Below are 57,671 nucleotides of genomic sequence, written 5' to 3' on the forward strand. Positions count from 1 at the left end.
GCCAGCGACATCGCCGCATTGCTGCCGCATCGCTGGCACCCGCCTGCGACCATTGGCTAGCTCAATCCGTCAAGACGGGTTCTCCAGCCGCTTACACCGCAGATGCTGAGAGTAACAGTCGAATTGTGGCCGGGCGGCCGCGAGAGCGGTAGCCGGGTGTTGGCAACAGCAAAGATTGGCCGAGTTAAGAATGGCGCGCTCGCAGACTACAAGGTCGAACTGCACGAAGACGTGCAGGAAGAAATAGGCGCAGCGACCCTGCACGACTACCCACGCTACGCCTCGACCCTATGGGACCTCGTAGCTCGCGCAGTTGCGGTCGCGCTGACAGGGGAGGAGGAACTGCCCCCACGCCCACAACAACTCGATGTTCCCGTTCACACCTCCGATAACACCCCGTATGTGCGGCTTCGGGAGATACCGGAGCCGGCGCAAAGCCTTTTCAAAAAGCGTATCGCCTTTTCGACACGCCCGTTAATTGACGAGGACCCGGAGCCCATGGATTGCGCTTACGCATGGGATTGGCGCGATTTTCTGGATGGCGGCAGATAGTGCTATGGAACCTGGCCATGACGCTCTTGGTTTGCTAGGGACCGTCAAGTGCGCACACTGTTGGCTCGGTTCGAATGAGCTTCGCCGATATCGACTCAACAGAATAAACTTCCCCCCGCGCCAATGGAGGCCCTCATGAAACGGCCCACTCGTTTCGGTGAATGGCTATTTCGTTTCGCTTCGTCACAGAAGAATGTCGATTGCTTCATCAAGTGGGTCGGTCGCGTAGCCCTGGTGCTCGGGACAATAATGGCTATCCTACTTTTGGCCGTCATTTTTCTGAAATGACAAGGGATGGTCTCTGGCCAGTCCGAGCAAGAGTCGACTTCATCCAGAGCGGTCGCGTCCACGCGATGCATCTGAAAAATGGTCCGTAAAGCCCCAGCGGGATTCAGTGGAACTGCCATCCGCATTGTCGACATCGAACGACTGAATCCATCTGCGGGAGCTCGCCCCGAGTTGCCTGAGCGCTCGACAGCGAACTATCACGGGATAACCGACGCCCTAAACCATTCGCAAAGTGTCAAGCTTGGCGTTCAGGCACCTACCGCGGTCTAAACGCCAAGACACGAGCGGACCGCTACGCAAGGACATCGGTCCCAGCGAGCCTTGATGTATTGGAAGGTCGCGTGAATGTCATTATCTCCGGTAACAAAGAAATCGCAGTATGCAGCTGCTCCGATAATGTGCTGCAAGTCCAATGCGTCTTGCATTTCGGGACGGAAACCCGCCTCTATGCGATAGCGCTGGCATAAATCCTCAATCTTGATTGCAGGGCAGTCACGTCTTACTTCGCGTGGATGGGCGGCCAACATCCGAGGCAGTTCATCGTATCTTTGTTGGGTTAGGCCAACGTGCGGGTCTGTTCGAGGAGGAATTCGGGTGCGATAAAACTCGGCATCAATAAGTGGCTGATTCTCGTCGACGAGACCTTCCGCTAAGGCGCGACGACCCACGCGGATTGCATCGGGTGTCTCCGCGGCCGCCCGTTCAACCTCTCGGAGCGCAACCCGGTCTCGATGCCAGGTCCATATGCAATCGGCCAGCGTCTCCCCAAGAACTATGTTCTCGGCGCCATAGGTCGACCACAGTTGCGCCATGGTTTGATTCATTGGGTTGAACGGCGATGGCATCGGGCGCCGGAGGTGCCGAGCGATGTGGCGCTTCAGTTCCTGTTTCTGCAGATAGACAGGGTTGCTCAACCATTCAAGCGGCAATTCGTTAAGCAGGGCAATCGAATTGGCTACATGCTCCTCGTTCGTCGACCTGGCTATCTCGTAGAGACTTGCTGCCGACAGGACGAATGTGACGTGACCGTCTTCGAGAAGGCGGCGCACCCCTTCATATTCAAGCCCTGAAGGCGTGGCCACACGCTCGACGGTCAATCGCGTGACAATGTTGTGGTCAAGATAGACTCGTGGCATTTGAAGCGCCAATTAAGACATCCGGTCCAGCGGGTCAGTCGTCGGTGGATGCGAAAATCATCCCAAACGCGTCCGGGTTCTTTCTCGCTCGGAGCAATTCAGCATGGGGATACATCTTGCGAACGAGTTGCGTGAGCGACGAGCGGTCCTCGTCGGAAATGTTCAAACCAAAGAGCACGGCGTCCAGTTCGAACGAACCAAATCGTAGGTCTTCGTGAGGAGCGTCTTTTCGCCTCCCGTTTCCGGAATAAATCCGCCATTCCCGCTCGTACGACCAGCCCACAGACTTAGTGTAGACGAGTCGTTCAAAGAGTGACTTCACGTTAAACGAGGTTCGGCCAGAAAGCATGTCGGATAAGAATTCTTCATCGACGAGGCGAGGCGTATCGGCGACATAACTCACCGGTTTGGCGGTCCTATAGCCGACATCCCGTTCAGCGATAGTGCACAGACGTTGTTCGCCATCTGTGTATCCGGATTCGCCGGTCCACGCTGCGCCAATCTGGTCGGGCTCAAAGATAGTGACTTGGACATCCGCTTTTTTCAGCTCCCGGAGTACAGCGGCTTTGGCAGCCAAAGCCGCCGCTTTCGGGCCGCCCCCAATCACGGCAATTCGCAGGGTCTTTGAAGTTCTCTTTGCTTTAACAGGCGTAGTTGCGGCGGTTGTCATCGTTCTGTTCGACCATTTGAATCGACCTCGAACTATGCCTTGTGCTCTCAAAGCACGTCAACAGGCGCGCCTTCTCTCCGGCGTAACTATCGCGGGCGAACTTGGCGCCCGGTTTGCGATTGAACAGGTGATTTTCGTGGCCGCGTTGCGACTGTCTACCGACAACGAAATTGTGATTGGCAAGAAATATCTCGAGCGGCAGACGAGAGTATGCGCCCGCCGGCAGTCGATGCGAGGCAAGCGCGCATCTCTGACATTCTCGATGGTCTGGAGAGCGCACACGAGATTTGGTTGGACGGGCAATGTCTCGTTGGAGGCGCTCAGCCGCTGTCGGGGCCACACAAGGGGTACCCTGACGGGGCCACATGTCATTCCCTAATTCGCCAACTTCGTCACCGAACACCGGATGTCAATCGCTCGCGAAACGCGGCTACAGGGGCGCGTTTTACACGATGAGTCATCGTTCTTCAAAAATGCCCTAGGCAAGACCGTCTATCTAGCGCGGCTTTTCCGGCTCGTTCCGTACGGGCCGACGACAAGTGTCTGCCGGGCCTTGACATTTGCTGTCCCTCTTATATACCTGGCACAGTCGACTGCAAACTCGTGCGAAACGGGAGGTGCCATGCCATTTGTCTTCGTCCATGGCGTAAGCAACCGGGCCGGTGCACCGGAGTACGGGGAGAATGAACTTGCCCGAAACGAGTTTTTCCGCAACCTAGTCTTCCCTCGAATAGGTCTTGATGAACGAACAGCAATCTTCAACCCCTACTGGGGAGACGATGGGGTCACGTTCCGTTGGGGAAATGCCTCGCTGCCCGAACGGGACAATTTGATTGAAACGTTCGGTCCTTCGACTTCTCAGTCCGAGACGCGAGCCGCAGCCGAAATCTTCGGACGCAGCAGCGTCGGCACGTCGGGCATTGCTGACGTTGCAAAGCGGTCGTTGAGCGAAGCCATCGAGGCTGTCTGGGCCGCTGCATTGTCCACAGTCGATTCCAACGAACAAGCCGCAGCGCTGGCAAAAAGCTATGAGAAAGCAAGGTTGTATGCGCGCGCCAACCCCCAGCCTGCCTGGATAAACAGAGCAAGCGATGACAATTTCGTCGACCTGCTGTTGTTCAACGCGACACAAGAAAGCAGCGACGCTCGTTCGTCATCGGCGACTGAACCACAGTGGGAGTCATTTGGTTCAACGGGGATGCTGGACCGTCTAAGGGATGGTGCGCGTGGACTTACATCGTTGGCAGGTTCGAAGGTTGCCACCGTTATGACCTCGCTGGCACGGAGGAAGGTACACATGGGCGCGTCGCTTTTTATAGGCGATGTCTTTCAGTACCTTGCGCGTCGCGGGGACAAGGACTCACCTGGTCCCATAGTGCAGAAAGTCCTCCGTGATTTCCGTGCAGCGCAAAGCCTAGTTAATACCGGTGACCCAAAACTCGTAATCGTCGGTCACAGCCTCGGTGGGGTTATCAGTTACGACATCCTCACCCATTTCGACCCGACGATTCAGGTCGACGAATTTGTGACCGTCGGGTCTCAAGTCGCATTGTTCGAAGAAATGACGCTGTACAAGGAAAGCCGGACAGGCGTGCCGGCAAATCCGCCAGTCGACCGGCTAGAGAGTCCGAATAACATCCGTTGTTGGCTGAACATTTTTGACCTAACCGACATTTTCGGTTTTCGCGTTGAAGGGGTCTTCTATGGCGCGCGCGATTTCGCGTTCGAGACCGAGAGGGGTTTGATGGAGGCGCACGGCGGCTATTTTCATAGGCCAGACTTCTATGTTCGGCTTGGTGAAAGACTAGCTCAGCCATAACGCAAGCTTTCGAGTCCACTACGCGGTCGCTGGCGTGCAGGACGACGGTGGCGCATCACGAATTTCGCTTGCAGGGCTTGCTGGAGTGCTCGAATGACCACGGTTTTCCATTCGGGAAATCAAGGCGACGCGGCCTCACCCGGGACTCACGTGTTCATTGTTGGGGTGGGTGAATACCCGTGCCTGCTCGGAGGCTTCGGTCGACTGCTGGATAGGCCAATGGGACTCGGACAGCTGAGTTCACCGCCCCTATCGGCAGTTGCGCTGGCCAACTGGTTTGTCGGACGTCAACCTGTCGGGTCGCAGCTGGATGAACGGATTGGTTTCCACAACCCTCGCGCGGCACTGGCGTCGGTCGAGATGCTGGTGTCGCCAGGATTTGACTATCAGCGCCCGGACGGAACAATTATGTCGGTGGACCTAGCCACTCGCGGCAACATTGGCGAACGTTACGGCGCGTGGCTGGAACGGGCGAAAAGTCATCCCGGCAATATCGCCGTGTTCTATTTCTGCGGCCACGGCGTGACAGGTTCCAGCGACTATATCCTCGCGTCTGATTTTGGCGTCGACAGGATGAATCCTTGGTACGCTGCCATTGACATCGCCGGGACTGCACGCGCGGCGCGGCGCGAAGTCAGCGGGTCACTGTATTTTTTCATCGACGCGTGTCGCCAGACTTCACGTGAGTCTTTGATGCCAGGAGCGAGTCCGTCGGCACTGCAGTATGTCGATTTTGACAGGCGGGTGCTGTGCTTTACACGCATGTTGCTGTGGGCGACGGGTGAAGGCGCTCCAGCGTTCAGTGCGAAGGGGCAGGTGTCGCGCTTCACGGCAGCGCTCATCGAGGCGCTTTCAGGGTTTTATGGTGAAGAACTGACCGGCGCAGGTGACTGGGCGGTGACTGGCGAGGCGCTCGCGAAATCGGTCCGCACCCTACTCGACGCAGGTAACGCGTCGCTCGCCGACTCGATGCACCAGCACGTGGAACAGCAGCTCATCGGCTCCCAAGTACTGCATTTCGAAACGCGGGAACCGAAGGCAGTTGGACGGGGGGTGTCGACATGGAGTGCGAATCGACTGGTCAGGGAGATGGCACAAATTGACGGCGAGGCGCTGGGAGCAGGCGCGCAGGAAGCGCTGGCCGAGCAGCTGGAGCAGCGCAATCTCGAGGTCGATGAGTTAAGGCGGGAAATCGAGGGGTGGAGCAAGCGCTACAGGGAGCTGGAGCAGCGACTTGCGGATGAGCCTGGCAGTGCGCTGACTCAGCAGGCGAGGAATTATCTTGCAGGAGGCAAGCTGGAGGAGGCGGGCGCGCTCCTTGATGAGCTGATTGAAGCGGCCGAGACGCGCCTTGCTGCAGAACGGGAACGGCTTGCCTCCCATTATCTGAGCCGTGCCGAAGTGTACAGGCTGCAATTTAAACTGCCTGAGGCGCTGCCGCTATTCCGCAAGGCATATGAGCTTTCTCCCGGCGACCCGCAATATGAACTTCCCTATGCGTTGGCGCTCGCCCTACAAAGGGACTATCAATCTGCCGAGCGTGTCTATGCTTCTGCACTTTCCACCTTGAGAAAGCAGGCCGAGACCAAGCCTGCGGCGTACCGGTCCGATGTGGCGTTGACGCTGAACAGCCTCGCGAATCTCTATGCCGATACGCAGCGACTGACCCAAGCCGAGACGGCTTACCGGGAAGCGCTCGCCATTTGCCGGGAGCTGGCCGAAGTCAATTCTGCGGCGTACCGGTCCGATGTGGCGTTGACGCTGAACAACCTCGGGGTGCTCTACCGCGACACCCAGCGTCTGGCCCAAGCCGAGACGGCTTACCGGGAAGCGCTCGACATTTACCTAGAGCTGGCCGAGGCTAATCCTGCGGCGTACCGGCCCGATGTGGCGAACACGCTGAACAATCTCGGGGCGCTCTACGACACTACGCAGCGACTGACCGAAGCAGAGACCGGGTACGACGAAGCACTCGGCATCCGCCGGACGCTGGCCGAGGTCAATCCATCCGGTTACCGGGCCGATGTGGCGACCACGCTGACCAACCTCGGGAATCTCTACAGCGCTACCGGGCGTCTGACAAAAGCCGAGACCGCGTACCAGGAAGCGCTTGGCATCCGCCGGACGCTGGTCGAGGCCAACCCTGCCGCCTACTGGCCCGATGTGGCGAGCACGCTGAACAACCTCGGGGCGCTCTACCGCACCTCGCAGCGACTGACTGAAGCCGAGACCGCGTACCAGGAAGCGCTCGGCATCCGCCGGACGCTTGTCGAGGCCAATCCTGCCGTTTACTGGCCCGATGTGGCGACCACGCTGACAAACCTCGGGAATCTCTACAGCGCTACCGGGCGTCTGACCGAAGCCGAGACCGCGTACCAGGAAGCGCTCGGCATCCGCCGGACGCTGGCCGAGGCCAACCCTGCCGCCTACTGGCCCGATGTGGCGAGCACGCTGAACAACCTCGGGTCGTTCTACCGCACCTCGCAGCGACTGACTGAAGCCGAGACCGCGTACCAGGAAGCGCTCGGCATCCGCCGGACGCTGGCCGAGGCCAACCCGGCCGCCTGCAGGTCCGATTTGGCGATGACGCTGAACAACCTCGGGGTGCTCTACCGTGCCATCGGGCGTCTGGCCGAAGCCGAGACCGCGTGCGATGAAGCGCTCTTCATCCGCCGGGAGCTGGCCGAGGCCAGCCCGGCCGCCCACCGGCGCGATGTGGCGATGACGCTGAACAATCTCGGTTTGCTCTACAGCGACACCGGGCGTCTCACTGAAGCCGAGACCGTCTATCAGGAGACGCTCGGCATCTACCGGACGCTGGCCGAAGCCAATCCTGCCGCCTACCGGCCGCATGTGGCGACCACGCTCAACGACCTCGGTTCGCTCTACCGAGGCACCAAACGTTGGACCGAAGCCGAGAACGCCTACCAGGAAGCGCTCGGCATCCTCCGGGAGCTGGCCGAAGCCAATCCCTCCGCCTATCGGCCCGATGTCGCGATAACAGTGAACAACCTCGGGGCGCTCTACAGCGACACGGACCGTCTCACCGAAGCCGAGACCGCGTATGACGAAGCGCTCGGCATCCACCGGGAGCTGGCCGATGCCATTCCTGCCGCCTACCGGCCCGTTGTGGCGGCCACGCTGAACAATCTCGGAGAGCTCTACGACGACACCAATCGTCCGGCTGAAGCCGAGACCGCTTATCAAGAGACGCTACGCATCTATCGAAAGTTGGCCGAATCCAATCCAACAACGTATGGGCCCAGCGTTGCGTTCACGTTCAACAAACTCGGTAGGCTGTATGCGGGCATGGAACAGGCGAGCGAAGCTGAGACCGCTTTCCAGGAAGGACTCGCCATTTACAGAATGCTGGTTGAAAGACATCCCTCCTCCCATCAACACGATGTGGCAACGATGCTTGACAATCTCGGGAATCTTTACGCCGGAAACCAGCGTCTATTCGAAGCAGAGGCTGCTTACCGGGAAGCGCTCGATATCTACCGGGTACTGGCCGAAGCCAATCCGGATACCTATTTGTCCGATGTCGCAGGCACGCTCAATCTCCTCGGGATTTTATACGCTCAAACCGAGAGCCTAAGTGAGTCGGAGACGGCCTTTCAGGAAGCGCTCGATATCTACCAGATGCTGGCCCGGGCCAATCCGGATGCCTACTTGTCCGCTGTCGCAGGCACGCTCAGCAACGTCGGAAAATTCTGCGGCATTTTCGGCCGTGTGAGCGAGGCCGAGACCGCTTACCAGGAGGCACTCCACATCTACCGGGAGCTGGCAGAGGCCAATCCGACTGTTTATGAGTCTGATGTCAAGTTGACGCTCGACAATCTCGCGACGCTCTCCACGGACAGCCACGGTCCGACCTAGGAATCTGCGGGAGTGCGTGATATGACCACGGTCTTTATATCGGATATGCAGGATGCCTCGGGCTCGGCCGGTAACAACCTCGGAATTATCTACAGCGCCACGCAGCGACTGACCGAAGCCGAGGCCGCTTATCAGGAAGCGCTCGACATTTTCCGGAAGCTGGCCGAGGCCAATCCTGCGGTGTACCGACCCTACGTCGCGTCGACACTCAACAACCTCGGGGCGCTCTATCGCGCCACCCAGCGACTGACCGAAGCCAAGGCCGCTTACCAGGAAGCGCTCGACATTTTCCGGAAACTGGCCGAGGCCAATCCTGCGGCTTACCGGCCCGATGTGGCGATGACGCTTAACAACCTCGGAATTCTCTACCGCGACACGCAGCGACTGACCGAAGCCGAGGCCGCTTACCGGGAAGCGCTCGACATCCGCCGGACGCTGGCCGAGGCCAATCCTGCGGCGCGGCCCTACGTCGCGACGACACTCAACAACCTCGGGGCGCTCTACCGCGCCACTCAGCGATTGACCGATGCCGAAGCCGCTTGCCAGGAAGCGCTCGACATCCGCCGGGCGCTGGCCGAGGCCAATCCTGCGGCGTACCGGCCCGATATGGCAATGACGCTGAACAACCTCGGAGCGCTTTACAGCGATACCGAGCGTGTGACCGACGCCGAAACCACCTACGAGGAAGCGCTCGCTATCAGCCGGACGCTGGCGGAGGCCAATCCCGCAGCGTACCGGCCCGAGGTGGCAATGACACTTAACAACCTCGGGATTCTCTACAGCGACACGCATCGACTGTCCGAAGCCGAGACCGCTTACCAGGAAGCGCTCGACATTTACCGGAAGTTGGCCGAGGCCAATCCTGCGGCGTATCGGCCCGAGGTGGCAATGACACTTAACAACCTCGGGATTCTCTATCGCGGCGCCCAGCGACTGACTGAAGCCGAGACGGCTTACCGGGATGCGCTCGACATCCGCCGGAAGCTGGCCGAGGCCAATCCTGCAGCGTACCGGCCCGATGTGGCGATGACGCTCAACAACCTCGGGAATCTCTACAGCGCTACCGGGCGACTGACCGAAGCCGAGGCCGCTCACCAGGAAGCGCTCGACATCCGCCGGAAGCTGGCCGAGGCCAACCCTGCGGCGTACCGGCCCGATGTGGCGCTGACGCTCAACAACCTCGGGGCGCTCTACAGCGGCACGCAGCGACTGACCGAAGCCGATGCCGCTTACCAGGAAGCGCTCGACATCCGCCGGAAGCTATTCGTCTACGAGTCTGATGTCACGCTGATGCTCAATAACCTTGCCGCGCTCTTCAACGACAGCGAGCGCCCAACATGACCAGACCTTGTGGAATCACTGATGAGAGTCTTGTACGGCTGCAGCGGCTGTTGGGACCGAAGGTTGCGCTCAGCGGTTCCCGGAGGAAACAGAGCTGCGGCGACGACAAGTCCCTGACGCGTAGGGGGAGCAATGTGAGTGCCGCCGCGAAGCGCGACACCTGCTCCTCGACATCAAACGCCGGTGCTACCGGCGGAGCGGCAGGAACCTTGGAACCGGACGAAGTGATTGGAGCGGGGCGCAAGGCAATAATGTTGATTAATGCAAAAAAGGGACGAATTGGTCGATAATTCGGCATATTGCGAAAAGTGCGACACGAATTGATGGTATAGAGCTGCGCAAACCCCTCCAGATTCGGCAGAGCGGCCCCAAAAGCGACACAAATTGATGGTGCCGCGCGACATGAATTGGATAACTCCACACCTGTTCCCGCGTCCCCTCGAATTGCAACTAACTGCGGTTTCGCTGGCATCGCCGTCATCGGCTGCACCCACTGCGCCAGGTGATCGGCCAACAGGTACGCGTACCCCTGCACCATTTCCATCGTTTCCCACCCTCCCAGTTCCTTTAGCACATGGATGGGCGTTCCGCGTTGCTGCAAAGACGCAGCAAACGGAAATAAACAATCCACAAACGACAACCCCGGCCAGTGTCGGGGTTGTCGTTCAGAAACTCACGCCTTCACACCCTGACCAGCAGCTTCCCGAGGTTCTTCCCTTCGAACAGGCTATTGAGCGCGTTCGGCAACGCGTCGAAACCATCGACGTACGTCTCCTGGTAAACGATTTCACCGTTCTTCACCCACGGCGCGACGGTCTGCAGCATCTCGTCCATCCGGTGCGTGAAGTCGCGGGCGAGAATCCCCTGAATCGTCGCGCGCTGAAACAGCATGTGTTGCAGGAAGCGCGGCGCGAGGTCCGGCGTGTCGAGACCGCCGTCGTATTGGGCGATCGCGCCGCAGATCACGATTCGCGCGCGGCGCTTGATGAGCGGAATCACCGCATCGGTGACCATGCCGCCCACGTTATCGAAATAAACATCGACGCCGCCGGTGGCTGCCTGCAGAGCCGACTGCAAGCCTTCAAGTGTGGGATGCGCCCGGTAGTCGACCGCACCGTCGAGCTTCAACGTGTCGGTCAGAAACGCGCACTTGTCCGGGCCGCCGGCGATCCCGATGACGCGGCAGCCGGCGCGCTTGCCGAACTGCGCGACCAGCGAGCCGACCGCGCCCGCCGCACCGGACACGACCAGCGTGTCGCCAGGACGCGGCTTGCCCGCTTCCATCAAGCCGAACCACGCGGTGCGTCCCGGCATGCCGAGCACACCGAGCGCAGTCGAAACCGGCGCCGCGTCGGGGTTCAGTTTGGTCAGCTCGCTGTGATGGCATTTGGCGTAGAGCTGCCAGCCGCTATAGGCCGACACCCAGTCGCCCTGCTTGAAAAGCGGGCTCGCCGACGCCACCACTTCACCCACCACGCCCGCCCGCTGGACGATCCCGAGCGGATGCGGCACGTCGTAAGTATTGCGTTCATGCTGCTGGATTCGAATGTACGGATCGACGCTGACGATACGCGCCCGGATCAACACTTCATTCGATGACAAATTGTCGTCGAGCTCGCTTTCGCGCAACTCGTAATGCTCGTCGCCAACGCGTCCTTCCGGGCGCTTGACGTAAAACCACTGGCGATTCTGGTAGTTCATGTGAGGACTCACTGCTGTCGTAGACGGTGAGTGATCTTACCAGCGGGGCGATCACGCACTTGGCCGCCTGACGTCGCAGCGCTGGACGTGCGCGGTGAAACCGGGAGCGGCGCAGGCGCCGGATCCCAAGCTTGTTGAAAGCCGCCCGTCCCGTTAGAATCCTCCGGTCATTGGGGAGTAGCCTTCCTTCATCCATTGAAGGAGAGCGCGTCAACATACTTGGCCTACGGGTCATGGCGCGTTCGACCGGGTTGGTTTGGCGAGACCATTGGCGCACTGCTTCGTTCTGGTCGGACGGGTCGCGGTGCGTCATTGGTTCGTTACTTGCGTCCGACCGCGGAGTTGCCCTGTGAAACATCGTTGTGCCCTGCCAGTCTCCCCACTTGCCCGTCCGCTGTGCCGCTTCCCCTTTGCATTTGCAGGGAGCCACGCATGACCGGTCTCCTGTTCGAACTCGCCATCATGCTGGTCGTCATTCTGGTGGCGGCCGAGCTCTTCACCAACGCACTCGAACATCTCGGCGAGCGTCTCAAAATCTCCGAGGGCGTGACGGGTTCGCTGTTCGCAGCGGTCGGCACCGCCTTGCCCGAAACGCTTGTCCCGCTGCTTGCGATTGCGGGCGGCACGACCGATAGCGCGGTCAATCAGGAAATCGGCGTCGGCGCGATTCTTGGCGCGCCGCTCATGCTTTCCACCCTCTCCACCTTCCTGATGACGCTGGCGATTCTCGGTGCGCGCGGTGCCGGCGGTTGGGTCACGCCCGAACGCACGGGTTTCACTCGGGATCTGAACTACTTCCTGTGCGCCTTTGTGTTGGCGGCCGCGGCGATGTACGTGCCGCACGAACAGATGATCGTGCGGGGGCTGTTCAGCGCGGCGCTGGTCGGTGTGTACATCACCTATGTGGTGATGACGTTCCGTGCGTCGAACAAACTGGTCGACGCCGGTCACGGCACCGAAGCACCGGGCAAGATGCTGCTGTCGCGTCTTGGTTTGCCCACCAATCTCGTGACCATCGCGGTGCAACTGGTGCTCGCAGTTGCGTTGCTGGTGTGGGGCGCAGAAGGCTTCATCCACGGCGTGCGGGGCGTGTCGCAGGTGCTCGGCGTCTCGCCGTTGCTGCTGTCGCTGCTGATCATTCCGATCGCCACCGAGTTGCCGGAGAAGGTCAACAGCATCCTGTGGATTCGCCGCGGCAAGGACACACTGGCGTTCGGCAACATCACCGGCGCGATGGTGTTTCAGGGCACGCTGCTGCCCGCGATCGGAATTCTGCTGACGCCGTGGGCGCCGCGTATCGAAGTGGTGACCGGCATCGTGATCACGCTCGCCGCCGCCGCGTGGCTGCGGATCAACGTGCGCGAGCGAGGCGTGCCGGTGTGGGCGCTGTTGGTGTGCGGCGTGTTGTACGCCAGCTATCTGGTCATCACGCTAACCCGCTAAGCGAGTGATGAAAGGCCGGGAAGGCCGCTGCCAGGCGCGGCCTTCCCAACAAGCCGCCCTTAGTTGGACGGTGCCGCAGCCGTTGCCGCGCTATCCGGCTTGAACACCGTTGTCCAGTCATCCTTCATATCGACGACGAGCCAGCCTTTCGTGCCGGCTTCGTCCAGCCCCTTGTCGAGCTTGCCGCTTTTCGCAGCGCGGTCGTACGCATACTCCCGTTCACCGTCGGTGTGATGCAGCAGCGCCGCGAGGCGCGGACCGTCGCCGGCCGAAGTCCATTCGAGCATCGGCACATCGCCGTCCGCGTTGCCGAACGCGATCACAGGACGCCGGCCGATCGCACGGTCGATGGCGAGCGGTTTGGCCGCGCCGTCGACGAGCGTGTCGACCTGCGCAAGCCGGGTCAATGCGACGGCGCTGTTCGTTTGGCTGTACTTGTATTTGACGGTGCTGCCGATCACCTGCTCGGGCGGAATGCCGTACACGCGCTGCGCGATGTCACGGACGAACTCGACATCGCTGCCCGTCACCAGATAGGTCCTGAAGCCGTTGGCGCGCAGGTAGGCGAGCAACTCGAGCATCGGCTGATAGGCGAGGTCGGCGTACGGACGATTGAAGCGCGGGTCGCTCGCGGAGTCGAACCATTCGTGCACGAGCGCGGCGAATTGATCGCTGGTCATGCCTGCATGTGCCGCCGCCAGCACCTTCATCGAGCCGGCGTCGCCGCTCGCCGCGACACTCTTCAAATTGCCTTTCAGAATCGAGCGGAACGGTTCCTGCCGTTTCCATTCTGGATGCCGCCCGGCCACTGTCTTCACGCGTTGCAGCGCGAACACCAGTTGGACCGAGGCGGGTTGCTCCGGCCACAACGTGCCGTCGTTGTCGAACACGGCGATCCGGTCCGCACGCGGGATGAAGTCTTTCGACTCCGGCGTGGTGACCAGCGTGACGAAATCGACAATCGAGCGTTTGGTCGCGGAGTCGTTCCACGACGCAAGGCTTGCGGCGGTCGATGCGCTGGCTGGCGACTCGCTCGCGTCATGGTGCGGTGTAACGGTGCAAGCGGAAAGAACCACAACGGTCAAAGCAATGCAGTACCGGTGCATCGTGCGAATCATGAAAGCCTCATTAAAAGCGGTGGATCGAACTTTGAGCGAGCGCAAGTCTAATGGGACACGGCGATTGTTGCAGCCCATTTTGTTGCTTTTTTGAGCGGGGACGTCAATGCCGGTAATTGCAAATGGTGTATGCCGCTATGCGGCTTTTATGCAGTAAGCAAACAAATGCTCAAAACTATGGCAATTGTGTGGAATAAGAATGGCGGCCAAAATCTAACTCCGTCCGAAATTGCGTAGCTTTCTATCGTGTTACAAATTTATCTCTGTAATCTCGTGAAACGTTTGCTACCATTCCGCCACAACACTCCCAGATTGTGAATTTCTTACCTCCGCATGCGTCGTTTGGTGCGGCGTCTCTTGAGTCTGAAAGGAGCGTCCATGCAAGCCCTGTATCCGGCCGTACTGTCTTTCCAGCTTGCTCGAGAGACTTAGCGCGAATTAATCGCGTATCTCATTCGCTTTGCATATTTCCCCGTTGCGCGTAGCCGCCGGGGCGGGCGAACTTACACCCGCGATTAGCTCGAATTAGTTCGCGCTAGTTCGACACAATTCGAAAATACGAATGCCATTGCTTTTGCTTTATATGCATTGGGCAAAAGAATGCGTTCGCCTATAAGAAATGCCCATAGACGAGGTGCGGGAATGGGTTGTAAAGGCGTGGTTAGTTCGGCTGCGTTATACGCTGCCTCGGCGATGTTGTCGCCGGCGTTCGCTCAGGCCTCGGCCGACGAGGCCAATAAAAGTAATAACCCGCTTAATCTGGCAGCCTCATTCAACATCCAGAATTACTACACGCCGAGCGTGTTCGGCGCCAGTGCGCATACCAACGATCTGCTCTTGCGCCCCACCGTGCCGATCGGCCCGAACAGCCTGATTGGCGTGCCGGAAATCTTCCGCGCCACAGTGCCGGTCAGTACGCGGCCCGATCCGAGCGGCGGCTACAACACCGGTCTGGGCGACCTGAATCTATTCGACATCTTCCTGCTCTCGCAAGGCGACGTGCAGGTCGGCGTCGGCCCGCTCGTGACGATGCCGACTGCCACGGACCCCAGCCTCGGCACCGGCAAGTGGCAGGCCGGTCTTGCCGCTGTCGCCGTCAGCGCGACGAAGGCGCGGCTCCTCGGCGCACTGGTGCAGTGGCAACACTCGTTCGCCGGGCAAAGCAGCCGGCCCACCACGCAATCGCTCACCGCGCAGCCATTTGGCATCTTCAACCTGCCGGGTGGCTGGTACATCCGTTCGACCGGCACCTGGACCTTCGATCTGCAGCATGGCAGCTATTACATCCCGGTCGGGCTCGGCGCCGGCAAGGCGTGGAAAGGCGGCTCGACCATCTACAACGCGTTTATCGAGCCGCAATACTCGGTAGCGCATTCCGGCGCCGGCGTGCCGAAGTTCACCATCTTCGCCGGGCTGAACATGACGTTCGGCAAGTAAGCACAAAAAACCAAGCATAGAAACAGAGGGCTTAACCATGACCTTGTTCAACCGCCTGCCTATTTGCGCAGTCATCGCGGCCGTGTCACTGACCACATTGCCGCATACGCAAGCCGTCGCTCAAGCGAGCGCCCCAACAGCGGCGACAGCGGCTGTCACCGCCTCGCCTGAAGAAGCACGAGCGATCGCCAAAGACGCGTTCCTCTACGCGTATCCGATGTTGTTCAACTACAAGACGCTTTACGAGCAGGCGATCGATTCCGGCTCGAAGTCTTATGTGGGCGGCTTCGGCAAGTTCCGCAACTACTCGCATCCGTACGGTCCTGAGAACAAGGACATCGTCACGCCGAACAACGACACGCCGTACTCGTGGGCGTGGCTCGATCTGCGTCGCGAGCCGTGGGTGCTGACGGTGCCCGCGGTGCCGAAAGAGCGCTACTACGTCTTCCAGTGGATCGACCTGTACACCTACAACTTCGCGTATGTCGGTTCGCGCGCCACGGGCAACGGCGCGGGCCACTATCTGTTCGCCGGCCCGAACTGGCACGGCGATACGCCCAAGGGCATCGACAAGGTGTTCCGCTCCGAGACGGACCTGATCCTGACGCTCGGCCGCACTGCGCTCAATGGTGCGAGCGACGTCAAGAACGTCGAGGCGATCCAGAAACAATACAAGCTCACGCCGCTGTCGGCCTTCGAACACACGGCTGCACCGCCGCCCGTCGCGAAGCTTGATTTTCCGAAGTGGGATGAAGCGAAGGCGACTTCGGTCGACTTCATCGCGTATCTGAACTTCATGCTGCAGTTCACGCAGCCGCCGGCGCCGTCCGAGCAGGAATTGATGGCGCGTTTCGCGAAGATCGGCATTGCGCCAGGCGCGCCGTTTGATCAGGCTGCCTTGCCGCCGGAAACGCGCGCCGCGCTTGAAGCAGGTGTCGCGGACGGGAAAGCCGCATTGGCAGACGCTGAAAAACACACCACCGGTTCGTTCAGCCTGTTCGGCAGCCGTGCGGATCTGAAAGACGACTACACCACCCGCGCCGTCGCGGCGGCGATGGGGATTTACGGCAACACGAAGGAAGAAGCGGTGTACGTCGGCACGCGCGTGAACAGCGAACACGCTCAACTGCTCGGCTCGCAGCCGTACGTGTTGCACTTCGACAAGAAGGACCTGCCGCCCGCGAAATTTTTCTGGTCGATGACGCTGTACGACCTGCCTGCGCGCCATCTGGTCGCGAATCCGATCAACCGTTACTCGATCGGCGATCGCACCAAGGGGCTGAAGTACGGCGCTGACGGCTCGCTGGATATCTACGTGCAGAACACGTCGCCGGGTGCGGACAAGACGTCGAACTGGCTGCCGGCGCCCACCGGTGCGTACACGCTCGTCATGCGCATCTACGGCCCGGACGAGAAGGTGCTCAACGGCGACTGGAAATTCCCCGAGCCCCAAAAGCGCTAAGCCGCGCATGGACGAACCTGAGGACAATATGAATAAGAAAACCGCGACATGGGTCACGGCCGCCGTACTGGCGTCGGTCGCCGCGCCCATTCTGGCGAAGACCCAGCAAGACCAATCGGTCCATGCAACGGCCACCGCGGCGTCCGTACCGGGCCCAGTGGCCGGCTACGCGATCTCTGAAGAATACGCACGGCTGGTAGCGCGCCAGACCTACTTCTGGGCGTGGCCGATGGTTAACGTCTACGGCCGCCTGCTGGCGATGAAGCAGGTGCCGCAGCCGGGCCTGAACGGCGGCATTGTGCCGGTCGCACCACCGAATCATCTGTCGATGCTGCGCGACTACATTCAGCCGCAGGAGCGATTTGTCGCTTGTCCGAATCAGGACGTGGTCTATGGCTCCTCGATCCTCGATCTGAATAAGACGCCGGTGGTCGTGCAAGTGCCCGATTTCGGCAAACGCTTCTGGGTCTATCAGGCTGTCGATCTGCGCACCGACGGTTTCGCGAGTCTCGGCAAGATGTACGGCACACGTCCGGGCTTCTATCTCCTGACAGGTCCTGACTGGCACGGCCCGGTGCCGAAGGGCATCCGCCAGGTGTTCCGCTCGTCGACTGGGGTCGGCAGTTTCATTCCGCGCGTTTTCATGGACGACACGCCTGAAGATCGCGTGGCCGTGCAGCCGGTGCTTGCGAAGATTGGCCTGTATCCGCTCGCCGAGTACGACGGCAAGGTCAAAGAGACCGACTGGTCGAAGTTGCCGAGCTTCGGTGAGGCCGGTGGTGCTGCGGGCGGCAACGCCGAAGAGATCAAGTGGGTCGATCCAAACCGCTTCTGGGACATGCTGCCCACCGTGCTCGACGAGACGCCGCCGCAACGCGGCGAAGAGGCGATCTACGCGCAGGCGCGCGGGTTGATCGCGGCAGCGCAGAAAGATCCGGCGATCAAGGCCGCGATTGTCGACGAGGGGACCAAGGCCGAAGCGGATCTGGTCACGCCGTTGTTCAACTTCAACACCTTTGGCAAGCGGCTGCCTGCGAACTGGAACACCGTTAGCAACGGCGCCGCCTTCGGCACGGACTACTTCACGCGCACGGCGGTGGCGAAGTCGAACATCTTCGTCAACAAGCCTAACGAGACCAAGTATTTCTACGGCGATGCCGACGCTTCAGGTCAGCGTCTCGATGGCAACGCACGCTACACGGTGACGTTTGCCAAGGATCAGTTGCCGCCGGTCAAGGGCTTCTGGTCGCTGACGCTGTACAACTCGCATCACTTCTTCTCGCCGAATGCGCAGAACCGCTACTCGCTCGGCACCAAGAACAAGGACCTGAAGTTCAATGCAGACGGCTCGTTGACGCTCTACGTGCAGAACACGAGTCCCGGTGACGACAAGGTCTCCAACTGGCTGCCGGCGCCGGCCAATGAAGCGTTCTCGTTGTACGTGCGCGCCTATTGGCCGCAGCAGCCGGCGCTCGACGGCAGCTGGACGCCGCCGCCGGTCAAGCGTGAGCCGTAAGAAAACACGCCGATGCGCACGCGTGCGGCTCGCCGCCGCGGTTTGTCAAAACCTTGTTCCGCAAGGTGGAAGTGCGGAAAGTTAATTTCGTGAGGATGACTATGAGTCGCACAAACCGTTTGTCCGCAAGCCGGTCACTCGCCAGGTTGTGCACGGGTGCGCTTCTCACCACTGCCGGCGTGGGTCTTTCGCAGCAAGCGTGGGCGACTGAAGGTGGCATCGGCAGACCGATAACCGGCATGCAGGTTACGCCGTACGCAGGTGTCGTACCGCCCACGGACGACTGGATCGTGTCGGCCACCACGATCTATTACGAAGGCTCGCTCGGCGCGAGCAAGACGATTCCGATCGCCGGTCAGATCACGGCGGGCGTCGACGTCACGGCGGTGTACACCATCCTCAACGCGGTCAAGACGTGGGGCATTACGCTGGGCGGCTGGAACTTCGCATCCTCGTTCGGGGTGCCAATCCAGTACACCAATATCTCGTCGTTTCACGGCCGTTTGCCGAATGATCACGGTACGCAGTTTGCCGATCTCTTCTTCACGCCGGTGGTGGCGGGCTATCACCTGACCAAGACCGATCACATTGCGTTCAGCGTGCAGATTTACGCGCCGACTGGCGCTTACAGCACGAGTCGGCTCGCCAATGCCGGACAGAACACCTGGACCTTCACGCCGACGGTCTCCTACACGAAGTTGTTCCCGAAAGAAGAGATCGAGCTGTCGTTGAACTACGGTGTTGGCTTCTACACGCCGAACAGCGACACGCACTATCACAACGCACCGGTTAGCGTGCTCGACCTGCTCGCGCTCAAGCGCTTCGGCAGCGGCTGGGGTGTGGGTGTCGTGGGCGGCTATATCCAGCAGCTCGGTCATGACAGCGGCGGAGTAGCCGATGTCATCGGCGGAAGTCAAGGGCACTCGGTGGGTATCGGGCCGATGGTCACGTGGTCGGGCAAAGTCCAGAAAACGCCGGTGTCGGCGTCGCTGCGTTGGGTCAATGAATTCAACGTCAGCAACCGGCCCAAGGGGAATGCGGTCGAACTGTCGATCAGCGCGACCTTCCAGTAACGGGGCATGCGACCAACCTGCTGCTGAAGCCAAAATTCACCGGAACGTGTGAACGCCGTGCCGCCGCCCCGGCGTTTCCGCGTACCGATGTCCACGTTCAAGGAATCAAGCGCAATGAAAACTACGATGAAGCGATCCTTGTTGCTGCTCGCCGGCGTCTGCACGTCGCTGACGGTCACGCTCGCCACGCCTGCTCAAGCGCTCGCCGCCGCCGTGCAGCCTGCATTGCAACCCGTTCCAACCGTCTGGCCGCGCGATTTCGATAGCGCGGAACAGCGCATCGAGCTGTATCAACCGCAGGTGGAAGTGTGGCAAGGCAATCGGATTGAAGGACGCGCGGCTTTCGCGGTCGGTGCAAAGAGCGCCACGCCGAACTACGGCGTCGCGCATTTCACGGCACGCGCAGAAATCGACAAAACCAGCTCGACAGTGCAACTGCTCGATATCGTTTTCGATCAGGTCGACATGCCGGCCACACCGTCCGCCGCCGCCGGCGTCAAAGCAGCCTTGCAGGCGCGCATACCTAAAGACGGACTGATCACGTCGCTCGAACAACTGCAGGCAAGTTACGCCAGTACCCACGAAGGCAGCGAACCGGGCCTCGCGGTGCAAAACAACGTACCGAACATCATCTTTGCCGAACGTCCCACGCTGCTCGTGCTGGTCGATGGCGACGCGAACTGGCGTGCGCTCGGCGACACACACTATCAACGCCTGATCAACACGCGAGCGATGCTGCTTAAGGACGCGAGCGGCGCGCTGCATCTGAATGTCGCGGGCTATTGGTACGAGGCGAATTCGCTCGACGGTCCGTGGCATCTGAACGCGACGCCGCCCCAGGAGCTGGTTGCCGCGGCGAAAAGCGCGCAGACCAATCTGAAGTCTGATCCAATGCTCCCCGCCGATGGCAAGAAGCCAGCGCAGGCACCGGACGTGGTGGTCGCCGCGCAGCCGGCCGAGCTAGTAGTGATGAACGGCAAGCCGGCGCTGCAACCGGTGAAGGGCGTGAATCTGCTCTCCGTCGCCAACGCCGACCACGCGCTCTTCGTCGAGCCACGCGACAATCATTACTACCTGCTGCTGTCGGGCCGCTGGTTTACCGCAGCGGGCCTGACTGGACCTTGGGCCTTCGTCGACGGCAAGAACCTCCCCGCCGATTTCGCAAAGATCGCTGCCGACGATCCGCACGCGAATGCGCTTGTCTCCGTGCCCGGCACACCGCAGGCTAAAGAAGCGGTGATTGCTGCAACGATCCCGCAGACAGCAACCGTATCGCGCAAGACCACCACGCTGAAGGTGGTCTATGACGGCGCGCCAAAGTTTGTCGGTATCGCGGGTACGTCTTTGTCGTATGCGGTGAACACCGCGACGCCGGTGATCCAGACCGCGCCTTCGCAATTCTTCGCGGTCGCCAACGGCATCTGGTTCACGGCGAGCGCGGCGAGTGGTCCGTGGCATGTCGCCGATACTGTGCCGGCCGCGATCTATACGATTCCGGCAGCTTCGCCCGTGCATTACGTGACGTACGTCCACGTCTATTCGGCGACGCCGGATACGGTGGTGGTCGGCTATACGCCGGGCTACATGGGCGTGGTCGTCAATGCGGACGGCACCGTCGTGTACGGCACCGGCTATGTGTACGCGCCGTATGTTGGCGACGTCTACTACGGTTACCCGGCCACCTATGGCTACGGCGCGGGCTTCGCGCTCGGCACGACGGTGGGCTTTGCCTTCGGCTTTGCGATCGGCGCCACGTGGGGCGCGCCGTCCCCGTACTGGGGTCCGTATTGGGGCGGCGGTCCGTGGAGCTGGCAATACGCGAACGTTAACCAGGCCAATATCTACGGTCGCTGGGGGCAGGGCACCGTGACGCACGCGAGCGGCTGGAACGGTTGGACTGGCAATAGCTGGGCGGGAACGGCAGCATCCGGATTCAATCCTTATACCGGTGGTCACTTCCAGGCGAGCCGCGGCGCTGTCGAGAATGCATACAACGGCAATTTCGCAGCCGGCCGGCAAGGCTCGTTCAGCAATCCGTCGACGGGACGCAGCGGCGCGGCGCGCGGTGGAGTGGTCGGCAATGAAGGCACGGGCGACTATGCGGCGGGTAGGCAGCGCGCCGGCTACAACGCGCAGACCGGGCGTTATGGCGCAGCAGAAGCGGGCGTGACCGGCAACGCGTATTCAGGCGACCACCAGGCGGGCACGAAAGGCATCGTGGGCAACAAGGACACGGGCAAGGCCGTCGCGTGGAATAACGGCAATGTGTATGCGGGCAGCGACGGCAACGTCTACCGGCATGATCAGGGCGGTGGCTGGGAGCAGCACAGCGCGGATGGCTGGCAGCCGGTTCAGCCGAACGCCAGCCAGACGCAGCGGCTCGACTCGCTTAAGCAGGGGCACGATCTTGGGAATGCGCGAGCGAGTGGGCAGTTTCAGCCGCAGCGACACTTCGGTGGCGGGGGTGGGCGGTTCAGGCGGTGAGGTGTATCGCGCGATGACAACACGGTGCTGCCAGCAGGCGACAGCGCCGCGCCGCGGCGCTGGCGTTTCACGCGGACCGTCTGACGCACGCAGGCAAGCTTCGCGTCAGGTCAAATAGACCTGACGGTCGACTTGCGTCCGATATGCGCTAACGAAATTCCGGCGCGCCCACGTTTCGCAGGCGAAGTCGTCGAAACGGCACGACAGGGACAATTTCCAGCTTCGCGAGTTGCTGGTTCGGGTGCGATGCACCAGATATGGCGACATGAACAGAATGTGGCCGGCTTTGATTTCCACGTCCAGGCAGCCGTCGAGTTCCTGCTGATCGAGCACGTAGCCTGAGTCGGTTTGAGTGCCGGGCCACAAGCCCTTCAAATGACTGCCCGGCACGATTCGCAAGCCAGGGCCGTCCGTGCCGAGGTCGGAGATCGAGGTCCATGCGATCACGCCCTTCGACGATGTTCCCATGCTCGGCCAATCCTGATGATATGGCAGACCGTAGTTGTTGCCGGTTGCGTTGCTGGCGGTGTAGTGCGAGACGATTGGCCCTGTCTGCACCGGCTCGGCAAAGTTTAGGTACTCGTGCAACGCATCGACGAGTTCGGCGGAACAGAAGAATCGTTTCAGATCGATATCTTCGGTCAGCAGCTTGATGATGTTCCGGTTGCGGACCGGATCGTCATTAAAGCGCGTCAGAAAGCGTGTTTCGAACCGGGTCCGGATCTTACTGCTCTGCGCTTGTGCTTCTGACGTGGAAACGATCAAAAAACCTGATTCCGCAAAATTGCCGGCAACGATCTGCATGCCTTCCACCTTTATTCGTTATCAATTACGGCCTCGGCGTACCCGAAGCCCGTCGCTCCGAAGCCGTTGCCGTTATAAAAAAGCACGAGTCGATCATCGATCTGTGTGACTTCGGGATAGGCGACCATGAATGCGTCCCAACCCATCGTGCTGACGTCAATGCCGGCGCGGTCATCGAGTCGCTGCCAGGCCAGACCGTCGACGGATTCGGCGTAGCCGATGCGATAACTGTTGGCCGCCGTCTCGCGGTATCCCTGCTGACGACGATACGAATACCACATGCGGTAGCGCGTGCCGTCGTGATAGACCGACGCCCGGACGATGCCGCCTTCGCCTTCGTTCGCGTAGTCGATCGCCACGCGTCCCTGGCGCTCCCAATGGATGCCGTCGCGAGATTCCGCGTATTTCAGGTGATAGCGCGGCTCCGGTATGCCGTCGACGTGGTCCCAGCCGGTACACGACAGATACCAGTTGCGCCAGATACCGTTTTCCACCCGCACACAGGTCGTCGCACAGAAATAGGGCTCCTCCGCGGTGCGGTCCATGACCGGACCTTCGAACAGTCTGCGGTAGTGCTCACCGCCGTCCTCGCTGATCGCAAGTCCAACGGAGTTGTGGTACGGGACAGTGTTGCGAACGTTCCAGCCGATGTAATACAGATACCGGACGCCTTCATGATCGACAACGCAGGACGGCATCATCCCGCAGTCGTCGAAGGTGCCGGTTTTGCCGAGTTCCAGTAACGGCTTGGGATGGACTTTGACGATTTCGGCTGGCGAGTCGGCGCACACATCGATCCTCGCGATCCAACTGCGGTTCTTCGCATCGCGACTGCTGAACAGGACCGTCAGCAGCTCGTCCTTCAGGCCGGCCACGGTCGGAATCTGCGCATGCGAATTTGCCCACGGCAGACGTTCGTCGACCGCATAGATGAGCCCGCGCTTTTGCCAGCGAATCGCTGTCATCCAAACTCCTAGAACTTCAGGTCCGTGCTGGCCATCGCGAGTTTTTGCGCGGGATTGCCTTTGTACACAGACCAAGGCTCCGTACTTTTTGCAATAGCCGACGCCATCGCGACGAAGGTACCTTCGCCAAGGGTGATGCCATCTCGCAGCGTCGCGTTGACGCCCAGGAAGCTGTAAGCGCCGATCTTGCAATGGCCCGACATAACGACGTGCGACGTCATTGTGACGTGATCGTCGATCTGACCATGATGGCCGATATGATTGCCGCTCCACAGCACGACGTTGTTGCCGATACGCGTGAATGGCTGAAGCGTGTTGTCTTCCAGGATGAAGCAGTTCTCGCCGATTTCGTTGTCGAAGACCGTGGCTTTCGAACTGACGTAACTCGTCATTCGGTAGCCTTTTTCCTTGATGCCGAGAAAAATGCGCTCCCGGTCGCGGTTCATATGCTTGGGCGCCATCGGTGCGAAAAATTCGAAGTCTGCGGGCGGATGCGTGGCTTCCACTTCTTCGTAGGCGATCACCGGAAGACCTTTATAGGTGCGGCCCTCCGGCAGGTATGCCTGATTTACGCAGAACCCCGCGACGTGATGTGCGGAGTCGTGCTCCAGATAGTAATGCGCCAGTTCCGCGTAGTCGTTCAGACCGAAAATGAGCACGTTAGCCATTACTGGGGCTCCCTGTAGATATACGTGGTGTACTCGTACAAGCCGTAGTCGTTGCGCACGACATAGTGCCGGGACAGTTCTCTCACAACAAAATCGGTCAGATCGGCGATCGGTAGATGGAACAGGTCATCGCGTTCCCAATCTACCTGCTTCGACATGACGTTAAAGGCAATGCCGCGTCTCGCCTTGCTGAAAATCACCTTCAACATGCGCTTGAGAAAGGCAAACATGTCGTCGAACGAAAGCTGGCGTTTTTCGGTGAACACACCGTTCATGACGATGTAGTCGAACTGGCCGAGTTGTTCCTGCGCTGTCAGCACATCGAGGCATAGATACTCGTTTTTCGGATATTTGCTGCGCGACAGATCGCAAAAAGCTTGCGATGCATCGAGGCCCGAATACGTGAGCCCGGCGATCTGCCGCTCCTGCATGTATTGATAGAGGTGTGACGCGCCACAGCCGAAATCCAGCAGCGTGCCGGGTACGCCCGCCGGCTTCACCAGGTCGAGCATGACGCGGTAACGCGTGGCCGCGTCAGCCTCACTCGGCCAGTCCACGCCACGATGCGAGTCGCCGAATTTCTCGAGGCAGCTCTCGTAGTGGCGGATGAGCGCGTGATAGTTCTCACTCATGACAGCGTTCCACCTTTCAGCATGTCTGTGACGGTTGCGGCGTCGTTGCACATCAGAACGTCGATGATCGAGAGGCCCGCGAGGAATTCCTTGCCGGCTTGCACATATCGCGGCAATGCTGGCCTCAGGAAGCGCAACTGTATGCCGTGCTGCTCGAAATCGTTGCGGTTATACAGTTCAAGACCGCCAATCGCATTGATGTAGGTAGTCGCCCGCTCGCGCCGACAAATGTCGATGATGCGTGTTTGCGCTTTGAGTTCTTTATTCTCGTAACGCCGCGAAGTGTCGACGAGTTGCGTCGCGAGCCCAAGGTGATCGCGCACAGCCATCAAACTGTGGCGCAGATAATCTCCAAGATTGCTGGCGGAATGCTGCACAATCTGTTCGACGAGAGGAAAGACTCGCTCGAATTGAGGCGACCGCGCGTACGCTTGATGAATGGTTTTGACGATCTTGCCGCGCCATGTAGCGTCGTCGGCGAGTTCGATATCGCAAATCAGGCGGTTTTGACTTGCCTGTTTAAGCGGCACCGTGAACAGGTGCGCTGAGCCGTTGAGGTTGATCTGGTTGCGATTGATCCAGCCGCGGTTGATGAAATTCACGTCGTCGTAGATGACGAACGTGTCGACCTCGGCCATCAACTGAAAGTACCCGAGATATGGGAAAAAATACGGCTGCATGATGGCCAGCCGGCGATCAGCTTGCATGTTGCGACAGTCCCGCGGCGTTAAGCACGATATCGATGATCTGGTCCTGCGTACGCACGTCGAGCCCCGGGAAAATCGGCAGGCACAGCACTTCGCGCGAGATTTCCGTCGCGATCGGCAGATTTGACGGTGCTGCGGACGGCAGTCCCCGATACGTCGGAAACTCGTTGATCAGCGGATAGAAATAGCGTCGCGCGGCGATTTTATTGGCGCGCAATGCGTCGTAGAGCGCGTCGCGGCTCACCGGGAATTCGCTGCCTACGCGAACCGGAAAGTACGAGTAGTTGCGCGTGCAATTTTTCGGCACGTCCAGCAGGCGCAACCCTCTGACGTTCTGGAATGCAAGACGGTAGCGTTCGTCGATTTTCGCGCGCTCGGCCAGAATGTGGTCAATGTGCTCGAGTTGCAGCAGGCCGAATGCGGCCTGAATTTCGTTCATCTTGCCGTTGATGCCTGGTCCGACCACCGTCACTTCGTCCACAAAGCCGAAGTTCTTCAGATGGTCGATGCGGCGTTTGGTCTTGGCGTCCTGGCAAATGATCGCGCCGCCCTCGAACGTGTTGAAAACCTTGGTGCCATGAAAGCTCAACACTGACATGTCGCCGAATTCGAGTACCGAGCGGCCGTCTCGGCGCACGCCGAATGTGTGCGCCGCGTCGTACAACACCCGCAGGCCGTAGTTGTCGGCGATCCGGCCAATTTCTTCGACTGCGCAGGGATTGCCGTAGACGTGCACAGGCAGGATTGCCGTGGTCTGCGGAGTGATCGCGGCTTCGATCTTCGCCGGATCGAGATTCATGCTGTTCGGGTCGATATCGGCGAATACGGGACGAATGCCGTTCCAGTGCAACGCGTGCGTGGTGGCCACGAAGCTAAACGGCGTGGTGATGACTTCACCGCTTATTTTCATCGCCTGCAGCGCGGTGATCAGCGCCAGCGTGCCGTTCGAAAACAGTGAAAGGTGTTCTACACCGAGGTAGTCGCACAGCGATTGTTCGAGGCGAGCGTGGAACGGCCCGTTATTCGTGACCCATTTGCTGGCCCAGATCTGTTCCAGGTAGGGACGAAATTCATCCAGCGGTGGAAGGAAGGGCTGCGTGACTGGGATCAGCTGATCCATTGGACCTTTCATTGGGGCGCTCCAGACTTAACTTGCCGGCCGATTGCCGTGGGCTGTTGCCGCGCTTGCGAAGCAGGCCAGCTTGAGGAGAGTGTGTCACCGATGTATGGCGCTCGATCTGTCAATCAGGTGGTCGAATGCGGGCCAATTCCAGTGAATGCTCCTGACGGGGCAGCGACGGAGCGGTCGGCTTCCGGTCTCCGTCGCGTGTGTTTCTACTCGGAGCTTTGCTGCCACGACCAGGCGTCGATAGACGCGGGCGGCTCGCCGGCGCACCATCGCTCCCACATGGTGCGCAGCGCGCGAGAGAGGCCTTGTGCGATGATCTCCGGACGAAACACGGGAGATTGCGCGCAACGCCCCCTCAGGCTCGAACGCAACTCGGCGAGAGCATCAAAGTTTGCGGCCCAGTACTGTCCCTTCTGCAAAAACTGTTCTTTGCTGCCGGCGACAAACTCTTTGAGTCCGCTGTGCGCAAGTAATTGCGCGCCTCCGCGGCTAGGGATCGTGTCTCCCTCGATGCTAAGTGTCGGTACGCCCATCCACAATGCGTGCAGCGTAGTGGTCGCGCCCGTATAGGGAAACGTGTCGAGGCAGATATCGACTCGGTGGTGTTGCTGCATGTAGGCAGCCGTATTGGCGCGCGCCAGGAACTCGAGCCGCGCACGGGCGATACCTTCCGCAGCGAACCAGTCGACGATCATTTCCTGGACGTTGCCCGTCGGCAAGCCGCCGACCACCATGCGTGCGTTGGGAACTGAATGCAGTAACTGAGCCCACAGAGCGATCACTTCGGGATGCAGTTTGTTGATCCGGTTGAAGCTACCAAAGGTGATATAGCCGTTATGGAGCGCGGGCAGATAGTTGACCGGCGGACAGGCTGCGGGCGGCTGAAACGGCGCAACGGCCGGTAAATAGGCAATTTTTTCGACGAACTGCGCTTCCTGCTTTTCACTCGCCACAAGGAAAGGATCGGCGAGATAGTAGTCGACCGCGTTGAGTCCTGTCGTGCCCGGGTAGCCAATCCAGCTGGCTTGAACCGGCGCTGGCTTGCGAGCGAACGTCAACAGTCTATTGCGACCCGTGTGACCGGAAAGGTCGATCAGTACGTCGATACGGTCCTGACGGATCTTTTCGGCGAGCTGTTCGTCAGGCATACCTGTGATCTGTTGCCAGGTTTTTACGAAACCGCGCAGCGCCTGCGTATAGCTGTCTTCCCGGATGTGATTGCTGTAGACGTGCAGAGACAGGCCGTTGTCGAGGGAAAGGTGCTCCAGTACGGGCTGTAGGTAAGTCGCTACCGCGTGCTGAAACAAGTCCCCTGAAACCAGTCCGATTTTCAGTTGACGGTTGGGTGTGCGATTGTTCGAATGGCGTGGCCAAAGCGCGCGCACAGGGGCCTCGTGACGCTCGGCGAATTCAATGTGCTCGGCAAGCAGCGCCTGTGTATCGATCTTGGGGTTGTGCGTCAGTGCGAACAGAAAGTTATCGTGCGCGATGGCGTCTTTCGGGTCCGCTTCCAGGGCATGGCGAAAACTCTGTTCGGCATCTGCCATGAAACCCTGCTCTAGCAGCAACACGCCGAGCGTGCTGTGCGTGGTGCCCTGATTCGGAGCCAATTCTACGGCCCGGCGCGCGCTGGCCAAGCCGTCTTGAGCTTGGCCTTGTGCGACTAGCGCCATCCCGAGGATCCGGTGCGCCTCGCTATGATTGGGATTGGTGGCGATGATGCCCCTGCACTCCTGCTCCGCCTCGGCGTGCTGTCCCCTTAGGCGCAACGTATCGGCCAGCACGATGCGGCTTTCGAGGTCGTCCGATATGAGATCGGAGGCCTTGCGAAGGGGGGCGATCGCTTCGTCGTATTGGCCGAGGCGATGCAGAGCGATACCGAGGCTGCGCCAGGAGAAGCCGTCTGCCGGGAAGCGTTGTGTGAGCGTGCGCGCGAGTTTGATCGCCTCGGCAACCCGGCCCTTGTTGTAGAGAGTCGTGAAGCGGCTCGAGTCCTGCTGGCTCACTCGGCGTCCTGCGGCAATGCCTGACTTGCTGCGATCGGCAGTGCGGCTTGTCTCAACGAAGTCCGGATTGATGGACGTCTCGTGTCGCTCTCGCGGTGTCTGCTTCTCGGCGGATGATGCAGGGAACGTTTGGATGACTACATCAGGATTGGTCATCCGCGCGACCAGGCCGTCGACAGCCGGCCCTTTCAGTCCTTGCTTCTGACCTATTTCGAGCGCGAGCCATGCCGCCGCCGTTTCGCCGGCGTCCACCAACGCGCTGACATAGGCAATCCAGTACTGACCGTTTTGCGGCGCCGCTCCGAGTGCCAGTTCGAAGTGGGGGAGCGCATCCGCCGGCCGCGCGGTTTGCACGCATAGCACGCCGAGGTTGTAGCTGACGTCGGCGTGACCGGGCTTAGCCTCCAGAATGGCGAGATACAGCGCTTCCGCGTCACTGAATTCACCTTTGTGGTGATGCTCCAGCGCAGTCTGCAATACCAGAGCGATGTCCTGCTCAAGCTGTTGTTCGGGCGTCAAGGGTTCAGCGGTCGGCTGCTCGTACAGGAGAGTCATGGTGTCAGCGCAGAATGGTCTATGAAGGAAATTGTGCGACCAGGCGAGGCATTCCGATACGAGGAGATGACGGTGAAAAAGCCGCCTGTTTGCCGTATGGAGCGGGCTGTGGGAATCCGGAAGACAAGAAAAAAGCCCGCACGAGGCGGGCTGAGGGAACGAGCGCGCCCTCACTTCAGCGCGTAGTTCTTATTGTTGGGTCAAGCGGGTTTGTGCGGCCGCTTCGGGCCGGACAATGGCCGTCACACAGGCCCTGAATAGCCTACAAGCGAGCCATCCGCTGATATTCGCCGGCGGCCCTGGTTCGCCCGATCGCGGCTTCGAACTCAGTGTGCAGTTCGTTCTGGGTGGTTTCCGCATCGGCGAGCAGCGTCGCGTCGATGCCCTGAATCCGGCGGATCATTTCCAGCGCGGCTGGTTCCTGATCCGCCGACAGCGACATCAGCAGCGGGGAACGCGCTTCGGTCAAACGGGCCGCTTCCGGCCAATCGGCGAGTGAGGCCGCCTGTTCGATTTCTCGGGTGATCGACAGCAGGCGTTCGACCAACTCCGTCTGGTTCATTTCGATCGGGTCCATGGCTTAGCTCTTGTTGGTCGCCAGCGCGCCGGCGCTGTTGGTGCCGCCGAACAGGGCGGTCAGGTACTGCGAATTGTTGTTCATCGTCGCCATCAGCGTGTTCAGCGCGGTGAATTGCGCCTGATACTGGCTCGTCAATTGTGCAGTGTAATCGGCCAGCGCCGTTTGCTGTGTGGTGATGCTCTTCAGATCGGCGTTCAGCGCGGTGTTGCGCGTATCGATGATGCCGCCGGTCTGCGTAAAGGTGGTAATGCTGCTGTTCAACTGCTCGGCGATGCCGTTGGTCGAGTTGAAGAGCGAGGCGACCGTGGCCGGGTTAGCCGTCAGTGCGGTGCTCAGTGCAGAGTTGTCGACCACCATCGTGCCGTCTGCCGGGTCGTCCTTCAACGTGATACCGATCGAAGCCAGCGTGGTGCCGGTGCTGCCCGAGCCCACCGAGCCGCCCACGATTGAAGCCAGCGTGTTTTTGATGGTTTGCAGCGTCGAGTCGCCCAGCAGCGGACCTTGCGACGACGATCCGGAGCTGAACGACGTGAGCGTGGACATCGTCGTAACGACGGTGTTGTAAAGGCTGACGAAGTTGTTGATCGCGGTGCTTTGCGACGCAGTGTCCGTCGCAATGGTCAGCGTCTGCGTGGTGCCCGCGGATGCTGCCGTCAGGTTCATCGTGACGCCGGAAATCGCGCTCGTCACAGAATTGGTTGAGCTGCTGGCAGCGATCCCGCCTACCGTGAATTCCGCGTCCTGGGCAAACGAACTCTGCGTCCAGGCACTGCTCGAGTTCGCCGACGTGATGGACGATTGGCCGCCCGTGGTGCTCGCGGTCGAGGTCACGCCGAGGCTCGACAAGCCGGTGTCGGACGTGACATTGCTAGTCGAGACGTTGATGACGTTGGCGGCACCCGTGTTCGCCGCGCGCAGTACCAGGTGGGCACCATCCGTACCGGTCACGATGGTCGCCGTGACGCCGGGGTTGCTGCTGCTGGAGTTGATTGCGGACGCGATGCCGGAGAGAGTGTTGTTGGTGCTGTCGACGCTGATGTCCATCGACTTGCCGCCGAGCGAAACCGTCAGCGTACCGGTGCCCAATTGCGTGGTGGCGCCGAACGCCGCCGAGGACAAAGCCTGCGAGCTGGCGATCTGCGTTACCGCAACCGAGTAGGTGCCGGCCACCGCGCCCACACCGGCTGTCGCCGACAGACCTGTGCCGCTGGTGGTTGCCGCGAAAGTCGACAGTGTGGTGCCGTTGGCGAGGTTCGCAATGCCCGACTGCAGCGCGCCCAGCGCGGAACTCAGGGCACCGTATGCGGACAACGTGGTGCTATCCGTGGTTTGTTGCGCCGCCAGAGCCGCCGTTTGTCCGGCAGTCTTCGCGTTCACGAGTGCCGTAACGAGCGTCGACACGTCCATCGACGAGTTGCCGGTCGAGCCACTGATGATCGATTGAGCGGCCGACTGCAGCGCTGAGTTGGCGGCGGCGGTCGACGCAGCAGTAGACGTGGTTGAGATCGAGGACATGCAGAGGCTCCGGGCGTCTGGAAATCTGTATTGGGTGGTGCGCGATGCTACTACATCACTTCTTGAGCGGAATGCACAGCGGGAGGCATGCCTCCCGTTGCTTGAAACCCGGTGAGGCGCCGCACTTGCGCGCGGCGCCTCACCTTACTGCGTCAGCTCTTACTGCAGGAGCTTCAGAACTTGCTGCGGGTTCGAGTTAGCTTGCGCCAACACCGAGATACCAGCTTGTTGCAGCACTTGCGCCTTGCTCAGGTTCGCCGTTTCTTGTGCGAAGTTGGCGTCCGTGATTTGCGATTGTGCCGACGACAGGTCGGTCGACTCAGCTTGCTGCGACGTTGCGATTGCCGTGAAGCGGTTTTGTGCGGCACCCAGCGAAGCCTGCAGGTTGTTGACGGTCTGCAGTGCGTTGTCGATGGAGACCATTGCTTCGTTCGCGCCGGTGACCGTGCTGATGTCGAGGCCCGAAACCGTCGGCGGGTTGTTGATCGCGTTGATCTGTGCGACGGCAGCCACGGCAGCCGTGGAAGCTGCTCCAGTCGTCGGAAGTGCCGCAGTGTTCAGCGCCAACGAAGTGACGGCGGTACCAGTACCGGTCCCCGTACCTGCGCTGAAGATCGCGCCGGCCACGCCAGATGTGATAGCCGTGTTGTTCTGGTCCGTGAACGTGTAACCACCCTTGCCATCCGACAGCACGTTGATCGATGTGATCGTGGCGCCCGAGCTGGTGTATGCGCCCGATGCGTCGAGGCTCACGGCGATCGTGCCGACCGTTTGACCTGTTTGCACCAAGCCGCCACCGATCTGCGCTGCCGACATCGACTGGCTCAGATCCAGAGTGATCGTTTGGCCGACGTTCGCGCCGACTTGGAACGTCACGCTGCCTGCCGAGCCGTCCAGAATGTTCGTGCCGTTGTACGTCGTTTGCGACGCGATACGGTTCACTTCCGAGATCTGTGCTGCCACTTCCTTCTGCAGAGCTGCCTGGTCGCTCGACGACAGCGAACCGGTCGATGCTTGCACCGCCAGTTGGCGGATACGTTGCAGGCTCGACGTCAGCGAGGACAGTGCGCTCGATGCGGTTTGGATCATCGACACGCCGTCATTCGCATTCGACACGCCCTGGTTCAGGCCGTTGATCTGCGTTTGCATACGCGTCGAGATCGCCAGACCTGCTGCGTCGTCAGCCGCGCTGTTGATGCGCTTGCCCGACGACAGACGGGTGATGGCTTGCGAAAGGGCGCTTTGCGAGCCATTAAGGTTTTGCTGTGCAACCAGCGAGTTGATGTTGCTATTGATTCCGAGCATGAAAATCTCCTAAATAAGCCTTGAGCCCAATACGCCACGTTGGCATCGGCGGAAGCACTCGTTCATTGCTGGCCGCCTCAGTGAAGGTTGACGGCGCGTCTAAAAAAAACTTGAGGAACTTTGTGCAATAGCGACCCAATTGTTTTTCGAGCCGGTTGGGCCGCTACCCGTCTGCAAGACGCTTGCAGCCTTGTTCGGGAGATCCACTGCAGGTATTGAAAAGACGGCGTATTCTCCTTTCCTCTTGTGACAAACCCTGGAAAAATCATGCAAAAACTCCGGATTGGACGTTCCGAATTAGAGGTCGCGCCGCTTATGTTCGGTGGCAATGTATTTGGCTGGACAGCCGATGAATCGACCTCCTTTTCGATCCTGGATGCATTTGTCGATGCGGGGCTCAACTTTATCGATACCGCCGATGTCTATTCCGCGTGGGCGCCGGGAAACCAGGGTGGCGAATCGGAAACCATCATCGGCAAGTGGTTCAGGCGGAGCGGCAAGCGCGACAGGATCGTGCTCGCCACCAAGGTTTCGAAGCACCCGCAGCGCAAGGGTTTGTCGGCGGCGAACATTCAGGCGGCAGTCGAGGATTCGCTGCGCCGCTTGCAGACGGATTACATCGATGTCTATTTTTCTCACGACGACGACACCGAAACGCCTTTGGCCGAAACCCTCGGCGCGTATCAGAAGCTGATCGAGGCGGGCAAGGTGCGGGTGATCGGCGCGTCGAACTACAGCGGCGCGCGCGTCGAGGAAGCACTCGCCGTGTCCCGCCAACATGGGCTGCCCGAGTACCAGTTGCTGCAGCCGGAGTACAACCTGTACGACCGCGCGGAGTATGAGCGCGACATCGAGCCGGTGGCGCTCGCCAATCAGCTCAGCGTGGTGGTGTACTGGAGCCTTGCAAGCGGCTTTCTGTCCGGCAAGTACCGTTCGCAGGCCGATCTGGCCAACAAGGCGCGCGGCAGCCGGGTCGAGAAGTATCTGAACGAGCGTGGTTTGCGGATTCTGGACGCGCTCGACCGGGTCGCCGGGCGGCACGGCAGCACGCCAGCCACGGTCGCGCTGGCATGGCTGATCGCCCGCCCGAGTGTAACGGCCCCAATTGCCAGCGCGACCTCGGTTGACCAGCTCAAAAGTCTGGCCGCCGCCGTCCATCTGATGCTGACCGGCACCGATATCCGCGAGCTGGACGAGGCAAGCGCCTGACCCGCGCAGAGACCTGGCGCGATCGCTAAACCCCTGGTAGGATGGAGAGTTTCCTGATATCATCGGGAGTGAATTGAGATCTTTGCCTGTTTCGTCAATGTTTTTCATTGATGAAAGGTTGGCGAAACGGCAGCAGACGCGGCATATGTGTTACGTCTGTCCGCGTTCCGCGGTGAACTCCCCACCTCTCTTTTCCGGCCTCCGTGGCCGTTATGCCTCTCGTTTCATTCGTGGTTTGGCCGGGATTTATCCCGCGTTTGCCTGTTACTGGCCATGAATCGGAACGACCGGAGGGCCGGCGCGTGAGCGGTATCCGCCACGCAATTTACCCCTATCAAGTGATTGAGTTAGGAATTACATGACGACGATTCTTCTGAAAGAAAACGAGCCGTTCGAAGTGGCGATTCGCCGCTTTCGTCGCGCAATCGAAAAGAATGGCCTGATCGCTGAACTGCGTGAGCGTCAATCGTACGAAAAGCCGACTACGGCACGTAAGCGCAAGAAGGCTGCTGCTGTGAAGCGCCTGCACAAGCGCCTGCGCAGCCAGATGCTGCCGAAAAAGCTGCACTAAGCACGCTTTTTCGCGCTGCATTTCGCGCACTGTACGCCGAACGGCGGTGTGAGCTTCGAAAGAAGCCACATCGCCGTTTTGCTTTTGGGAGTCGATTTACGTTGGGTTTTTGCCGCCGCACCGAGGCTCGTTACGCGGCGCTCTTCAGGCGCTCGGCGGACAGGCCGAATTGCCGGGCAATCGAGCTCAGACGCTCATGCCATTCCCACGTGCCGAACACGTCGTGCACGTTCTGCAGGCAACTCAGCAGAGCGATTGTGGCGGGGTCGTAGACATTGAGGCGAGCGCGCAGGAGCGCCTTTTTGAGCGCAGAGATGCCGGCATCCATATACGCAGGCACCTCGGTGGCCGCGCGGCCGATGTAGCGCACTGGAACGCCTTCCATCGCAGTCATGTAGTCGCGCGGCTTGATGAAGCTGCCGACCGGGCAACCGCCGCAGTAGCCGCGGTATGCGCCGCCGCCACGCGGTAGCAAGGCGGCGCGTTTCTGGCCGAGCAGATGGTCCACGGCCTGGTCGAAAATCTCCTGATGGGTCAGGAAATTAAGGGTTTTCATGGTTGGTCTCCCATGCGTTACGCAGCGGTTATTCGTTGTTCGAGCGCATGAACGGCAGTATCGGATACGCGCCAATTAATGAAGCCCGGACTAGCAATGCGAAAAGCCTTCAATTCCCGGGTTTGGCTCGTTTGCCCTTTCTGCCGCTTATGCCGGTCTGGCGACACCGTCCGCCACCGTGGCGGCCAGCGCTCACCATCTCTATAACGACTGCCCGCGTGAAAAGCGTAGACAGGGCTTTACCGGATGGCCGGCGTTCGCCTGGAACGTGAGCGGCGCCTCAGACGCTTTACGCCAGGCGCTACCAACCGCTGCCGCTGCGCTGCTTCAGCCGGCCTTGCGATTGCGTCCCTTCTTGCCAAGCGCCGCGCATCGCGCGCGGCACATACAGCTTGCCTCGTGATCATTCACCATGCCGACCGCCTGCATGAACGCATAGCAGATCGTCGAGCCGACGAACTTGCAGCCGTAGCGCTTCAGCCCCTTGCTGAGCGCGTCCGAAATTTCGGTCGATGCGGGCGCCTGTTTATACGATGCCCAATCGTTCTGGATCGGCGTCTGATCGACGAACGACCATACGAAGTTGGCGAGCGAGCCGTGCTCGGCCTGAATCTGCTGCACTGCGCGCGCGTTGGTAATGGCCGATTCGATCTTGCCGCGATGGCGCACGATACTTTCGTCCAGCACCAGCGCATCGACCTGTTTGGGCGTAAAGCGCGCAACCTTGTCGATGTCGAAGTCGGCGAAGGCGCGGCGATAGCCGGTTCGCTTATTAAGAATCGTCGACCATGACAATCCCGCCTGGGCGCCTTCCAGTACGAGTAGTTCGAACAAATGCTGATCGTCGCGCGAGGGCACGCCCCACTCGGTGTCGTGGTAGTGTGCGAGCGCTTCGCTCGATACCCAGTTGCATCGCTGTGTCACTTTTGCGCTCCCGCGTTGTCATGTCGTCCGTCAGCATAGCGGAAGCCGGGCGCGCCGCAAGCTGGCCATTCGGCCGATTGCGGGATTGAAACTGACCTGCCACGCTATGCGTTATTCACCACCTGAACTCACTCGATTCGATGAATAAAGACCTCTTTCTGATCGGCATTGACGGCGGCGGCACGGGTACGCGAGTCGTACTCGGCGACGCGCAGGGCCGCGAACTGGCGCAGGCGGCGAGCGGCCCCTCGGGGCTGGGCCTCGGTGTGGAACGCGCGTGGCAGGCCATTGAGGCCGGCTGCGCCGCCGCATTCGCACGGGCCGACATGTCATTGGACTGGGCGCGCTGCGTACTCGGTTGCGGGTTGGCAGGGGTCAATAACCGCGACTGGCTGGCTGCGTTTCGCGCGCAGGCGCCGACGGTAGCCGGGCTTGCGGTGGAAAGCGATGTGTACACCACCTTGCTTGGTGCGCACGGCGGCGCGCAGGGCGTGGTCGTCGCGCTTGGCACCGGCAGTCAGGCGGCTGTGCTTGACGGCAACGGCGAGTGCCGAACTGCCGGCGGCTTCGGTTACCCATCGGGTGACGAGGCGAGCGGCGCGTGGCTTGGGCTGCGAGCCATCGTGTACGCCCAGCAGGCGGCCGACGGCCGTGTACCCAACGACGATCTGGCGCAGGCGCTGCTCGCCCACACCGGCGCACATGACAGCGACAGCCTCGTGGTCTGGCTGTGCGAAGCCAATCAAACCGCTTACGCAAGGCTCGCGCCGATCGTCTTTGCACATCGCACGCATCCGTTTGCCGCGCGTTTGCTCGGCGAAGCCGGCCTGGAAGTGGGCAAGATGATTGCCGCGCTCGACCCTTCGGAGACCCTGCCGGTCGCGCTGTGCGGCGGTCTCGGCGCACCCTTGCGCGAGTACGTGCCGCAGAGCTATCAAGCCCGTTTGCGCGAGCCGTTGGCGGACTCGGCACACGGCGGTTTGCAGTTGGCGCGGCGCGAAGCGGCTCGCATCGGCGGTTGAGAATCGTCGGGCGCGCCGGGTGCGATCTCTCGGATGCGGCGCACAACGGTAAAATGCGATCTTTGACGCTGCCCGGCTGCCCACACTATGTACAAAGTCATTGCCACGGATCTCGACGGTACGCTGCTCAACGCCGATCACCAGGTGGACCCGTTTACGATCGCCACCGTGCGTAAGCTGGAAAGCGACGGGCTGCATTTCGTGATCGCCACGGGGCGCCACTATAGCGACGTTGCGGGCATTCGCGACCTGCTGGGCATCGAGCCGTACCTGATCACGTCGAACGGTGCGCGCATTCACGCGCCGGACAACACCGTGATCCACGCCGACGACCTGCCGCCGGCCATCGTGCAGCGGTTGGTGCTGCCGGAAATCGTCGGCGAGCACGGACGTGTGATCGTCAACCTGTTCGCCGACCAGGCGTGGTTGATCGACCGCGATGCGCCGGACCTGCTGAAATTCCATCAGGATTCCGGCTTCACCTACGAGGTCACCGACCTGCTGAAACACGACGGCGTCGACATTGCCAAGGTCCTCTACATCGGTGACCCTGCTGACCTCGCGCAAATCTCGGCCAACCTGGCGCGCGAATTTGGCGACGCGCTGTACGTTACCTATTCGCTGCCGGATTGCCTTGAGGTGATGACGTCGAACGTATCGAAGGGCCGTGCTTTGCAGATCGTGCTCGAGTGCCTCGGCGTCGGTGCCTCGCACTGCGTGGCGTTCGGCGACAACATGAACGATATCGACCTGCTGGAGACAGCCGGCCATCCGTTCATGATGAACAACGCCAATCCCGATCTCATCACGCGTCTGCCAAACGTGCCGCGCATCGGCAACAACTTCGAAGCGGGCGTGGCGCACCATCTGCGCAAACTGTTCTCGCTCGACGACGAACTGATGTCCTGAAAACGGACCGGCCCGCATCCTCTTTCGTGGATGCGGGCCGGTTGTTCGCCTCCCCAGGCGAAGGCCTTACGAGCCAGCGCTACGATTAGCCGTGCCACCCGCCACGGCGATCGCCGTGGTCATCGTGACCCCAGTGGCGGTCGTTGTGATTCCAGCCGCGGTTATCCCGGTGGTCGTCGCGATAGTAGCCGCCGCGGTCGTAGCGGTGGTCCCAGCCGCCGTTGCCGTAGTACACCGGCTGCGGCGCTGCGTAGACGGGTGCAGGCTGGGCATAAACCGGTGCGCCGAGCGACAGGCCGATATTCAGATCCGTATGGGCTTGCGCGACACCGCATGCGCCCGCCGCGAGTCCAGCAGCAACCAGCAAGTGAGTGACGATGCGTTTCATGTTGTTCTCCTGTGAGGCGACGTATGTTTGTCGCACAGGACCAATCTACGCATTCCGGTCGCTGATTAGTGAGACGAGATGTTACGGACTGCAAGCATCATCGCAGGGTTTGAAAGGCAATAGAAGGAACATTCGAACGCAACACGCGGTATGCGTTTTCCGGCCGAAGCCCCGTCAAATAAGGCCCCCCGGCTTCCTGGGACGAGCCGGCATCCAGTTCCCATAGTCTATTGCAGCATTCGGACGGCTGCGCCCGTAATCGCGGCTTACATCTGTATTACTCAATTAATCAGCCGAGCCAGAGGAAGCACCCGCCGCAGCCGCGGAAGGCGCTCCCGGCAGCGCCGCGCATGGGCAATCCGCAGCGCGGCCGTTCAGTCCTTGCCGGTCAAGCTTGAACGTGGCGTGGGCCGTGCCGTTTTGCCAGTTGAGGCGAACGATATAAATACTGTCGAAGTCGTCGCTTTGCCAGTTGGGGACATCGGCGGCATTGCCGCCATGCGTGCTCATCATCTGGCGCAGCAACTTCACGATCAACTTGTGCTCCCATGCAACGACAATCAGCTTGTTGCGATTGGCCGGATTGACGAGCGCTGTGCCGAGTTGATCGATCTGGGCGAAGCCGTATGGCGTTTGCACCGGCATCTGGAACTGGATGGCGGTTGGCTCGATGGTCGCAAGCGGCCGGACATAGTAATAGGGATGACCGCTGTCGTCCTTTTGCTGGCCGGGATCGGGTGCGTAGATCGCATCCGGTTTGCCGAACTTGGCGGCGATCACGGCCGGCAGGGCCAGCGCGCGGTTGAGCCCCTGGCAATTGAGCTGGCCGTAACCCTTGGCGGGTTTCTCGCCGTGGCGCACGAATACGAGCGTTTCGGTATTGCTGTCCGCCGCATGGGCCGCGGGTAACGCCAGTACGCCTGCACACAAACCGCCGATGGAGAGTGCGACGCCATGCAGGAATCCGCGGAAACGGGTCATCGGTAGCACCTGTGCGAGCTTGGGAAGTCGCACGATTCTAGCAGCGGGTTATCGGCAGGCCATGGGCTGCCAGCATTGTGCGCAAAAACGAAACGGGCGCCGTAGCGCCCGCTTTGATTGCCCAGGGTATGCGCACCCTGGCACACCCAGCGCACTCGCCGATCAGTCGAGCGCCAGTTCCTGCGAATTGCCGCGGCGGCTTTCGGCGACGAGCGGGTACAGCACACCTGCGATCACCGCGCCGATGATCGGTGCGACCCAGAACATCCACAGCTGATCCACCGCTGCGCCGCCGACGAACAGCGCCGGACCGGTGGAGCGCGCCGGGTTGACCGACGTGTTGGTAACCGGAATAGAGATCAGGTGAATCAGCGTCAGGCACAGGCCGATGGCGATCGGCGCGAAACCGGCCGGCGCGCGTTTGTCGGTCGCGCCTAGGATGACGAACAGGAAGAAGCCGGTCATCACCACTTCGCAAATGAATGCCGCTACGAGCGAGTAATGGCCCGGCGAGCGCTCACCGTAGCCGTTGCTGGCGAACCCGCTGGCAACGAGGTCGAAGCCCGGCTTGCCCGAGGCGATCAACGACAGCACCAGCGCACCCAGTACCGCGCCGATCACTTGCGCGACGATGTACGGCACCAGGTCGCGGGCCGGGAAGCGGCCGGCGACGGTCAGGCCGACGCTCACCGCCGGATTCAGGTGGCAGCCGGAGATGTGGCCGATCGCATACGCCATTGTCAGGACAGTGAGGCCGAAGGCGAGCGAGACGCCCACGAAACCGATGCCCAGGCCGTGGACCGGGCCGGCGAAGTTGGCGGCGAGGACGGCGCTGCCGCAGCCCCCGAGCACGAGCCAGAAGGTGCCGAACAGCTCGGCAGCAAGGCGCTTTGACAACTGCATGATTGGTAATCCTAAAATGTTTGACGCTTGGAGTGGCATGAACGCTAAGCGCTAGTGCATGCCATTGAGCGCGCAATTCTAGGGAAAGACAGCCGGATTAGGTGTCAAGAATTGTCAAAGTGGAGTCGCCTTTACCTATTATTACCCGATAAAGATCTCGTTTTACAATTCATCGACGCTTAATAATTATCAGATGATTTCTTCCTAAATCGGTATTATTGTCCATTGCGAATTTTTATAATTGCAGCTAGTCTGCGAGCGAATGAGTTCTAAAAAGGGGAGAACCGATATGTCTCAATATGCAGACCTCAAGGCACAGATTGCCAAATTGCAGGCACAGGCAGACGAAGCCCGTCGTACTGAAGTCGACAATGTTGTCGCCGACATCCGCCAAAAGATCGCTGAATACGGTCTGACCGCGCAAGACCTCGGCTTTGCGGTGGCCGCCAAGCGTGGACGCCCGCCGAAGAAGGCGCCGCTGCCGGCCAAGTACCAGGATCCGAAATCGGGCAATACCTGGAGCGGACGCGGCAAACCGCCAAAGTGGATTGTCGGCAAGAATCGCGAGCGCTTTCTGATTGGCGCGGCCTGAATGCCCTGTAGTCCGGGCGAAAGCCAACTGAAGGTTGAACGGCGCCGGGTTGTTTATTCGCGTCGCGCTAATCCAGGATGGAAGCGCATCCATGGCTGAATTAAAAAAGCCGCCCTTGAGAGGCGGCTTTTCCGTAGTAGAAGCGGGTTAACTCTAGCTAAGCGCTCGCGCAAACGATTCACCAGGCAAATTTACTCGTGATTGGCGTGCGAATCGGAAAACGGCGAGAAAACGGCGTAAGCGGCAGAAGCACAACTTAAGCGGCTGGGCGGATAAAAACCTCAGCCACTTAAGTCCATCGCTCAACCCACCGCAACCCGGCGCAACATTGGGCGGCGCGTCGCTTCGATCAGTGCCGAATAGCCGTCAACGTAATTCTGGGCCATTGTTTTCGAACTGAAGCGGCGCTCGAACTGCGCGCGAATCTCGGTGCGCGACAGTTCGTCCAGACGCTGCAGCGCGGCTACCGCGCCTTGAACGTCCTCGACAATGTAGCCGGTCACGCCGTGGTCGATCACTTCCGCCACCGAACCGCGGTTGAAGGCGATCACCGGCGTGCCGCACGCCATCGATTCGATCATCACGAGACCGAACGGCTCCGACCAGTCGATCGGGAACAGCAGCGCCTTGGCGCCCGACAGGAACTCGGGCTTTTGCGCCTCGTTGATCTCGCCGACGAACTCCACGTGCGCCATGGAGAGCAGCGGTTCGATTTCCTTCTTGAAGTATTCCTGGTCGACCTTGTCCACCTTAGCGGCGATCTTCAGCGGCAAACCGCTTTGTGCAGCGATCTTGATAGCTGTATCGACGCGCTTCTCCGGACAGATTCGGCCGAGGAACGCCAGGTATTCCGGCTTCTTGTGCGCCTGCGGAGTGAGCAGTTGCTCCGGCAGACCGTGATAAATCGTATTCAGCCAGTTGGCCTGGGGCAGCGGCACGCGCTGCGAATCCGAGATCGACACCACCGGCACGTTCGAGAACGCGTCGAACACCGGTTGCAGCTCCGGCAAGTCCAGACGGCCGTGAAGCGTCGTCACGAACGGCGTGTCCATGGTCGTGAAGAGCGGGAACGGCATGTAGTCGAGGTGAAAGTGCAGCACGTCGAACTCATGCGCGACCTTGCGCACCTTTTCCATCATCAGGACGTGCGGAGCCAGCGCATCGCGAATCGTCGGGTCGAGGCGCAGCGCCCGCGGCCAGCACGCGTCGAGGTTCGCCGAGGTGACCGAGTCGCCGCTTGCAAACAGCGTGACGTCGTGGCCGAGATCGACCAGTGCTTCGGTCAGATACGACACGACACGTTCGGTGCCGCCGTAAAGTTTCGGCGGGACAGCTTCATACAGCGGCGCAATTTGTGCGATTCGCATGCGTTTCTCCTGTTCAAAACGGCTTCGCACAACGGCGCTCGGGTCGAGCGAGGAGCGAATGCCTGACGGACGGTTGGGCGCGGTAAGCCGCCGCCCGGGGGTGTTCCGAACCTGCATCGGGTAATCCCTTAGCTTCATTATCGGGATCGGCCGCGCTAATTCGAGTTATTTTTCAAACGCTTAATGTTGTTACAGCGCGAAACATGATGCGTTACAGGTCGGCAGGAGGGTGTCCCGATAGTCGGCAAGCACGACAGGATGGGCATCCGAACGCTAAAGGAACATCAGCAAGGGGCGGTCCCGGGGGCTGAAACGCGCCCTACATCACGCGCGTTGCACAGAAGTGAAAACGTCTTATAATTCTTTCTCACCACTACAAGGTGCGGATCGTGAGTCACTCAAGACTCACCGTTTGGTTCACATTTCTGCTGAAGAAATAGCCAAAACGCATCGTCGGCCTCAAGCTGAGCGCCACTTCCGCTGCTTCAGCCTTCTTTCTGACCCCTCCGTGTAGGAATAATTCCTACACGAATGACGGATTAATCCGTCAAACAGGCAGGGTGTCTGTCCGATTTTCGTCCGCTCCCCCTTTCGACACAATGCTCCCAAGACCAGAAACGAGCCGATTCGTGCGGTTTAAGTGCGCGCGTTCGAGCAAACGTTTCCGTAACGGCCTGACCAGCCAGATACACCCGGGGGAATCATGAGCGCGACAAGCGAAATGCTCAATGAGATCAGAGAAGTCAATCTTTCTTATCTCCTGCTCGCCCAGCGTCTGCTGCGCGAAGACAAGCCTATGGGCATGTTTCGCATGGGGATTTCGGACCAGCTGGCCGACGTCCTCGCCAACCTGTCTTTGGCGCAGACCGTGAAGCTGGCGGCGTCCAATCAGGTGTTGTGCCGTTTCCGTTTCGATGACCATGCCGTACTGTCCGCCCTTGCGGACAAAGGCAAATCGAGCGCCGTGGCCCAGGCGCATTCCGCGATCCTGATGGCAAGCCAGCCAGTCGAGCAACTCAGCTGATGGCAGCTTTTGGTTCAAGTAAAGCGATCAGGATTGGGGAATTGCAAGCGGATGGCCTATAAGAGCGTTGTGCAGGAAGTCAGGGAAATTACCCTCGCCATCGAGCTGATCGAGCTCGGTGCGCGTCTGCAATTGCTGGAAGCGGAAACCAGCCTGTCGCGCGACCGGCTGATCAAGCTGTACAAGGAGCTGAAAGGGGTGTCGCCGCCCAAGGGCATGTTGCCGTTTTCGACCGACTGGTTCATGACCTGGCAGCCGAACTTTCACTCATCGCTGTTCTACAACATCTACTGCTTCATGGCCGGCCACGGCGGCTGTCCGACGATCCAGTCGATTGTGAAGAGCTACCGGCTCTATCTGGAACACGTCCAGCTGCACGACGACGAGCCCGTGCTCAGTCTCACGCGCGCCTGGACGCTGGTGCGCTTCTTCGACTCCGGAATGCTGCAAATGACCGCCTGCTGCCGGTGCGGCGGACATTTTGTCGCGCATGCCCACGATCCGCAGCACGCCTTTGTTTGCGGGTTGTGCCAGCCGCCGTCGCGCGCGGGTAAGACAAAGAAATTTGCCGACGCCCGGGCCCGCGAAAGCCTCGCCGCGCTCGAAATTTGAGCCGTAGGGCGGTGCCGGCCTTTAGCCCGCAATCCGGCGCACAGGTCGTTTCACACGCCCACATCCCCATTCGGCGGGCTTTCCGGCCCGATCGGTCAACACGGGACCCGGCCGGGCCGGTTTAACCCGCCTCTGGTTTACACCGGAGCGACGAGCCGCTTTTCCGCCAAAGTTTTCTGCTCCGTTGCCGTAAACCAGATTAACGACGGTCACCGTCGCTTCTTTGTGAGGGCTCGGCAGTGCTGATTTTCGTGGGAACACTCGTGACGCTATTGTCCGTTTTCGGCGGTTACGCGCTGGAAGGCGGCCATCTCGGCGCGCTGTTGCAGCCTGTCGAAGTGCTGATGATCGTCGGCGCCGGCGTCGGCGCATTCATTCTCGGCAACGGGATGAAGACGATCAAGGCGACACTGCGCGTCATCCCGACCCTGTTCAAGGGCGCGAAGTACAACAAGGACGTCTACATGGAGCTGATGGCGCTCCTCTACGTCCTGCTGGCCAAGGCGCGCAAGGAAGGCACGCTGACGCTGGAAGCCGATATCGACGATCCGTCGAAGAGCCCGATCTTCACCCAGTACCCGAAGATTCTCGCCGACCATCACATCATCGAATTCCTGACCGACTACCTGCGTCTGATGGTGGGCGGCAACATGAACGCGTTCGAGATCGAAAGCCTGATGGACGAGGAGATCGAGACGCATCACCAGGAAGGCGAGGCGCCCGCGCACGCCCTGAACAAGGTCGGCGACGCGATGCCGGCGTTCGGGATCGTGGCCGCGGTGATGGGCGTGGTGCACACCATGGCTTCCGCCGACAAGCCGCCCGCAGTGCTCGGCGAGATGATCGCCCAGGCGCTGGTCGGCACCTTCCTCGGGATTCTGCTTTCGTACGGGCTGATCGGACCGCTCGCGAGCGTCGCCGAACAGCGCGTGACCGAGTCGACCAAGATGTTCCAGTGCATCAAGGTGACGATCCTCGCCAGTTTGAATGGTTATGCGCCGGCGATTGCCGTCGAATTCGGCCGCAAGGTGCTCTTCTCGACTGAACGCCCGTCGTTCGCCGAGCTGGAAGAGCACGTGCGCCGCGTCAAAGCCAAGTAATGGGCGCCGGGAACTGATTCGATGAGCAAGGATAAAGACCGCGCCATTGTCGTCAAGCGCTCCGCGCCGGCCAAGAAAGGCCACCACGGCGGCGCATGGAAGCTCGCGTATGCGGACTTCATGACCGCGATGATGGCGTTCTTCCTGCTGATGTGGCTGCTGAGCTCGGCTTCCACCGTGCAGTTGAAGGGCATCGCCGATTACTTCAACCAGCCGCTGAAGATCACGCTGTGGGGCGGCGATCGCAGCGCAGAGGATTCGAGCATTCTGAAGGGCGGTGGTCGCGACATTTCGACCGACGCACAGGGCGTGACGCGCTCGACCGATGGCACGAACAATCGCGCCGAGCGCACGGTCTCGCATAGCAACGACGACTCGATCAAGCAGTCGCAGGGCGAGCTGGAGCGCCGCGAACAGGTCCGTCTGCACGATCTGCAGGTCAAGCTGATGGCTGCGATCGAAGCGAACCCGGTGCTGCGCCAGTTCAAGCAGCAGATCCGCATCGACTCGACGCTGACCGGCCTGCGCATCGAAATCGTCGACTCGCAAAAGCGGCCGATGTTCGCGACCGCGAAAGACGTGGTTGAGCCGTACATGCGCGACATCCTGCGCGAAATCGGCCACACGCTGAACGACGTGCCGAACCGGATCATCGTGCAAGGACACACCGACGCCGCGCAATACGCGGGTGGCGAGAAGGGCTACAGCAACTGGGAACTGTCCGCGGACCGCGCCAATGCGTCGCGCCGCGAACTGATCGCCGGCGGCATGGACGAAGCGAAGGTGATGCGCGTGCTCGGTCTCGCGTCGACGCAGAACCTGAACAAGGCGGACCCGATGGACCCGGAAAACCGCCGCATCAGCATCATCGTGCTGAACAAGAAGTCGGAGGAGGCGCTTGACCATGACGACTCCACCACGACCACCTTGTCGGACGATGCGGCCGGCTCCAAGCCGCTGCTGCAAAGACTTGCGCAACCGGTGACGGTTGCACCGAAGGTGCCGGCGGCAGCGCCGGCAGCCCAGTAACAGACAGCGACCGGCGGCCCGGTCCATGCGCCCAGGTGGCGCGGACGGCCAGACGGTCCATAGCGTAAGTGCAGCGAGGTTTTCATGATCAGGCACATCCTGGCAATCGACGATTCGGCATCGATGCGGCAAATTCTCGCCGCAACGCTGACGACGGCAGGCTATGAAGTGACGCTCGCGGCGGACGGCATTGAAGGGCTCGAAAATGCGCTCGCCATGTCGTTCGACCTCGTGCTGACCGACCAGCACATGCCGGGCAAAACCGGCCTCGATCTGATCACGGAACTGCGCGGCAATCCGGCTTACCAGGCGACGCCCATCCTCGTCCTTACGACGGAATCGGGCGAGCCGTTCAAGGAGGCGGCGCGGGCCGCGGGGGCGACCGGCTGGATCGAAAAGCCGCTCGACCCCGACATGTTGACCGAACTGGTCGCGGCACTAGCCGAATCGGACAACGCATGAGCGCCCTATAAGCGCCACCTTTACACAAGTTATAGAAGCTCTCGACGCGGCGGCACGACAGCCCAAGCGTAGACAGGAACTCTCGCGGTGACCCAGGCATGACACTCGACATCACTCAGTTCTATCAGACCTTCTTCGACGAAGCGGACGAACTGCTCGCGCAGATGGAGCAGTTGCTGCTCAATCTGGACATCGCCCATCCGGACCCCGAAGACCTCGCGGCAATTTTCCGCGCGGCGCATTCGATCAAGGGCGGTGCGGCGACGTTCGGCTTTACCGCGCTGACGGAAACGACTCACATTCTCGAATCGCTGCTCGACCGCGCGCGCAATAACGAACTCGTGCTGCGCAAGGACATGATCGACACGTTCCTCGAAACCAAGGACGTGTTGTCCGGCCAGCTCGCCGACTACCGTGCGAGCGCCGAGCCGGATACGGCTGTAGCCAAGGCGATCTGCGCGAAGCTCGAACAGTTGCATGCCGAAAGCCGCCTGGGCGCCGAAGCGGCCGCGGCGCCGGCAGCCGCCGCACCGGTGGCAGCCACAGCACCAGTAGAAGCATCAACAGCAGAAACAGCAGGACAAGGCGGTACCCCGCCCGAGCACGTCGTCGAACAGGCGGTGCAGGCTGCGGGTGAATGGACTGACGGCGAACCGGCACAGACTGGACAAGCCGCGGGCGCCGGCGATGCAGCCGGCCCCCATCTGAAAATTACGCTACGGGGCGTAGGTGAGAAGGACCAGGAACTGCTGTCCGAAGAGCTCGGCAACCTGGGGAACATTGTCGGGCAGGTCAAGAGCGGCGGCGATCTGACGCTGTGGCTCCAGACCGATGTGACCTCCGACGACATCATCGCCGTGTGCTGTTTCGTGATCGACGAAAGTCAGATCGCGATCGGCCGCGGCACCGCACCGGCGGACGAGACGCAGCAAGGCGAACCTGGAACGCCCGACGCTGCCGATTCGGCCCCGGCGCAAGCAGCACAAACGGCACACGCTCACCAGGCGGAGCAGGCAGCATCGTCGGCACCGGCGGCCCACACCGCTGCGCCCGCTCAAGCCGCCGCCACGCACGGACTGTTCAACGCCCCGGCGTCGACAGCGACTACGCCGGCGCCTGCCGCGGCTGCACCCGCAGCAGCGACCAGCGCACCGGCGGCAAGCGTGGCAGCAACTGCGACGGCGACCGCCGAACAGGATCGCAAGGCGGCACGGCCGGCCGCGGCAGCAGGTGGCGCGGAAGGCAGCTCGATTCGTGTCGGCGTCGAAAAGGTCGATCAGCTGATCAACCTGGTCGGCGAACTGGTGATCACGCAGGCGATGTTGGCCGAAACCACCAGCACGTTCGATCCGGCGCTGCACGACCGGCTCTTCAACGGCATGGCGCAGCTCGAGCGCAATGCGCGCGATCTGCAGGAAGCGGTGATGTCGATCCGCATGATGCCGATGGACTACGTGTTCAGCCGCTTCCCGCGTCTCGTACGCGATCTGGCGGCGAAACTCGGCAAGGAAGTGGAACTCGTCACCTTCGGTCAGGCGACTGAACTCGACAAGAGCCTCATTGAACGGATCATCGATCCGTTGACTCACCTCGTGCGCAACAGTCTCGACCACGGTATTGAAACCGTGGAAGCGCGGCGTGCGGCGGGTAAGGATTCGACCGGCCAGCTGGTGCTGTCGGCGGCTCACCATGGCGGCAACATCGTCATCGAAGTGAGCGACGACGGCGCCGGTTTGCGCCGCGACAAGATTCTCGCGAAGGCCGCCAAGCAGGGCATGCAGGTCAGCGAATCGATGTCCGACGAAGAAGTCTGGAACCTGATTTTCCTGCCGGGCTTCTCGACGGCGGAGCAGGTCACGGACGTCTCGGGCCGTGGCGTCGGCATGGACGTGGTGAAGCGCAACATCCAGTCGATGGGTGGTCACGTGGAAATCACTTCGCATGCCGGCAAGGGCAGCACCACGCGCATCGTTCTGCCGCTCACGCTGGCGATTCTCGACGGCATGTCGGTCAAGGTCGGCAACGAGATCTTCATCCTGCCGCTGAACTTCGTGATGGAGTCGCTGCAACCGCGCGCCGAGGACATCTACACGGTGGCCAACGGCGAACGCGTGGTACGCGTACGCGGTGAATATCTGCCGCTCGTCGCGTTGCACGAAGTGTTCAACGTCGACGACGCCAAGCAGGAACCGACGCAAGGCATCGTCACCATCATGCAAACCGAAGGGCGCCGCTTTGCGATGCTGATCGACGAGCTGGTGGGGCAGCAGCAGGTGGTCGTGAAGAATCTGGAAACGAATTACCGCAAGGTGCACGGCATTTCCGCCGCAACCATTCTCGGCGACGGCAGTGTCGCGCTGATCGTGGACGTGGCGGCGCTGAATCGCGAAACGCGCCATGCGCACGGCGCGATGAGCCTCGCATGACATCCGCAACACTCACTCAACTTATTTCATCCCAACCGTTTGGGGGCTAACGTGGCAGAAGTTCAATCCATCAATTCGAGCGTCGCGAACGCGACGAATGGTCGCCGCGACGCGCAGCAGGCAGACGCCGGCGGTCAGGAATTCCTCGTCTTCACGCTCGGCGCCGAAGAGTACGGCATCGACATTCTCAAGGTGCAGGAAATCCGCGGCTACGACAACGTGACGCGAATCGCCAATGCGCCGGAGTTCATCAAAGGCGTGATCAATCTGCGCGGCATCATCGTGCCGATCGTGGACATGCGCATCAAGTTTCATCTGGGCCGCGTCGAGTACGACCACCAGACGGTGGTGATCATCCTGAACGTCGCGCATCGCGTGGTCGGGATGGTGGTGGACGGCGTGTCGGACGTGCTCACGCTCGCCACCGACCAGATCATGCCGGCGCCGGAATTCGGCGCGACGCTGACGACCGAGTACCTGACGGGCCTCGGCACCGTCGACGGCCGCATGCTGATCCTGATGGACATTGAGAAGCTGATGACCAGCCGCGAAATGGCGCTGATCGAAACGCTCAGCGCGTAAGTATGACTACGCGCCAGTAAGAAAGACTGATCGAAGAGGGAGCATCAAGATGCTGAGCAGGTGGTCGATTCGCACATCGCTGACGATGGTGGGGGTCATTCTGGTTGCGCTGACCGTCGTGGTTGGCGCGCTTGGTCTGACCGCGCTGAACGGCGCGAGCCAGTCGCTCGACCGTATCGCGCGCGGCGATCTGGTCGCCATTCACGCGCTCGACGATGCTTCGGCGTATCTGTTGCGGTCGCGCGTGTCGCTGGATCGTTTCAATTCGTTGAGCGCTGCCGGCGACACGGAGCAGGCCAAGAAGGTTCTCGACCGCGCGCAGGAGCTGTACGGCAAGAGCAACCAGAACTGGCAGACCTATCTCGACACGCCGAAGAGCGGCGTCGATCAGGCGCAACTGGACGAACTGGTGGCCCGTCGCACGACCCTGATGCGCGACGGCATGGAGCCTGAATTCGCCGCACTGCGGGCGAACGATCTGGCTGCCTATCACGCCATCGCCGATACGAAGATCAGCCCGTGGTTCGTTGCCTACGACAACGCCGCGTCCGCTGTTATCAAGTCGCTGCAGCAGCTCGCAACGGATCAGCAATCGAGCGCGCAATCGAACATTTCGTTGATGACCTCGCTGATCATCGGCGTCACCGTGATCGCGCTGCTGCTGGTATTGGGTATCCGCTTTGCGCTGCGAGGCCTGATCGTGCAGCCGCTGAACGATGCCACGGCGTGCTTCGAACGGATCGCTTCGGGCGATCTGTCCGAGCAGATCAACGTGTTCAGCCGTAACGAAATCGGTCGCCTGTTCGCCGCCATCAAGCGCATGCAGGAAAGCATGGCGACGATGGTGACGGCGGTTCACAGCAGCACCGAATCGATCGACACCGGCGCGCGCGAAATCGCCATGGGCAACACCGATCTCTCGCAACGCACCGAACAGCAGGCCGCGTCGCTTCAGGAAACCGCCTCGAGCATGGAGCAGCTGACCGGCACCGTGCGCCAGAACGCCGAGAACGCGCGCCAGGCGAGCCAGTTGGCCGTCAACGCGTCGGATATCGCGACACGCGGCGGCGACGTGGTGAGCCAGGTCGTCACGACGATGCAGGACATCGCGACCAGTTCGAACAAGGTCGTCGACATCATCGGCGTGATCGAAGGCATTGCTTTCCAGACCAACATTCTCGCGCTGAACGCGGCGGTCGAAGCCGCGCGGGCAGGCGAACAGGGCCGCGGTTTTGCAGTGGTCGCAGGCGAAGTGCGCAGCCTCGCGCAGCGCAGCGCCAGCGCCGCGAAGGAAATCAAGGAACTGATCGGCGACTCGGTCGACAAGGTGCAAAGCGGCTCGGCGCTGGTCGGCCGCGCGGGCACCACGATGGACGAGATCGTGCAGGCGGTGCGCCGCGTGACCGACATCATGGGCGAAATCAGCGCGGCTTCCGAAGAGCAGTCGGGCGGTATCGAACAGGTGAATCGCGCGGTTGTGCAGATGGACGAAGTCACGCAGCAGAACGCCGCGCTGGTCGAGCAGGCAGCGGCTGCGGCAGCGTCGCTCGAAGACCAGACGCGTCAACTGCAAGCGGTGGTGAACGGCTGGAAAGTAGCCGGCGGCCAGACGCGCAGCGTCGCAACGGCAGCTGTAGCTGCAGCGCGTCCGCAAGCGGCGGCACGTTCGAACGGCAGCAAGAGCGCCAGCCAGCACGTGCAGTCCGCAAAGTCCGCGCCGCAGGCAACCGCACATGCAGCAGCGCATCCGGCAGCAGGCAAGGCAGCAAGTACGGCAAGCGCAGCAAAGGCGGCAACGCCGGCTTCGTCCACCCACGGTGCCGACACTACGCGCGTCGAACCGGCTCTCAAACCGAAGACGGCCCGCGCCGCATCCGACTCCGCAGCGCGTCCGGCCGTAGCAAGCGCCGCGTCGGCAGGATCGGACGCGGACTGGGAAACGTTCTAGGAAGTGGCACAGAGACATGCGGTCATTCGGCATCTCGCTCCATGACGGGCGAATCATCGAAGCACGCTTACAAGGCGTGTCGCGGGCCGATCGCGTGTTGGCAGAACTCGCGGGTGGGCGCGACCCCGCGAACACAACCCCTTTCGCCAGAAGCAATTCGGTTGGCGAAAGGCGGGATGGCTCGTATTGCAGGCAGGGACTCTCATAATGGCAACGCGCGAACAGCAACCTCCGCAACCGGCGCGCCCCGCCCGGGCGGAACCGGCTAGAGCCGGCGAGCAAGGACGGGATTTCGAATTCACGTCGGCGGATTTCGCTCGCATTCGCGATCTGATTCATCGCAGCGCGGGCATTTCCCTGTCGGATCACAAGCGCGATATGGCGTACAGCCGTCTGGCGCGCCGCTTGCGTTCCCGTGGCCTCGAGACCTTCAAGCAGTACCTCGATCTGCTCGAAGCGGAAAACGATCCGGCCGAGTGGGAAGCGTTCACCAATGCGCTGACCACCAACCTGACCGCGTTCTTCCGCGAAGCTCATCATTTTCCGATCCTGGCCGAGTTCGTGCCGCGCCGCGCGCAGCCGGTTTCCGTGTGGTGCTCGGCGGCCTCGACCGGTGAGGAACCGTATTCGATCGCGATGACGCTGATCGAAGCGCTCGGCGACAGCGGTGCGCGTCAGGCCACCGTGCTCGCCACCGACATCGACACGCAGGTGCTGGCGAAAGCCGAAGCCGGCATGTATCAGTTCGACCAGGTGAAGCACCTGTCGCCCGAGCGGCTCAAGCGCTTCTTCCTGAAGGGCACCGGCGCGCACGCCGGCATGGTCAAGGTGCGTCCGGAAGTGCGCGCGATGGTACGCTTCGAACAGCTGAATCTGACCGACCGCGATTACCAGTTGCGCTCGCAGTTCGACGCGATCTTCTGCCGTAACGTGATGATTTATTTCGACAAGCCGACGCAGGGGCAGGTGCTGGCGCGCTTCGAGCCGCTGATGAAATCGGGTGGTTTGCTGTTTGCCGGCCACTCGGAAAACTTCACCTATGTGACGCAGGCGTTCAAGCTGCGCGGTCAGACCGTCTATGAACTGACGCGCGACGCAGGCGCCGCACGCACGCCGGCACGCGCCGCGAGCCATGCCGGCAGCGCAACGACGAGCGGGGTGACCGCATGAGTAGCAGCCTGCCGATCGCCTCCAATCTGTACTTCGACAATCACTTCCAGCGCCCCGGCGTGAAGCTGTTGCCGAACGAGTTTTACACCACGAGCGAAGACATGGTGCTCGTCACCGTGCTCGGTTCGTGTGTCGCGGCCTGCATTCAGGACCGCACGGCCGGCATTGGCGGCATGAATCACTTCATGCTGCCCGACGACGGCGCGGACGCCGGCCAACCCGCATCGGATTCGATGCGCTATGGCGCGTATGCCATGGAAGTGCTGATCAACGAACTGATCAAGGCCGGCGGCCGGCGCGAACGCTTCGAAGCCAAGGTGTTCGGCGGCGGCGCGGTATTGGCCGGCATGACGACGATGAACATCGGCGATCGCAATTCGGAATTCGTGCGCCGCTATCTGGCGCTCGAAAAGATCCGCATCGTCGCAGAGGATTTGCAGGGCAATCATCCGCGCAAGGTCGCCTTCATGCCGCGCACCGGCCAGGTGATGGTGAAGAAGTTGCGCCTGCAGCAGGAAGCGGGCGTGGCGGAGCGCGAACAGGCGCTCGTGCGGCAAAGCGCCGAAGCGCGTGCCGAGCGGCTCGCGGCGGCCCGCAAACGGGTCGAGTTGTTCTCGACGCCGGCCGCCACGCGGCCGAAGATCGAACTGTTCGGCGCGGCAGGCGGCAGTGCCGGCGCAGGCGCAACGAAGCCGCGCATCGAACTGTTCGGCGCAAGCCCGCGCCCGATTAATTCAAACAACGCCAGAACTACAGAGGAGGCGTGAGCGCTGTGCAAAAGATCAAAGTACTGTGCGTCGACGATTCGGCGCTGATCCGCAGCCTGATGACGGAAATCATCAACGGCCAGCCGGACATGACTGTCGTGGCGACCGCACCTGACCCGCTGGTCGCGCGCGATCTCATCAAGCAGCACAACCCGGACGTGCTGACGCTCGACGTCGAAATGCCGCGCATGGACGGTCTCGACTTCCTCGAGAAGCTGATGCGTCTGCGGCCGATGCCGGTCGTGATGGTGTCGTCGCTGACCGAGCGTGGCAATGAAATCACGCTGCGCGCGCTGGAACTGGGCGCAGTCGACTTCGTCACCAAGCCGAAGGTCGGCATTCGCGACGGCATGCTCGACTACTCGGAAAAGCTCGCCGACAAGATTCGCGCCGCGGCCCGCGCACGCGTGCGCCAGGCCGCGCCTGTGCAGCACGCAGCCACGCATGCGGCGCATGCGCCCGCCGCCGCCGCGCCGCTCTTTAACAATCCGCTGCTCAGTACCGAGAAGCTGATTATTGTCGGCGCGTCGACGGGCGGCACCGAAGCGATCCGCGAAGTGCTGGTTCCGCTGCCGCCGGATGCGCCTGCCGTGCTGATCGCGCAGCATATGCCGCCGGGTTTCACAAAATCTTTTGCACAACGCCTTAATGGTTTGTGCCGGATTACCGTTAAAGAGGCAGAGCACGGCGAACGCGTGCTGCCGGGACATGCGTATATCGCGCCCGGCCACGCTCACCTGTTGCTGGCTCGCAGCGGCGCGAACTATATTGCGCACCTGTCGGACGAGCCGCCGGTGAACCGGCACCGTCCGTCGGTTGATGTGCTGTTCCGTTCGGCCGCGCAGCATGCAGGCAAGAATGCGGTAGGCGTGATCCTGACCGGAATGGGGCGCGATGGCGCCGCCGGACTACTGGACATGAAAAAAGCGGGGGCGTATACCCTTGCACAGGACGAAGCGAGCTGTATCGTATTCGGCATGCCGCGCGAAGCCATTGCGCTCGGCGCCGCGGACGAAATTGCTTCGCTGCCGGAAATGAGCCGACGTGTGATGGCGCGTCTGTCGTCAATGGGCGACCGCGTACAGCGGGTATGATGCGCGGGCCTGACGGCGAGCGCCAGGCATGGGCTGGAGTAAGTAACTCCGGTCAATACGCATCGGAATGAACTGGCGGTCATGCGCCGCATCATGGATCAAGCAAAGGGAATGAAATGGATAAGGGAATGAAGATTCTGGTGGTTGACGACTTTCCGACGATGCGCCGGATTGTTCGCAACCTGCTCAAGGAGCTCGGCTACTCGAACGTCGACGAAGCGGAAGACGGTCAGGCCGGCCTCGCGCGTTTGCGCAGCGGTGCGTATGACTTCGTGATTTCCGACTGGAACATGCCGAACCTCGACGGTCTGGCCATGCTCAAGGAAATCCGCGCCGACGCCCACCTGACGCATCTGCCGGTGCTGATGGTGACGGCCGAGTCGAAGAAGGAAAACATCATCGCGGCGGCTCAGGCCGGCGCGAGCGGTTATGTCGTCAAGCCGTTCACGGCCGCGACGCTCGACGAGAAGCTCAACAAGATTCTCGAGAAGATGGCGAAAGCCGGGAGCTGATGTGACTCTGCCGACCAACGCGCAAGGTGCCGAAGCGGCGGCCGAGAGCGGCGACCTCGCGTCTGACCGCATCCTCGCCCGTATCGGACAACTGACGCGCACGCTGCGTGACTCGATGCGTGAGCTCGGGATCGACAAGCATGTCGAGCGTGCGGCTGAAGCCGTGCCCGATGCTCGCGACCGTCTCAAGTACATCGCGAACATGACCGAGCAGGCCGCCGAGCGCGTGCTGTCATCGATCGACGTCGCCAAGCCGATCCAGGAACAACTGCAGAAAGACGCCGGCGAACTCGACGCGCGCTGGGAGCAGTGGTATGCGGCGCCGATCGAGCGCGAGGAAGTGCGCGCGCTGATGAACGACACGCGCACCTTTCTGCGCGGCGTGCCCGAGGCGACCACCGCGACCAATTCGCAGCTGATGGAGATCATGCTGGCGCAGGACTTCCAGGATCTGACCGGACAGGTCATCAAGAAGATCACGGATGTCGTGTACCTGATCGAGCAGCAGCTGCTCGGCGTGCTAGTCGAGAACATCGCGCTCGAGCGGCGCGAGCAGTTCGCAGCGAACGCGGCGGCGCTGGCGGCCGAGCCGTCGTCCACCGGTAGCCCCGAACATCTGCTGAACGGTCCGCAGATCAATCCGGAAGGCAAGACGGATGTGGTGCAGGACCAGTCGCAGGTCGACGATCTGCTGGCGAGCCTCGGCTTCTGACCTGCCGGCGCGCCCTCACGGGTGCGAGGCAGGATCGGCGGATCGCCGCAACGGCATAGATGGCAGCCCACGCTCCGGCGTGCGCCTGCTGTCTGCCGACACAAACCACAGGCATACTACGGACTCAAGCAGCGGCATGGCATTCCGGTGAGAGACAGTCACCGGTCGGTGGCACCGTGAGGCATCCCTCCAGAGTGCGACCGCAGCGGTGCCGTATGATCTGCATACATGCGGCCGGTTCGCACGAGGTGCGAGCCGAGCAGCAGCAGCTCGGGAGGAGCCTTGTCATGTGGAGTCGCGTACGCCGCGCCGGGTTCGTTATGGCGCTTGCATTACCCTGTTCGTTGTCAGCCGTGCAGTCCGCGTATGCGGGCTTGGGCGGCACCCCGATGACACCCCCTACGGATGCGTCGGTTTCTTCCCGCACCGTGCAGCCCGGTACCAGTTCGGCAACGGCGGCTCAAAGCGTGATGCGTTCTGCATCAAACGCTGCTTCTTCCACCTCGGCTTCGGCGTCCTACACCGTGCGTGAAACCACGCTCGGCAACGGCACGGTGGTGCGCGAATACCTCGCCGCGGACGGTTCGGTCTTCGGCATCGCGTGGCATGGTCCGCAAATGCCGGATCTGAACGATCTGCTCGGCAGCTATTTCCCGCAGTACGTCGCCGGTGTAAAGGCCGTGCGCGCGGCGCGCGGAGGCGCTCGTGGCCCCGTTGCGGTCGATCAGAGCAACCTCGTGGTCCGCTCCGGCGGCCACATGGGCGGGTTCAACGGTCAGGCCTGGTTGCCGCCGGCGTTGCCGGCCGGCGTCAGCGGTTCCGACATCCAGTAAGGGCGAGGACGAACGATGCGAACCATGCAAAGTGCTGTGAAGCTCAGGGGCTGGGTGCTGGCCGTCGTGGCCGTGGCGTTGGTGTCGGTGATTGCCGCCTGCGGTGGCGGTGGTGGCGGCGACAGCTCCAGTTCCAGCAACAATTCGTCGACCACGCTGAACGGCGGCTCGCTGCCGGCCAGCCCGACCCAGCAACCGATCGCCGCGACGGCGGCGAACACCGTGGCGATTACGGTCGGGCGGGGTGTGAATGGTGTCATCAATATTCCGACGGTTAGCGTGACCGTATGCCCGCCGGGTACGACATCCAACTGTCAGACCATCAACAACATCCAGGTCGATACGGGTTCGTTCGGGCTGCGTCTGGTCAGCTCGGTGCTGAATAGTTCGTTGCTCAATGGTGGGTTGCCGATCAGTACCCTCGCCAGCGGCGCGCAACTCGCCGAGTGCGCGACTTTCGCCGACGGCTTCACATGGGGCACCGTGCGCACCGCGACCATACAGATCGGCGGCGAAACGACGGCCTCGCCCATCCCGATACAGATCATTGGTGATTCGGCGGCCGGCGCAGCGCCCAGCGGCTGCGGCAGCGGTTCGGCGGAAAACACGGCCACCGATCTCGGCGCCAACGGCATTCTCGGCATCGGCACGGCGCCCACCGATTGTGGCGCAACCTGTTCGACTCCGTCGACGGCCACCAACTACAGCAATTATTTCACGTGTGGCACCTCCTGCGCCCGTGCGACGGTGCCGCTCAGCCAGCAAGTCGCCAATCCGGTCGCCAAGTTCACGGCCGACAATAACGGCGTGATCGTGCAGATGCCTCCGGTGTCGAATACCGGTGCTGCGTCGGCCACCGGCACGCTGGTGTTCGGGATCGGCACGCAGTCGAACAATGCGCTGGCGGCTACGCAGACTTTCACGACCGATGCCTTCGGCAACATGAACAATAGCGTCTTTAACGGCACGACCGTGCAGGCGTTCTTCGATTCGGGGTCGAACGCGTACTTCTTCGGTGACAGCTCGCTCGCGCAGTGCGGCAGTAATTTCGCCGGGTTCTATTGCCCGTCGTCCGCGCAAACCCGGTCGATCACGCTGGGCGGCCTGAGCAGCACGAGAGCGAGCGCCAGCATCGGCATCCTGAGCGCGTCGACGCTGTTCAGCAACACCAGCAACTATGCGTTCAACGATCT

At 61.1% G+C, this 57,671-nt stretch carries 50 protein-coding genes, 1 pseudogene and 1 riboswitch (1 of these 52 running past the window's edge); of the genes and pseudogenes, 30 read left to right on the forward strand and 21 right to left on the reverse strand.

What is annotated here, in order from left to right; all coding sequences use genetic code 11:
• Positions 1–102: 102 nt before the first annotated feature.
• Complete coding sequence (locus BM438_RS27500; RefSeq protein ID WP_093640696.1) at positions 103–552, forward strand: hypothetical protein; 450 nt, start codon at positions 103–105, stop codon at positions 550–552.
• Between the two features lie 554 nt (positions 553–1,106).
• Here BM438_RS27500 and BM438_RS27505 read toward each other — a convergent pair.
• The gene (locus BM438_RS27505; protein ID WP_093640699.1) at positions 1,107–1,976 is read right to left on the reverse strand and encodes a hypothetical protein; all 870 of its coding nucleotides are present in this window, start codon (positions 1,974–1,976) and stop codon (positions 1,107–1,109) included.
• 34 nt (positions 1,977–2,010) lie between these two features.
• Positions 2,011–2,646, reverse strand: a complete 636-nt coding sequence (locus BM438_RS27510) for a DUF2971 domain-containing protein (RefSeq protein ID WP_093640702.1) — start codon at positions 2,644–2,646, stop codon at positions 2,011–2,013.
• Positions 2,647–3,268: 622 nt separating this feature from the next.
• Between BM438_RS27510 and BM438_RS27520 the strand changes: the two genes are divergently transcribed.
• The 3 genes from BM438_RS27520 (at position 3,269) to BM438_RS27530 (ending at position 9,685) form a co-directional block, all read left to right on the forward strand.
• Entirely contained in the window at positions 3,269–4,465 is a 1,197-nt protein-coding gene (locus BM438_RS27520) for a lipase family protein (RefSeq protein WP_143131760.1), read from the forward strand.
• Positions 4,466–4,558: 93 nt separating this feature from the next.
• Positions 4,559–8,344, forward strand: a complete 3,786-nt coding sequence (locus BM438_RS27525) for a tetratricopeptide repeat protein (RefSeq protein WP_093640711.1) — start codon at positions 4,559–4,561, stop codon at positions 8,342–8,344.
• A 21-nt stretch (positions 8,345–8,365) separates the two neighbouring features.
• Positions 8,366–9,685 (forward strand): tetratricopeptide repeat protein, encoded by a 1,320-nt coding sequence (locus BM438_RS27530; protein ID WP_093640714.1) that lies wholly within the window; start codon positions 8,366–8,368, stop codon positions 9,683–9,685.
• 472 nt (positions 9,686–10,157) lie between these two features.
• On the opposite strand, the pseudogene BM438_RS47065 reads toward BM438_RS27530, so the two are convergent.
• Together BM438_RS47065 and BM438_RS27540 are read right to left on the reverse strand one after the other, a co-directional pair.
• A pseudogene (locus BM438_RS47065) lies at positions 10,158–10,280 on the reverse strand (tyrosine-type recombinase/integrase); the annotation flags it as partial.
• A gap of 86 nt (positions 10,281–10,366) precedes the next feature.
• Entirely contained in the window at positions 10,367–11,386 is a 1,020-nt protein-coding gene (locus tag BM438_RS27540) for an NADP-dependent oxidoreductase (protein WP_093640720.1), read from the reverse strand.
• A gap of 160 nt (positions 11,387–11,546) precedes the next feature.
• A riboswitch (yybP-ykoY riboswitch) is annotated at positions 11,547–11,718 on the forward strand.
• A 100-nt stretch (positions 11,719–11,818) separates the two neighbouring features.
• On the opposite strand from BM438_RS27540, the gene BM438_RS27545 reads away from it, so the two are divergent.
• Positions 11,819–12,829: a sodium:calcium antiporter gene (locus tag BM438_RS27545; RefSeq protein ID WP_093640723.1), complete on the forward strand. Its 1,011-nt coding sequence runs from the start codon at positions 11,819–11,821 to the stop codon at positions 12,827–12,829.
• A gap of 59 nt (positions 12,830–12,888) precedes the next feature.
• Here the strand turns inward: BM438_RS27545 and BM438_RS27550 are convergent, their stop codons facing one another.
• On the reverse strand, positions 12,889–13,947 hold the full coding sequence (locus tag BM438_RS27550) for an HAD family hydrolase (protein WP_093640726.1): 1,059 nt from the start codon (positions 13,945–13,947) through the stop codon (positions 12,889–12,891).
• 642 nt (positions 13,948–14,589) lie between these two features.
• Between BM438_RS27550 and BM438_RS27555 the strand changes: the two genes are divergently transcribed.
• The 5 genes from BM438_RS27555 to BM438_RS27575 all read left to right on the forward strand — a co-directional run bounded on the left by BM438_RS27555 (position 14,590) and on the right by BM438_RS27575 (position 21,919).
• Positions 14,590–15,384 carry a hypothetical protein gene (locus BM438_RS27555; RefSeq protein ID WP_167378469.1) on the forward strand — a complete coding sequence of 265 codons (795 nt, stop codon included), beginning with the start codon at positions 14,590–14,592 and terminating at the stop codon, positions 15,382–15,384.
• Between the two features lie 37 nt (positions 15,385–15,421).
• Entirely contained in the window at positions 15,422–16,846 is a 1,425-nt protein-coding gene (locus BM438_RS27560) for a DUF1254 domain-containing protein (RefSeq protein WP_093640729.1), read from the forward strand.
• Positions 16,847–16,874: 28 nt separating this feature from the next.
• Entirely contained in the window at positions 16,875–18,362 is a 1,488-nt protein-coding gene (locus tag BM438_RS27565) for a DUF1254 domain-containing protein (RefSeq protein WP_093641138.1), read from the forward strand.
• Between the two features lie 101 nt (positions 18,363–18,463).
• Positions 18,464–19,435: a SphA family protein gene (locus tag BM438_RS27570; protein ID WP_093640733.1), complete on the forward strand. Its 972-nt coding sequence runs from the start codon at positions 18,464–18,466 to the stop codon at positions 19,433–19,435.
• A 114-nt stretch (positions 19,436–19,549) separates the two neighbouring features.
• Complete coding sequence (locus BM438_RS27575) at positions 19,550–21,919, forward strand: carbohydrate-binding family V/XII (protein ID WP_093640736.1); 2,370 nt, start codon at positions 19,550–19,552, stop codon at positions 21,917–21,919.
• 105 nt (positions 21,920–22,024) lie between these two features.
• Here the strand turns inward: BM438_RS27575 and BM438_RS27580 are convergent, their stop codons facing one another.
• The 10 genes from BM438_RS27580 to BM438_RS27625 all read right to left on the reverse strand — a co-directional run bounded on the left by BM438_RS27580 (position 22,025) and on the right by BM438_RS27625 (position 32,785).
• Complete coding sequence (locus BM438_RS27580; RefSeq protein WP_143131761.1) at positions 22,025–22,723, reverse strand: phytanoyl-CoA dioxygenase family protein; 699 nt, start codon at positions 22,721–22,723, stop codon at positions 22,025–22,027.
• An 11-nt stretch (positions 22,724–22,734) separates the two neighbouring features.
• The gene (locus BM438_RS27585; RefSeq protein ID WP_093640742.1) at positions 22,735–23,688 is read right to left on the reverse strand and encodes a glycoside hydrolase family protein; all 954 of its coding nucleotides are present in this window, start codon (positions 23,686–23,688) and stop codon (positions 22,735–22,737) included.
• Between the two features lie 8 nt (positions 23,689–23,696).
• Positions 23,697–24,356 carry an acetyltransferase gene (locus BM438_RS27590; RefSeq protein WP_093640745.1) on the reverse strand — a complete coding sequence of 220 codons (660 nt, stop codon included), beginning with the start codon at positions 24,354–24,356 and terminating at the stop codon, positions 23,697–23,699.
• A complete protein-coding gene (locus tag BM438_RS27595) occupies positions 24,356–24,988 on the reverse strand; it encodes a class I SAM-dependent methyltransferase (protein WP_093640748.1) in 633 nt (210 codons plus the stop codon). The genes BM438_RS27590 and BM438_RS27595 overlap by 1 nt, the downstream gene beginning before the upstream one ends.
• A complete protein-coding gene (locus BM438_RS27600; RefSeq protein WP_093640751.1) occupies positions 24,985–25,695 on the reverse strand; it encodes a WbqC family protein in 711 nt (236 codons plus the stop codon). The genes BM438_RS27595 and BM438_RS27600 overlap by 4 nt, the downstream gene beginning before the upstream one ends.
• A complete protein-coding gene (locus BM438_RS27605) occupies positions 25,685–26,815 on the reverse strand; it encodes a DegT/DnrJ/EryC1/StrS family aminotransferase (protein ID WP_093640754.1) in 1,131 nt (376 codons plus the stop codon). Before BM438_RS27605 ends, BM438_RS27600 begins: the two co-directional genes overlap by 11 nt.
• Before the next feature lie 215 nt (positions 26,816–27,030).
• Entirely contained in the window at positions 27,031–29,385 is a 2,355-nt protein-coding gene (locus BM438_RS27610; RefSeq protein WP_093640757.1) for a tetratricopeptide repeat protein, read from the reverse strand.
• 262 nt (positions 29,386–29,647) lie between these two features.
• Complete coding sequence (locus tag BM438_RS27615; protein WP_093640760.1) at positions 29,648–29,962, reverse strand: flagellar protein FliT; 315 nt, start codon at positions 29,960–29,962, stop codon at positions 29,648–29,650.
• A 3-nt stretch (positions 29,963–29,965) separates the two neighbouring features.
• Positions 29,966–31,480, reverse strand: coding sequence for a flagellar filament capping protein FliD (fliD, locus tag BM438_RS27620; protein WP_093640762.1), 1,515 nt, complete (start codon positions 31,478–31,480; stop codon positions 29,966–29,968).
• A 159-nt stretch (positions 31,481–31,639) separates the two neighbouring features.
• Positions 31,640–32,785, reverse strand: coding sequence for a flagellin (locus BM438_RS27625; protein WP_093640765.1), 1,146 nt, complete (start codon positions 32,783–32,785; stop codon positions 31,640–31,642).
• A 267-nt stretch (positions 32,786–33,052) separates the two neighbouring features.
• Here BM438_RS27625 and BM438_RS27630 point away from each other — a divergent pair, with 267 nt between their 5' ends.
• Together BM438_RS27630 and rpsU are read left to right on the forward strand one after the other, a co-directional pair.
• Positions 33,053–33,994: an aldo/keto reductase gene (locus BM438_RS27630; RefSeq protein WP_093640767.1), complete on the forward strand. Its 942-nt coding sequence runs from the start codon at positions 33,053–33,055 to the stop codon at positions 33,992–33,994.
• A gap of 358 nt (positions 33,995–34,352) precedes the next feature.
• Positions 34,353–34,565, forward strand: coding sequence for a 30S ribosomal protein S21 (gene rpsU, locus BM438_RS27635; RefSeq protein WP_006050883.1), 213 nt, complete (start codon positions 34,353–34,355; stop codon positions 34,563–34,565).
• Between the two features lie 130 nt (positions 34,566–34,695).
• Here the strand turns inward: rpsU and BM438_RS27640 are convergent, their stop codons facing one another.
• Together BM438_RS27640 and BM438_RS27645 are read right to left on the reverse strand one after the other, a co-directional pair.
• On the reverse strand, positions 34,696–35,121 hold the full coding sequence (locus BM438_RS27640; RefSeq protein WP_093640769.1) for a hypothetical protein: 426 nt from the start codon (positions 35,119–35,121) through the stop codon (positions 34,696–34,698).
• 327 nt (positions 35,122–35,448) lie between these two features.
• The gene (locus BM438_RS27645) at positions 35,449–36,045 is read right to left on the reverse strand and encodes a DNA-3-methyladenine glycosylase I (protein WP_093640771.1); all 597 of its coding nucleotides are present in this window, start codon (positions 36,043–36,045) and stop codon (positions 35,449–35,451) included.
• A gap of 140 nt (positions 36,046–36,185) precedes the next feature.
• On the opposite strand from BM438_RS27645, the gene BM438_RS27650 reads away from it, so the two are divergent.
• Both BM438_RS27650 and BM438_RS27655 read left to right on the forward strand, forming a co-directional pair.
• Entirely contained in the window at positions 36,186–37,067 is an 882-nt protein-coding gene (locus tag BM438_RS27650) for a glucosamine kinase nucleotide-binding domain-containing protein (protein WP_093640774.1), read from the forward strand.
• Between the two features lie 87 nt (positions 37,068–37,154).
• Complete coding sequence (locus tag BM438_RS27655) at positions 37,155–37,976, forward strand: Cof-type HAD-IIB family hydrolase (protein WP_093640777.1); 822 nt, start codon at positions 37,155–37,157, stop codon at positions 37,974–37,976.
• Between the two features lie 85 nt (positions 37,977–38,061).
• Here the strand turns inward: BM438_RS27655 and BM438_RS27660 are convergent, their stop codons facing one another.
• From BM438_RS27660 to aqpZ, 3 genes are all read right to left on the reverse strand, one after another.
• A complete protein-coding gene (locus BM438_RS27660) occupies positions 38,062–38,364 on the reverse strand; it encodes a PXPV repeat protein (RefSeq protein ID WP_093640780.1) in 303 nt (100 codons plus the stop codon).
• Between the two features lie 285 nt (positions 38,365–38,649).
• Positions 38,650–39,345 carry a histidine phosphatase family protein gene (locus tag BM438_RS27665; protein ID WP_093640783.1) on the reverse strand — a complete coding sequence of 232 codons (696 nt, stop codon included), beginning with the start codon at positions 39,343–39,345 and terminating at the stop codon, positions 38,650–38,652.
• A 162-nt stretch (positions 39,346–39,507) separates the two neighbouring features.
• Complete coding sequence (aqpZ, locus tag BM438_RS27670; protein WP_093640785.1) at positions 39,508–40,248, reverse strand: aquaporin Z; 741 nt, start codon at positions 40,246–40,248, stop codon at positions 39,508–39,510.
• Between the two features lie 289 nt (positions 40,249–40,537).
• On the opposite strand from aqpZ, the gene BM438_RS27675 reads away from it, so the two are divergent.
• Positions 40,538–40,840: an H-NS histone family protein gene (locus BM438_RS27675; protein WP_093640787.1), complete on the forward strand. Its 303-nt coding sequence runs from the start codon at positions 40,538–40,540 to the stop codon at positions 40,838–40,840.
• A gap of 302 nt (positions 40,841–41,142) precedes the next feature.
• Here BM438_RS27675 and BM438_RS27680 read toward each other — a convergent pair whose 3' ends face one another.
• Positions 41,143–42,207 (reverse strand): glycosyltransferase family 4 protein, encoded by a 1,065-nt coding sequence (locus tag BM438_RS27680; protein WP_093640790.1) that lies wholly within the window; start codon positions 42,205–42,207, stop codon positions 41,143–41,145.
• 703 nt (positions 42,208–42,910) lie between these two features.
• Between BM438_RS27680 and flhD the strand changes: the two genes are divergently transcribed.
• The 15 genes from flhD to BM438_RS27755 form a co-directional block, all read left to right on the forward strand.
• Positions 42,911–43,231 (forward strand): flagellar transcriptional regulator FlhD, encoded by a 321-nt coding sequence (gene flhD / locus BM438_RS27685; RefSeq protein ID WP_093640793.1) that lies wholly within the window; start codon positions 42,911–42,913, stop codon positions 43,229–43,231.
• Positions 43,232–43,282: 51 nt separating this feature from the next.
• Complete coding sequence (flhC, locus tag BM438_RS27690) at positions 43,283–43,843, forward strand: flagellar transcriptional regulator FlhC (RefSeq protein ID WP_054038502.1); 561 nt, start codon at positions 43,283–43,285, stop codon at positions 43,841–43,843.
• A 239-nt stretch (positions 43,844–44,082) separates the two neighbouring features.
• Positions 44,083–44,943: a flagellar motor stator protein MotA gene (motA, locus tag BM438_RS27695; RefSeq protein WP_006050895.1), complete on the forward strand. Its 861-nt coding sequence runs from the start codon at positions 44,083–44,085 to the stop codon at positions 44,941–44,943.
• 21 nt (positions 44,944–44,964) lie between these two features.
• Positions 44,965–45,972, forward strand: coding sequence for a flagellar motor protein MotB (gene motB, locus BM438_RS27700; RefSeq protein WP_093640796.1), 1,008 nt, complete (start codon positions 44,965–44,967; stop codon positions 45,970–45,972).
• Between the two features lie 84 nt (positions 45,973–46,056).
• Positions 46,057–46,434, forward strand: a complete 378-nt coding sequence (locus tag BM438_RS27705) for a response regulator (protein WP_093640799.1) — start codon at positions 46,057–46,059, stop codon at positions 46,432–46,434.
• Positions 46,435–46,532: 98 nt separating this feature from the next.
• On the forward strand, positions 46,533–48,860 hold the full coding sequence (gene cheA / locus BM438_RS27710; RefSeq protein ID WP_093640801.1) for a chemotaxis protein CheA: 2,328 nt from the start codon (positions 46,533–46,535) through the stop codon (positions 48,858–48,860).
• A gap of 51 nt (positions 48,861–48,911) precedes the next feature.
• Complete coding sequence (gene cheW / locus BM438_RS27715) at positions 48,912–49,442, forward strand: chemotaxis protein CheW (RefSeq protein ID WP_054038497.1); 531 nt, start codon at positions 48,912–48,914, stop codon at positions 49,440–49,442.
• Positions 49,443–49,491: 49 nt separating this feature from the next.
• The gene (locus BM438_RS27720; RefSeq protein ID WP_093640804.1) at positions 49,492–51,390 is read left to right on the forward strand and encodes a methyl-accepting chemotaxis protein; all 1,899 of its coding nucleotides are present in this window, start codon (positions 49,492–49,494) and stop codon (positions 51,388–51,390) included.
• 204 nt (positions 51,391–51,594) lie between these two features.
• A complete protein-coding gene (locus BM438_RS27725; RefSeq protein WP_093641141.1) occupies positions 51,595–52,560 on the forward strand; it encodes a CheR family methyltransferase in 966 nt (321 codons plus the stop codon).
• A complete protein-coding gene (gene cheD / locus BM438_RS27730) occupies positions 52,557–53,327 on the forward strand; it encodes a chemoreceptor glutamine deamidase CheD (RefSeq protein WP_093640807.1) in 771 nt (256 codons plus the stop codon). Before BM438_RS27725 ends, cheD begins: the two co-directional genes overlap by 4 nt.
• A gap of 5 nt (positions 53,328–53,332) precedes the next feature.
• Positions 53,333–54,421 (forward strand): protein-glutamate methylesterase/protein-glutamine glutaminase, encoded by a 1,089-nt coding sequence (locus BM438_RS27735; RefSeq protein ID WP_167378470.1) that lies wholly within the window; start codon positions 53,333–53,335, stop codon positions 54,419–54,421.
• 116 nt (positions 54,422–54,537) lie between these two features.
• Positions 54,538–54,933, forward strand: a complete 396-nt coding sequence (gene cheY / locus BM438_RS27740; protein ID WP_093640812.1) for a chemotaxis response regulator CheY — start codon at positions 54,538–54,540, stop codon at positions 54,931–54,933.
• A gap of 1 nt (position 54,934) precedes the next feature.
• Positions 54,935–55,645, forward strand: coding sequence for a protein phosphatase CheZ (cheZ, locus tag BM438_RS27745; RefSeq protein WP_054038491.1), 711 nt, complete (start codon positions 54,935–54,937; stop codon positions 55,643–55,645).
• A 287-nt stretch (positions 55,646–55,932) separates the two neighbouring features.
• Positions 55,933–56,478 carry a DUF2844 domain-containing protein gene (locus tag BM438_RS27750; RefSeq protein ID WP_093640815.1) on the forward strand — a complete coding sequence of 182 codons (546 nt, stop codon included), beginning with the start codon at positions 55,933–55,935 and terminating at the stop codon, positions 56,476–56,478.
• A gap of 15 nt (positions 56,479–56,493) precedes the next feature.
• Positions 56,494–57,671: the 5' portion of a DUF3443 domain-containing protein gene (locus BM438_RS27755; RefSeq protein ID WP_093640818.1), read on the forward strand. The gene runs 115 nt beyond the window's last position; the window shows 1,178 of its 1,293 coding nt (coding positions 1–1,178); it begins with the start codon at positions 56,494–56,496; its stop codon lies beyond the right edge, outside the window.

The organism is Paraburkholderia aspalathi (assembly GCF_900116445.1).
GTDB lineage: Bacteria > Pseudomonadota > Gammaproteobacteria > Burkholderiales > Burkholderiaceae > Paraburkholderia > Paraburkholderia aspalathi.

Coding starts and splice junctions, on each gene's coding strand:
- BM438_RS27570 (WP_093640733.1), top strand. CDS start 18,464: ATGAGTCGCACAAACCGTTTGTCCGCAAGCCGGTCACTCGCCAGGTTG.
- BM438_RS27505 (WP_093640699.1), bottom strand. CDS start 1,976: ATGCCACGAGTCTATCTTGACCACAACATTGTCACGCGATTGACCGTC.
- flhD (WP_093640793.1), top strand. CDS start 42,911: ATGAGCGCGACAAGCGAAATGCTCAATGAGATCAGAGAAGTCAATCTT.
- BM438_RS27525 (WP_093640711.1), top strand. CDS start 4,559: ATGACCACGGTTTTCCATTCGGGAAATCAAGGCGACGCGGCCTCACCC.
- BM438_RS27665 (WP_093640783.1), bottom strand. CDS start 39,345: ATGACCCGTTTCCGCGGATTCCTGCATGGCGTCGCACTCTCCATCGGC.
- BM438_RS27520 (WP_143131760.1), top strand. CDS start 3,269: ATGCCATTTGTCTTCGTCCATGGCGTAAGCAACCGGGCCGGTGCACCG.
- BM438_RS27590 (WP_093640745.1), bottom strand. CDS start 24,356: ATGGCTAACGTGCTCATTTTCGGTCTGAACGACTACGCGGAACTGGCG.
- BM438_RS27615 (WP_093640760.1), bottom strand. CDS start 29,962: ATGGACCCGATCGAAATGAACCAGACGGAGTTGGTCGAACGCCTGCTG.
- BM438_RS27500 (WP_093640696.1), top strand. CDS start 103: ATGCTGAGAGTAACAGTCGAATTGTGGCCGGGCGGCCGCGAGAGCGGT.
- BM438_RS27625 (WP_093640765.1), bottom strand. CDS start 32,785: ATGCTCGGAATCAATAGCAACATCAACTCGCTGGTTGCACAGCAAAAC.
- BM438_RS27640 (WP_093640769.1), bottom strand. CDS start 35,121: ATGAAAACCCTTAATTTCCTGACCCATCAGGAGATTTTCGACCAGGCC.
- BM438_RS27550 (WP_093640726.1), bottom strand. CDS start 13,947: ATGATTCGCACGATGCACCGGTACTGCATTGCTTTGACCGTTGTGGTT.
- BM438_RS27610 (WP_093640757.1), bottom strand. CDS start 29,385: ATGACTCTCCTGTACGAGCAGCCGACCGCTGAACCCTTGACGCCCGAA.
- BM438_RS27585 (WP_093640742.1), bottom strand. CDS start 23,688: ATGACAGCGATTCGCTGGCAAAAGCGCGGGCTCATCTATGCGGTCGAC.
- rpsU (WP_006050883.1), top strand. CDS start 34,353: ATGACGACGATTCTTCTGAAAGAAAACGAGCCGTTCGAAGTGGCGATT.
- BM438_RS27565 (WP_093641138.1), top strand. CDS start 16,875: ATGAATAAGAAAACCGCGACATGGGTCACGGCCGCCGTACTGGCGTCG.
- flhC (WP_054038502.1), top strand. CDS start 43,283: ATGGCCTATAAGAGCGTTGTGCAGGAAGTCAGGGAAATTACCCTCGCC.
- BM438_RS27555 (WP_167378469.1), top strand. CDS start 14,590: ATGGGTTGTAAAGGCGTGGTTAGTTCGGCTGCGTTATACGCTGCCTCG.
- BM438_RS27630 (WP_093640767.1), top strand. CDS start 33,053: ATGCAAAAACTCCGGATTGGACGTTCCGAATTAGAGGTCGCGCCGCTT.
- BM438_RS27720 (WP_093640804.1), top strand. CDS start 49,492: ATGCTGAGCAGGTGGTCGATTCGCACATCGCTGACGATGGTGGGGGTC.
- cheA (WP_093640801.1), top strand. CDS start 46,533: ATGACACTCGACATCACTCAGTTCTATCAGACCTTCTTCGACGAAGCG.
- BM438_RS27595 (WP_093640748.1), bottom strand. CDS start 24,988: ATGAGTGAGAACTATCACGCGCTCATCCGCCACTACGAGAGCTGCCTC.
- BM438_RS27530 (WP_093640714.1), top strand. CDS start 8,366: ATGACCACGGTCTTTATATCGGATATGCAGGATGCCTCGGGCTCGGCC.
- fliD (WP_093640762.1), bottom strand. CDS start 31,480: ATGTCCTCGATCTCAACCACGTCTACTGCTGCGTCGACCGCCGCCGCC.
- BM438_RS27605 (WP_093640754.1), bottom strand. CDS start 26,815: ATGGATCAGCTGATCCCAGTCACGCAGCCCTTCCTTCCACCGCTGGAT.
- cheD (WP_093640807.1), top strand. CDS start 52,557: ATGAGTAGCAGCCTGCCGATCGCCTCCAATCTGTACTTCGACAATCAC.
- BM438_RS27680 (WP_093640790.1), bottom strand. CDS start 42,207: ATGCGAATCGCACAAATTGCGCCGCTGTATGAAGCTGTCCCGCCGAAA.
- motB (WP_093640796.1), top strand. CDS start 44,965: ATGAGCAAGGATAAAGACCGCGCCATTGTCGTCAAGCGCTCCGCGCCG.
- BM438_RS27575 (WP_093640736.1), top strand. CDS start 19,550: ATGAAAACTACGATGAAGCGATCCTTGTTGCTGCTCGCCGGCGTCTGC.
- BM438_RS27600 (WP_093640751.1), bottom strand. CDS start 25,695: ATGCAAGCTGATCGCCGGCTGGCCATCATGCAGCCGTATTTTTTCCCA.
- BM438_RS27540 (WP_093640720.1), bottom strand. CDS start 11,386: ATGAACTACCAGAATCGCCAGTGGTTTTACGTCAAGCGCCCGGAAGGA.
- BM438_RS27675 (WP_093640787.1), top strand. CDS start 40,538: ATGTCTCAATATGCAGACCTCAAGGCACAGATTGCCAAATTGCAGGCA.
- BM438_RS27580 (WP_143131761.1), bottom strand. CDS start 22,723: ATGCAGATCGTTGCCGGCAATTTTGCGGAATCAGGTTTTTTGATCGTT.
- BM438_RS27750 (WP_093640815.1), top strand. CDS start 55,933: ATGTGGAGTCGCGTACGCCGCGCCGGGTTCGTTATGGCGCTTGCATTA.
- aqpZ (WP_093640785.1), bottom strand. CDS start 40,248: ATGCAGTTGTCAAAGCGCCTTGCTGCCGAGCTGTTCGGCACCTTCTGG.
- BM438_RS27545 (WP_093640723.1), top strand. CDS start 11,819: ATGACCGGTCTCCTGTTCGAACTCGCCATCATGCTGGTCGTCATTCTG.
- BM438_RS27705 (WP_093640799.1), top strand. CDS start 46,057: ATGATCAGGCACATCCTGGCAATCGACGATTCGGCATCGATGCGGCAA.
- BM438_RS27650 (WP_093640774.1), top strand. CDS start 36,186: ATGAATAAAGACCTCTTTCTGATCGGCATTGACGGCGGCGGCACGGGT.
- cheY (WP_093640812.1), top strand. CDS start 54,538: ATGGATAAGGGAATGAAGATTCTGGTGGTTGACGACTTTCCGACGATG.
- BM438_RS27510 (WP_093640702.1), bottom strand. CDS start 2,646: ATGACAACCGCCGCAACTACGCCTGTTAAAGCAAAGAGAACTTCAAAG.
- BM438_RS27560 (WP_093640729.1), top strand. CDS start 15,422: ATGACCTTGTTCAACCGCCTGCCTATTTGCGCAGTCATCGCGGCCGTG.
- BM438_RS27655 (WP_093640777.1), top strand. CDS start 37,155: ATGTACAAAGTCATTGCCACGGATCTCGACGGTACGCTGCTCAACGCC.
- BM438_RS27660 (WP_093640780.1), bottom strand. CDS start 38,364: ATGAAACGCATCGTCACTCACTTGCTGGTTGCTGCTGGACTCGCGGCG.